Below are 53,354 nucleotides of genomic sequence, written 5' to 3' on the forward strand. Positions count from 1 at the left end.
ATAATCTTTTTTGTATCTGAATAGGCAAGACTGCGCACCCTGAAATATAAGTTTAAGGTCAAGTATATTCCTATATTTTTCACATCCTTTAGACGAGGGCTTTGAAGCTATTGATGACGAATGTTTATCAAACAGTTTTTCACTGCCATCGATGTAACCCACGGTAATTTGTTTCTGGCTCTCTGCGAACCGATAGCCCTTAACTATATATTTCGTGAAACGATTTAGGCAGCCTTGTTGATGTAAGTCGTTGCAATAATAATTTACGAATTTTTCAAAAATGTCTGCAATAGGCCGTCCGTTCAATGACATGATTGACTTATCTGTTTGAGTATCAAAAAAGCTTAATTGTGGGTAGGTATAGCCAAGTGGGATAGCAGGCCACGATGGCCTTCCTTTTGGGGATAATGTTCTGATTTCTTTGGCCACCTCAACGTAAGAATGTAAATTGGTGATCCCATAGTGAAAGCTATCTATGGCTAACACGAAATCAGTCCAATTTCTTGCCTGACTAATTGAAGTTCTCAACCAATTTTTATAAGTATCCCATTTTACAGAACGACTACGATCTCTAACATCAATGGAGATCGCATCCAGTCTTTCAAAATTTGCAATAAGTTGATCAGCAACCGCATCAAGCTGGCGCTGATCTAAGTATTTTTGCTTTTCCTGTGCGACACTTACAAAAGTGAATATAAAAAGCAGAAACGTGCAAGCAATCTTTTGATGCCTTGTCATGTTTACTTATCTATCTGTGTTTGTATCCAATCGTTAATCACATCTTCCAGCACCGCCATAGGCAATGAACCTTGCCCAATTACAGTATCGTGAAAGCTGCGAATATCGAACTTTTCACCTAATGTTTGTTCAGCCTTGGCTCGCAATTCACGAATTTTGATTTCACCCATTTTGTATGACAACGCTTGACCCGGCCATGAGATGTAGCGATCAATTTGGTTCTCTACTGATTTTTGGGGCAGCGCGGTATGTTGTGCTAAGTAATCGATGGCTTGCTGGCGGCTCCAGCCAAAAGCATGAATGCCAGTGTCTACTACTAGGCGCACGGCGCGCCACATTTCATAGCCTAAGCGGCCAAAGTCGCTATAGGGGTCTTGGTAGAATCCTGCTTCTTTGCCTAAACGCTCTGAATATAAGCCCCAGCCTTCGCCAAAGGCTGAATGACTCAGGGTGCGCCTGAATTCGGGGACATCTAACTCCATCGCTATGGCATTTTGAAGATGATGCCCAGGTACCGCTTCGTGCAGACTGAGCGCCTCTAGGTTATAAAGTGGTTGTTGTTTTGGTTCAGAGGTTAAAAAGTAAGTCCCCGGTGTGCGATTGTCGGGTGGCGGCATATAAAATGCGCCTCTAGAAGCGGAACCTTTAATGATGAAGGTATTGCGGGGTAGGTGACCAAAAAATGTGGGTAATTTGCCATACATTTTCATGGTGATAAAGGCGGTTTTTTCGAGCACATCTTGTGGGTCTGCTGCATAAAACTGTGGGTCGGTCGCCAAAAATTCCAAGAATTCAGCGTAACTTCCTGTGAACCCTACTTGGTCAATAATTGCCTGCATCTCAACACGAATTCGCTTAACTTCGCTTAATCCCAAATCATGGATTTGTTGAGGCGTGGCATCGGTAGTGGTGTAGTAGTTGGCTGTGTAGGCGTAATAATCTGCACCCCCTTTGGCACTGGAAATGCCAGGCTCTTTACGACAGTTAGGCATATAGTCGTCAACAAAAAAATCGTAAAAATTCTGATAGGCAGGTACCACTGCCGATGTGATTAACTCTATCGCTTTTGCACTATAAATGCTTTTCTGTTGCGGAGTAAAAGTACTAGGGAAGCGGGTGAAGGGTTCAAACAGCGCACTGTTTTTGGGGTTTTTGACTATGTGCGCACTGATCGTTTGATGGTAATCCTTAAAACTTTCGCAGTGATGCACATAACCAGCAGTTAAACCGGCTTGCATCAAGTTGATATTTTCTTGGTTAAAGCGTGGATAGTCAGCCAAACTGGTTAAAAAACTGTCGTAATCGTTACTGGTTAAAAATGCCATATTGGCAGGTGCTTCAGCAAAGTAGGTATGCCAACCACTTAAAAAATTCACCGGGAAATACTTATCTTGGTATTGGTGACTTAGGGCTTCCGTTTCCCGTTCATATTTAAATAAACGGTAATTCATTAACTGTTTTTCGCTCAGGGTTTTTGTATCAATTTCGCCAAGGGTGGCTAATACCTGAATATTATAAGCTTCTCGCCTAGCTAGGGCCTGTGGTGTAAATTCGGCTAATTTGCCGTTAGGTTTCCAGCCATCAGGATCGGTGCGAAAGAATACCTTTTCCTTTTGAGCATTTTGCCAATGCTGGTCGATGATATCTGTTAGATCTTTATTTGAGTCAGCAAAGGTGTGCCAGCTAAGTGCTGTGAAAGTGAATGCGGTTAATACTTTTTTAAGCATAATGTTCTCTTGTTTTTTATTGTTATTAGATAGGATAAGCGGCTAGTTTGCCAATAGGGGAGGCTAAAGAGTCCGGTGGTACAGTAAACCACTGGATACCTTTGTCTGTCATATACACACAATCTTCTAAACGCACCCCAAATTCACCGGGTAGATAGATGCCAGGTTCATTCGAAAAACACATTCCTGGTTTTAAGGTTTCGGCAGCGCCACTGGCTATTAAAAACTGTCGTTTATTCAATTCCATGTTTGGCCTTGTGAGAGTGAGGAGCATTACTTCAAAATACAGACTATTACAAATAATCTGTATTTTGAAGCGGTTTGCTTAATGTGTAGTAGCAGAATATTGCTCTATCCGTAGCGTTGCCCTTACATCTTTCACATTTTTAATTGATAACGCAAAAGTGAAGATTTACTGATAGTTTGACAGTTGAGTTATATTTAAAATTTCCCTATTTTGTTCAGCCATTGGTTCAGCCTTTTAAACATCTTTTGTTTGTCTACTGGTTAATATTATACCGCAACTCAAGTACATCGTTTATTTTTCTAGGTTCTGCTATCTTGGACGCTCAGCATATAAATCATCCTAATAAATGTGGCTGCAGTGAAATATTGCAATCGATTTTGCAGGCTCTCAAAACTGAGAATATATTATACCGCTAATTGTTAATGTCGTATTTTCATCTCGCCAACAAAAAAGACAAACCTATATGAGCAAAGCATTTAAATGGATCGGCGTCACGGGTATAACTCTAGCCGTCTTAGGTAGTATCGGATGGTGGTCGATTGGAGCGGATTGGCGTGCGCTTTTGTCTGATCCCCCCCGAGACACCAATATTTTGTTTTGGTCCCAAAGTCAGCGTGATGCAGGTTTTAAAATGATGGATAAATTACCATTATTGGTTAAATCGAACCCTATAGAGCCCAGTTCAATCGTCAGGGAGTTACCTGAAGGCGAACCGTTAGCATTTGATATGGATATGGATGATTTTTTTGCCAAGCAGCATTTGGCCGGTGCGCTCATTCTGCATAAAGGCAACATTCGCTATGAGCGATATGGCATTGGGCTTTCGCCACAGAAACGTTGGACCAGTTTTTCAGTCGCTAAATCCTTGACTTCGAGTCTGGTGGGCATTGCTTTAAAAGAAGGTTATATCAAAAGTCTAGACGACAGTGTTTCAGACTATATCGAAGGTCTGAAAGGTTCGGCCTATGATGCTGTCACAATAACGCAGTTGCTCACTATGACATCGGGGGTTAAGTGGAATGAAGACTATTTTGATCCACAATCTGATGTAGCAAAATTCAATAATCATGTTGCGAACGACGGTCTTCCTAGCATAGTGAGTTACATGAGAAAGTTGCCCAGAGCCTATCCTGCTGGGGAACAGTGGCAGTACTCCACCGGAGAAACTAATCTTATCGGGATTTTGGTAGGCGAGGCGACGGGACGCACTTTGTCACACTATTTGACCGAAAAAATTTGGAAACCTTTTGGTATGGAAAACCAAGCAAGTTGGCTGCTAAGCCCCGATGGGCCAGAAATTTCCGGTTGCTGTATTCAGGCAAGTTTGCGTGATTTTGCTCGATATGGTCTTTTTGTACTGGAGGATGGCAAAATACAGGGGGCCGCCACTTTGCCCGATGGTTGGTTTGAAATGGCTACCAGTAAACAGGCTGATATTGGCAGTTCCGGCAAAGGATACGGTTATCAATGGTGGACATTCGACGATGGCAGCTTTACCGCCCGGGGTATTTTTGGGCAAACTATCTTTATCGACCCCAAAAGGCAACTTGTGGTTGCCATGAATGGTAATTGGGAAAATGCCACCGAACCTGAACTCAATAAACAACGTTTTGAATTTATAGACAGGGTTCGCGGGATCATTGATCAACAGGACTAGTCCACTCAACAGCGCGGAACTGGATTGAAGATATTTACAGAGACATCAGCCATGGTAACCTTACGTTAATTAAGCTGTCTGTCTCTGTCATATACTTTTTGAAGCACTGCAATAAGTTGCATTTAAGACAGGCGTATCATGTGCAATTAGTGTACTTGAATGGCAAGGGCTGAGTGAGTTTACACTCATAACGTATTGATTTTACTTGGCTTAGACACTATAACTCGCTACAGTGATTGTCTGAACTTTAGTGACAAATTTGAATTTTTCATCCTGCCTGAAGGCTCAAGTATTATTGTATCACTAACAAATCAATCTCCCCTTGAAGTGTACCAATCACAATTGGGCGATAAGCTTGTTGACGATCCATCTCAACAAGCTGCAATAAAGGCCTTAGATGTCCTATTTGGCAATTTAACAAAACGTAAAGCTCCATCCTGTTCGCCTATCAAAGGGTTATACCTATGGGGTGATGTGGGTCGAGGTAAAACCTACTTGATGGACTTGTTTTATGATTGCCTGCCCGATGAGGGCAAGTTGCGGTTGCATTTTCATCGTTTTATGGCGCGTATTCATCAAGCGCTGAACGAACATTCGGGTGAGCAAGACCCTTTAGTTAGGATTGCTCATGATTGGGCGAAAACATGTCGAGTGTTATGTTTTGATGAGTTTTTTGTTTCTGACATTGCCGATGCCATGATCTTGGCAGGCTTATTTGAATGTTTGTTTAAACAAGGGGTGGTGTTGATTGCCACATCAAATATGCCAATCGAAGATTTATACAAAAACGGTTTAGCTCGGCACAAGTTTTTGCCCTGCATTGCTTTGTTGCAACAACATACCGAGATGCTACATCTCAATGGCAAACTTGACCACAGGTTACATTCAACAAACCCAGAGATAACTACGCCTGCCATAAGCGGCCCATCATTGAATATGGGTATCAAAGGCGAAATCGATTTTGAGGCGATCTTCTTGGGATTAACTCATACCATTGCCCATCAAACTATCAATACCAGCAGTTTAAACATCTGTCATCGAGAGATTCCGGTGATCCGAGCCACACCGGGCGAAGTGCCCAACTCAGTGGCCTGGTTCGACTTTTCTGCCTTGTGTGATGGTCATCGCTCGCAGTTAGATTACATGGACATTGCTAATCGTTTTAGCACAGTGATGCTCAGTGATGTGCCCTATCTTGGCGGTGAAGTTCGCGGCTGGATCAAGGCCCGTGGTACAGAGGATGGCATAGGCGACAATCAAGCCATGAGTACCGGAGAACGGGTTGTGTCTTATGCCAGTAGCGACAATAGCGCCAGACGGTTTATCAGCCTAATTGATGAATTGTACGACCAGAATGTCATCCTATATTTAAACTCTGATGTTCCTTTAGCTGAGCTTTATAAAGAAGGCGCATTGCTGTTTGAATTTCGCCGAACTTATAGTCGGTTGATGGAAATGAGTCAGGTGGATGTTCAATCATCAACCTGAACTCTGAATTAGACGTGCCGGCACACTAAAAATAATTTAATAAAAAACAGTATGTTAGATAGTTTTTTTTACATAATTAGGCCAATAAATGCATTCAGTGCTGATATTATTGAGCCAATAATTTTCTGCCTATTAATGGGCCTCAAAACAGGATGTCGATAATGAGCAATATAGTCGTATTAATCACGGGTACCAATAGGGGTATAGGCTTCGAATTGACTAAGCAATATCTTTTAGATGGTTGTCGGGTTATTGCAACCTGCAGAAATATTGAACAAGCGACTGATTTAGTATCGTTACAAGAAAGGTTTGTTGAAAATTTGATTATTGAACCTATGGACATATCGTCTCCAGAGACTATCCAAGGGTTGGCTGATAAGCTTGATAAACGTGATATTAAGATAGATTTAATCATCAGTAATGCAGGCTATCTGGATCGTGAAAATAAAAGTATTTACGCTATAGATTACGCGGCCGCTGAACAGAGTTTTAAAGTGAACTCTGTTGGCCCTCTATATTTGGTTCATTGTTTTTTACCCCTTATCAATCAAGAAAGATTATGCAAAATAATATTCATATCTTCTGCCATGGGGTCATTGACGCTTGAGCAGAACGTAGATTGGTATGGTTACCGAATGTCTAAGGCTGCAACCAATATGTTAACCGTCAATTTATCTCAAGAATTAGGTCAAAATAAGATTGTTGTTGCCGCCATTCACCCTGGTTGGGTACAGACTGATATGGGTGGTCACAGTGCAGCAGAAAGTATAGAGGATTCAACCTTAGGCATTATGAAGGTGGTTAATGGATTATCTATTAATGATACGGGGCATTTTTATAGTTTTAATGGTGAAATATTACCGTTTTAAAAGGTCTAACAAGGATTTCACCCTGAAAAATATCAATTGCCTACGTCTACTTACATATTGATAACAGAAACGTCGGGGTGGTTCTATTGTCAGTTATGAGCAATCCAAAGATATGGCTGCGGCGCTAAAAAAAGCTAACAAAGAAGACGATTTAGAGATAATTGAGTTTGGTACTCATTATCTAGATGATGCCTTAAATAGGGAAAAAGCCATGTCGAAAATGGACCAATTTTTGGTTGAAAACTTACTCGAACTTGGACAGTGTGAGGCAGTGTAAATTACATTAAGTTGATCTGGACACTGTTCAATTAACCCTGTCGTAAACTTATCCGCTCTTATTCAGATGTTGGGTCTCGGCTCAATAGTGTAAGAGCCGCTTCTTTAGCTGATTTATTGTGATATAGGACCTGGTAAATTTGTTCACATATTGGCATTTCAATGCCTACACGTGAAGATAGGATGTGTACCTCTTTAGTATTTCGGTATCCTTCAACTACTTGACCTATTTCATTCATTGCTTCTTCAATGCCAAGGCCTTTGCCTAAAGCTAATCCAAAACGTCTGTTACGGGATTGGTTATCGGTGCACGTGAGGACTAAATCACCTAAACCTGACATACCCATAAAAGTGGACTGCTTGGCGCCCATTTTAACACCCAGCCGGGTTAATTCAGTCAACCCTCTAGTTATCAGAGCTGTTCTAGCGTTAGAGCCAAAGCCTAAGCCGTCCGATAGACCTGCGCCTATGGCTATAACGTTTTTAACCGCTCCGCCTAGTTGTATGCCTATGAAGTCATCATTTCTATAAACTCTAAAGGATTTGGAGCAGTGAAGTTTATTAGCAAACTCTTCGGCAAGGTTTTCATTTGTAGAGCTTAATGATATGGCGGTAGGAAGGCCGGCCACCATTTCTTTAGCAAAGGTTGGGCCTGATAATGCTGCAATTGGTGTGTCGTTACCTAAGATTTCTACGGCAACGTCTTGTAAAAGTCTACCTGTTTCAGGCTCTAAGCCTTTAGTTGCCCATATAATTCTATGATGAGGAGTCAGGTAGGGTTTGGCTTGTTGTAGTGTCCTGGAAAATGCGTGGCTGGGCACAACAATTAGAATATCTTGACTATTGACTATGGCTTCACCTAGTTCGGACTCTATCACTAGATCCTTGGGAAATATGGCGTTAGGCAGATACTTTTGATTGCATCTGTCCTTAGCCATTAATTCCATTTGCTGCTGATCACGACCCCACAAAACAGTTTTTACGCCATTACGTGAGAGGCAAAAAGCGAGGGCAGTACCGTATGATCCTGCCCCTAATACACAAACCGAATTCATTTAAAATCAGCCAGCTTATGCGTCTAGTTTTTGCGGTGCTTGTTCATTAGCTTGAGCTTGTTGAGCACGTTTTTGCATATAAGCTGCAAAAATGGAGTTGAAGTCGACAGGTGCCAAGTTTAGTGGTGGGAATGTACCGCGGTTCACTAAATTAGAGATGGTTTCTCTGGCATAAGGAAACAAAGTATTAGGACAAAATGCGCCAATCATTTGGGCTTTGTTTTGTTCTGGCATTTCGCCAATCATGAATATGCCAGCTTGCTGTACTTCACATAGAAATGCGGTTTCTTCACCAATTTTAGCGGTAACAGTGACAGATAAAGTCACTTCATATAGGTTTTCACCTAGAGGGTTGCTCTTTGTATCTAAGTCTAACTGTACCTCTGGCTTCCATTCTTTTTGAAACATTGCAGGTGAATTAGGTGCTTCAAATGAAATATCTTTAGTATATATCCTTTGGATTGAAAATTGTGGGCCTTGCGCCGCTTCTGGTTGCGCTGCAGCTTCGTTTGGTTGATTCTCTTCAGCCATGATACATCCTTTAATTGAGTTGTTAGTAAGTTAATAAACTGTCTAGTTGGTTTTTTGCTTCTAATGCAAATAATTCATCGCAACCGCCTACATGATAATCTTTGATGAAAATTTGTGGAACAGTCGATTTACCTTTTGAGCGTTCGATCATTTTGCTGCGTAATTCGGGCATCACATCAATTTCAATTTCATTAAAACCTATTGCTTTTTTGGTCAACAAAGCCTTAGCTCTATGACAATAAGGGCAATGACCTTTAGTATAAATATCAACTTTACTCATATTTATTTCCTGCAATTTATTTGGTGACTGGTAGATTTGCACTTTGCCAAGCACTAATGCCACCTTTTAAGGTCACCACATTTTCAAATCCTGCTTTGAGCATTTGAGATGCAGTGCGTTTCGACGTCATGCCCATAGCACAGACAACAATAATGGGTTTGTCTTTTGATTTTTCAAGTGTTGAAAAGTCGCCTTTAGTCACTAACTCAGCTTTGATTTGTTTAGAACCTAAAATATGTCCTTTTTTAAAATCCGCAATTGGGCGAATATCCAAAATATAGGCATCTTCTTTGTTCATTAATAAAGTCGCTTCATGTGTGCTTAATTCTTTTAATGATGAAAGCTGGCTTGCCACTGTGGTGTATATCAGTGCTGCTAAAAGTGCAGCGAACAAACCAGATAAAATATAGTGATTAATGACAAATTCTACCATTTGATCCATAACAGGTGACCCTTACAGGTGAGTAACTTAAAAAAATGAGGCCAAAGTATATAGATTTTGTGTGTAGAAACTAGTCCTAGGGTGTATTCATCGGTGCGACAAAGAATAACTTATTGTTATACATTTGGTTTTTTAAAATGATTTAGCCGTGACGTGCATTGCGAGTAAGGATAACATGAGCTTATTATCAAGGTACTAGGCCATGTATATCCATTTACAATCAATCCTAGTATGAATCACTACATTAATTAATCGTTTCATCTATAGGACAGCATAATGACTCAAACTAAAAAGACCACCGCATTGATTATTTTAGATGGTTGGGGTCATCGCGAAGAACTAGAAAGTAATGCGATCGCTTATGCTAATACGCCAGTGTTAGATGGCTTGTGTAATGACTATAGCAATACCTTAATATCTGGGTCAGGATTAGACGTTGGCTTGCCTGTGGGACAGATGGGTAATTCTGAAGTCGGTCATGTAAATTTAGGAGCCGGGCGTGTGGTTTATCAGGACTTTACGCGGGTAACTAAAGCCATCGAAGACGGTGACTTTTTTGAAAATTCTGTACTTACAGAAAACCTAGACAGAGCTATACAAGCAGATAAAGCAATCCATGTCATGGGGTTATTGTCAGCCGGTGGGGTGCATAGCCATGAAGACCATATTTTTGCCTTCTTGAAATTAGCCGCAAAGCGCGGCGCAAAAAAGTTATATCTTCATGCCTTTCTGGATGGCCGCGATACACCGCCACGAAGTGCAAAGGGACCATTGCAGTCAGCTGATGCCGTGTTTGCCGAGTTAGGCTTAGGTAAAACAGCCAGTGTCATTGGCCGTTATTATGCGATGGACAGAGATGCCCGCTGGGACAGAGTCGAAGCTGCCTATAATTTAATTGCTCATGGAACAGGAAATAAGGTTGCGACTAGTGCTATTGAGGCGCTAGATGCTTCATATCAACGTGAGGAAAATGACGAATTTATGCAAGCCACCGTTATAGGTGATGCGGTACCATTGGAAGATGGGGATGCTGTTTTCTTTATGAACTTTAGAGCCGATCGAGCCCGTGAAATCAGTCGTCCTTTTGTGGAAAAAGATTTTAGTGATTTCAATAAAGGTAAGCACATTGAGTTAAGTGCCTTTGTCACCCTAACTCAATATGCCGAGAGTATTGATGCCCCTGCAGCGTACCCACCTGTACCTTTAGTCAATGTAATGGGTGATTGGTTAGCTCAGCATAATAAAACGCAATTGCGTATATCTGAGACTGAAAAATATGCTCACGTCACTTTTTTCTATAGCGGTGGACGAGAAGAATTATATGCAGGTGAAGAGCGTATTTTAATCCCATCACCTAAGGTCGCAACTTATGATCTGCAACCAGAAATGAATTCTGCTGAATTAACCGATAAGCTAGTAGCAGCTATAGATTCTGGTAAGTTTGACGTCATTGTTTGTAATTACCCTAATGGAGACATGGTCGGACATACTGGTAACTTTGATGCAGCGGTAAAAGCTTGCGAAGCTGTTGATGCTTGTGTCGGTAGAGTAGTTGAGGCGATGAAACGTAATGGAGGTGACTGTTTAATCACCGCTGACCATGGTAACGCTGAAAAAATGCAAGATGAACAGACAGGGCAAGCACACACAGCACACACCAGTGAACTAGTCCCCTTTATTCACGTTGGACAAAAATCAACTGTTAGAACCGGAGGCACATTAAGCGATGTGGCCCCGACTATGCTGTATCTAATGGGGATGGAACAACCTCCAGAGATGACAGGTACTCCAATAGTTACACTGGACTAATCAATTGAGATTGATACCGCACAGGTTAATCCAAGGGAAAAACCGAACTCACAGGTTTTTCTTATTGGTAATCTTATGTAGTGTTTTTTTTGTATTCATTGCAAAAGCACAAGAACAGTCAGATCTTGAAAGTATTCAAAAACAAATAAAAAATAAACAGGCACAAATTAATCAACAACTAGAGACTGCCAAGAAACTCCAAGACACCCTGAAAGTCGTTGAAATACAGATTGCTAAATCAGCTACAAAACTCAATAAAACAGAGCGTTCCCTCGCTAATAACCAACAACAACTCAGTGTATTGCGTAAACAACAAAAGGAATATTTGGCATCCTTAGAACAACAAAAATCAGTATTAGCCAAGCAAATCCGCAGCGCCTATATGACAGGCAATTATGACTTTGCGAAAATGTTATTAAATCAACAAGATGCCGCGAATTTTGAACGTACTATTACTTACTATCAATATTTGAATAAAGCTCGGAAATTGCAGATAGATAGCTTTAACTTGTTAGTCAAAAATCTGCAAAAAGTGAATGCCAAGTTGATTGACAATCAAAGTGAGCTAGAACAGTTAAAAGGTAAACAACTTGAGCAACAACAGGCTTTAAAGGCGAACCAAACTGAAAGGGAAGGAACGCTTATAGCGATGCAGAACGCTATCGAATCTGACGAAGCAAAAATTGCCCAATTACAAATCAATGAAAAGAATTTGCTCGAAGCATTAACTCGAGCGCAGCAACAAATTGACCAACAAGACGTCACTTTAAGTGGACTTAGTGCCCTTAAAGGCCGCTTATTAATGCCCGCCAAAGGTAACCTTAGAAAAATGTTTGGTCGGTTTAGGCAAGGTCAAATTAAATGGAAAGGGGTGGTGATAAACGGCACTGCAGGAGACTCTGTGATTGCCGTACATCATGCTAAGGTGATCTATTCTGATTGGCTTAGAGGTTTTGGCTTAGTGACTGTACTGGATCATGGAGATGGATTTATGAGTCTTTACGGTCATAACCAAGCGTTATTAAAGCAAGCGGGTGAGTCGGTTCAGGCGGGTGAAGCCGTTGCTCTTCTAGGGCAAAGTGGAGGGCAAAGTCGACCAAACTTGTACTTCGAAATTAGACACAAAGGAAAGCCTATTAACCCTATTAATTGGTTAAAGCTTTAGTTCCTTGGTGTATTTAAACGATTCAATCCTAGTAAAAATACTTGATGTGATTATAATCAAAGTGAAATGCTGTCGGGTAAAACAATAATAAAAACATGCGTTTATTCCTAATTAGTTGTTTGTTGTGTATCAGTTGCTCTGCTAGAGCGGCCCAAATCGCCTTGATCATTGATGATATGGGAAACAACCGACAAGATGCGGTTGCCTTTGCATTACCAGAAAATGTGGCATTTGCGATTTTACCGAATAAACCCCTCTCTAAGCCTTTTTCCAAGCGTGCCGCAGCTCAACAACGTGAAGTGATGTTACATATGCCAATGGAATCGTTGGCGGGTAATAACCAAGAAAAAAATGTATTGCTTTCTAGTATGCGACCTAATCAAATCCTACATATGTTAAAAATAGCTTTGTCTACCGTGCCCGATGCCGTTGGCGTTAACAATCATATGGGCAGTAGGCTGACTCAGCTTTCATTACCGATGTCGATAACTATGGAGTTTCTGTCTGAGCATGGGTTGTTTTTTGTTGATAGTCGCACCACCAGATATAGTAAAGCAGAAGTGATTGCCAAAAAAAATGGCGTTTTAAGCACTAAACGTAATGTGTTTATTGATCACACTCCAAGCCCCGAGCAGATTGATATACAATTTCATCGTTTACTGCATTTATCTAAAAAGTATGGTTACGCGGTAGGTATTGCCCATCCCTATCCACAAACCTTAGAATATTTGAAAATACATTTAGACAAACTTCAACAACATGGCATCAAATTGGTTAAATTAAGCGACATAGTGTCTTCAGAGGTCTCTTATGCTTATCATCCTAAAGCTGAGTCAAAACCCATCTCTCCCGCCTTGTAAGGAAATATTATGCCTGCTGCTAATCTACTTGCTCTTATAGACGATATTGCCACCATTTTGGATGATGTGGCTATTTTGTCGAAAGTTGCCGCTAAAAAAACGGCTGGCGTGTTGGGAGACGACTTAGCTCTGAATGCTGAACAAGTTTCTGGAGTGAAAGCTGAACGTGAATTACCTGTTGTATGGGCTGTAGCAAAAGGCTCTTTTCTAAATAAATTGATTTTAGTGCCATCTGCGTTATTGATAAGTGCATTTTTGCCATGGTTAATCGTGGTGTTGTTGGTTATCGGCGGGTTGTATCTATGTTTTGAGGGTGTCGAAAAGCTGGCGCATAAATTTATTCACTCCAAAGATGAAATAGACAAAGAGCACGCTCAGAAACTAGAAGCTATAGCCGATCCTAAAATTGACTTAGTGGAACTTGAAAAAACAAAAATAAAAGGGGCCATTAGAACTGATTTTATCTTATCTGCCGAGATTGTAGTCATTGTACTCGGTACTGTACAAGCAGAGTCCTTTGCAACCCAAGTGACGGTTGTATCATTGTTGGCTTTAGGTATTACTGTGGGTGTATATGGTTTAGTCGCTGGAATTGTAAAGCTGGATGATGCAGGTTTGTATTTGCTAAGAAAATCTGTGAGCGGCACCTTTAACGGCATTCAAAGATCCGTAGGAAGGGGGCTATTGATTTTTGCACCCTTTTTGATGAAGACATTATCTGTAGTCGGCACAGCTGCCATGTTTTTGGTTGGAGGCGGTATTTTGGTACACAGTATTCCTTTCATTCACCATTTGCTCGAACCCATCTTACACAGCGTTGAATCGATTAAGGTTGTAGCCTCTATAGTGCCTATTTTACTTGATGGTTTAGTGGGTATCATTGCTGGTGCACTGGTTTTACTAGCCGTTACCTTAAGCCTTAAAATGATTAAAAAACCTTAGTCGTCTTCTCTCAACCTATTCTTGAACGGGATAGTGATTAGGTAGCTACCGAGTATATTTTTGCCTGCACTCATTAAAGGTTTGGCTTTCTTGCTACTACCTCTCAAAATTTTAAGCATAAATACTTGTAAATTGCATGAAATGTTATATTATAACGTTTCATGAAGTTGAGGTATTTATTAATGCAAGTAACTAAAGATAAAACGCTGTTTGACCGACTAGGCATTTGGGCCTCCAGTTTGTGTGCGTTGCATTGTCTGTTATTGCCTATTCTCATTCCACTCATTCCATTTGTTGGCGCGTCATTTTTTGCTCAGGGTTGGTTTGAAAGAAGCATTTTGTCACTTTCAATGATCATTGGGTTTTGGGCGTTGTTCTCAGGATTCTATCGTTATCACAGACAGCTTTATCCGTTATACAGTCTAGTATTGGGCGGTATAATTTATTGGAATAAAGATATGTTTGGCGAGTCTTATGAACCTTTCACTATTGCTGTTGGTGCCTTTTTAATTGTTGGCGCGCACATAGTGAATTTGAAATTATGTCAGAGCTGCCAAGATTGCGATTCTGGATGTGCTAGCTCTTAGGGTTTCTTAGCATTTGCAGCTAGAGCTTGTTTAGCTTTAGCTGGCCCGTTACTAAATACAGCATCTACTCCCCATGCTTTTAATCTAAGCAGGTCTGCAGGCTCATCAACCGTATAAACAAACATTTTCAAACCACGATTGTGCGCATCTATTACAAAAGCCTTATCAACAAAACTAATCTCAGCATTAACTGAGTAGGCTTGCAGCTCTTGAGCAAATCGCGCGTAATCTAATGGGGTACTGGCAGTTAGTGCACTAACTTTGATATTGGGCGCAATACTTTTAAAAGCCAACAACAGATGGTGATTGAAAGATGAAACGATAAATTGCTCAGGTTTGAAATTTAACTGGCTGACCGCTTTGTTAATACACAGATTCACTAGCGAAACATCATCCACACCCTTCATTTCAATATTTATCAAACACTGCCCTTGTACACGTTCCAATACTTGCCAAAGTGTTGGCACAAATTGGCCTTGGCCTGCGTCTAATGTTTGTAATTCTTCGAGAGTATAATCAGATAATAGGCGATTGCCGTTGGTGGTTCTACTGACCCATCTATCATGAATAACCACTAATTCATTGCCGAGTTGATAGACATCTATCTCAATGCCATCAGCTTGTTGGGTCAAGGCTTGATCAATCGCTAATAAAGTATTTTCGGGGGCGTCGGCGCTGGCACCCCTATGTGCGAATATCAGCATAGTGTTAGCTCTCTAGCCATTATTTACTGTGAAGTTTTTGGGCGTTAATGGTTTCATAAATGGCTGCTGAAATCACTAATAAGCCACCGACTAAGGTTTGCCATCTAGGCTGTTCATCTAATACCAATATCGCCAAGGTTACACCATAGAGCGGTTGCATACAGGCGATCAATGAGAATGTTTTGGCACGTAAATGTTTCAGGCTTGCAGCAATTAATGCATGAGGGACGGCCGTTAAAAATATACCTAGTATAACCAGCCCGATGTAGGTTTCTTGGCTGGCCTTAAATAACTCATCACTTGAAAAAAAGCTAAGGGAGATAAAAATCACCAAGGTTTGATAGGCCATGGCGTGAGCACCAGAGTAGTGAGAAAAGTGCTTTCGATGTACTAAGTTTCTAAAAGAATACAAAACGGCTGAACATACACCAATCAACACACCTTGCGTGATTTCGTTTTCTAAAGAAATTTCTGGCACTATCAGGAAAATACCAAATAGCACAACAATAGCGCTGACTAAATCTTGCCAGACTAAACGTATTCCCTCAAAAAAAGGTTCTAAAAGGACTGTCATTACGGGGAATGTGAATAGAGCAATCATGCCTACAGATACCGATGAATACTGCATAGCAGCAAAATAACTAACCCAATGTGCTGCCATCAGTAGACCTAAAAACAAGGCAACAAAATAGTCTTTTTTACAGTTTAAAAATATTGGTTTTCCAAATATTTTAACGATGCCAAACAACATGATGCAGGCAATCGCTGAACGGCCAAATGTAATATCTACCGCTGATAAGGGCAGAAGTTTAGAGAATAATGCTGTGGCCCCTAGCAAAATCATAGTGACGTGTAAAGACCATAGGCTTTTCTTAACGGGATCCACGGGTTACTTCGTTATGTTTGCGAAAACGTCACCGAGACGCGTAACATCTCCTGCACTTAGATCAGCAAATTCTATCATGTCAGCTTCGAAGCAAGCCACTATGGTTGAGCCGAGCTTAAACAAACCCATCTCGTCACCTTTTTTAATAAATACAGAATTGTCGCCTTGGATAGGGTACTGCCAATGCTGCACATTTTTGCCGGCTGGAGGTGACACTGTACCTGCCCATTTTGTTTCAATGCTGGCCACAATAGTCGCGCCTACCAAGACCATGGCCATTTTACCTATTTCAGTATCAAAAATAGCCACTACTCGTTCGTTTCTAGCAAATAATCCGGGTACACGTTCTGCGGTAAGAGGGCTAACAGAAAACAGCTCACCAGGTACATAAATCATATCGGTAAGCTGACCATCTATCGGCATGTGAATACGGTGATAATCTTTTGGAGAAAGATAAATTGTGGCAAATTTGCCATCTAAAAATGGTTTTGCAAGTTCAGGTTTACCACCTAGCAAAGTGGTTAAACTGTAGTTATGGCCTTTAGCTTGGAAAATGGCATCGTGTTCAATATCGCCTAGTTGACTTACTGCACCATCGACAGGTAACGCGAGTTGTTTTACATCTTGGCAAATCGATCTAGCGTCGGCTTTCAGTTGCCGAGTGAAAAATGCATTAAATGATGAATAGGACTCAGGATCCGAGTCGAGTGCTTCAGACATATCTACTTTATATTGCTTAATAAAGAATTTAATCATGGCTGTAGTCACAGCTCCAGCTTGCGCTGCAGCTAGTGTGCCCACCAAACGAGATAACAGATGTTTTGGGGTGATATATTGCACTGCAATTTTTAACGAATCAAACAAAGTAGCTTTCCTAATAATCTAACTTTACCACCAAGAATTGTACCGTAATAATCTTAGTAGTTTGCTCTAAACTAAGTCTAATAGGCTATATGCTAGTAGATTTTGAAGGCGAAATTTATGCTTAAATTGAGGGACATCACACCTTTGTATGTGCTGGGCGTAGCTCGTCCATATTCAACAATATTTTATGATAACTTTGATAACGTTGTGGGCTTATTTTACCGTCTTCAACTGCCGCTTTAATTAGGCAACCAGGATCATTACCATGCTTACAATCTCGAAATTTACAGCCACCTAAATAGTCTCTGAATTCCCTAAACCCATTCGTCAGCCTTTCTACAGGCAGATGCCATAAGGCAAATTCACGTACCCCAGGGGAATCAATCAAATCACCGCCAGCAGGAAAGTGCAGTAGTTTTGCTGTGGTAGTGGTGTGCTGGCCTAGCCCTGAATTGTTGGATATGTCGCCAATGATTTCGTCTGCTTCGGGTAATAACTCATTAATTAGACTTGATTTTCCTACGCCTGACTGGCCAACAAATACACTGACCTTATCTTTTAAGCATATCGCAAGTTCATCAAGGCCAGTCATTGTTTTACAACTGGTATAGACAATCTGGTAGCCAATATCGCGATAAATATTAAGCTGAGTTTCTACTTCATCAAGTTGTTGTGAGTCAAGTAATTCGACTTTGTTTAATAATATTACGGGCGTAATTTCCACGTCTTCTGCAGCAACTAAATATCTGTCGATAATATTCAGAGACAAACTAGGTAAAACCGAACTGACGATGATTATCTGATCGATGTTAGCCGCAACAGGTTTCACCCCATCATAAAAATCTGGGCGAGTGAGAACGGATTTCCTATCTTGGACAATTTCAATGATACCGCTGATAGTTAAAGACTGATCTTTTCCCGGTCTAAACAACACGTCGTCGCCACACACCACACTATTAATGGTACGTCGCATATGACATCTGTGTACAACGCCAGCATGGTCTTCAACATCTGCATGTTTACCAAATCGGCCAATTACTCGTCCACTTTGTTGTTCAGCAAACTGATTATCTTCAATCTCGTTAGATTTGACACCGCTTGAAATACGCTTTGAGCGGTTTACTGAGACTTGTCGTTTCTGCCTGTCTGTTAACTTTGGTTTTTTAGCCACGTTTTATCTTTGCTGTAATTAATACTATTTCTAGTATCATATTAACGTTTGAAGCGGTGGATACCAAATTATTAATGTATTTGATGTTCCCACGATAATTTTCATCTAGGAGTCTGTATGTCAGTAAATAACGAAAATTTAGTTTGGATCGATATGGAAATGACAGGGCTAGAGCCCGAGACCGATGTGGTTTTGGAAATTGCTACCATAGTGACGGATAAGGATCTTAATATATTGGCTGAAGGGCCAGTGTTAGCCATTTATCAGTCAGATGATGTACTCAATGGTATGGATCAATGGTGCACAGATACCCATGGTAAATCAGGTCTTACCAAACGCTGTCGCGATAGTGATGTCACCGAACAACAAGCTGTTGAACAAACCATCTTATTTTTGCAAGGTTTTGTACCTAAGGGCATATCTCCATTATGTGGCAACACAATAGGCCAAGATCGCCGCTTTTTAGTCAAGTACATGTCTGAGCTTGAAGCATACTTTCATTACAGAAATATTGATGTCAGTACAATTAAAGAGCTAGTTCGACGGTGGAAACCTGAATTACTTGATGGTTTTCACAAAAAAGGTGTGCATCTAGCGCTGGATGATATTCGGGAGTCTATCGCCGAAATGGTTTATTACCGCCAACATGTATTCACTATTTAATTTCACGTATGAATATTTGTTCGCTATTCCATCAATATGCCGTGATTAGCAAAAAATATCATAAAACTTGGCTTTAGTGCTTGCATTGAAGTCTTATTTTTGTAGAATGCGCCTCCGCTTTAGGCAACCACAGCTTAGAGCGAGAACATCATTATGCGGGACAAAATTGTCTGGAACAATTTTGAACATCTGCAAGATGGCCGTAAGGTTGGAGGCAGGACGCCTCAAATACAAAATTATCTGGAACAATTTTGAACATCTGCAAGATGGCCTGTAAGGTTGGAGGCAGGACGCCTCAAATACAAAATTGTCTGGAACAATTTTGAACATCTGCAAGATGGCCTGTAAGGCAAAATATAGGACATATTTTGTAGTAGCTCAGGGACTGGGCAATGACCATAGAAAGTGTACGTAAGTACAATATCATTATGCGGGAATAGCTCAGTGGTAGAGCACAACCTTGCCAAGGTTGGGGTCGCGAGTTCGAATCTCGTTTCCCGCTCCAAATTCAAAGTGTCAATGTTTTAAGATGATCCATTACCGTCCAAGCGACCCCAAGGGTACACGACAACGCGGTTGGCGCAACGCAGTTGGCGGTTACAAATCTCGTTTCCCGCTCCAATGTTTACATTTAGTAAAAGTTTAATTCAATGTATACCGTTTAAGCGACCCCAAAGGTTACACGACAACGCGGTTGACGGTTACGGCTCTCCTTTCCTGCTCCAAATTTACTCTTCAAGTAAAAATATCAATTAATTTTCAGATCTTCCTAATATGCCTGTTCAATAATTGGATATTTAGCAGTTTTATTTCATTTTCATACATTATTTTCACTTTGAATAAATATTCATCCTATTTTTGCTTCATAATCGGGATGAATTGTACCTTTTCATTAATTATCTAGTAATCAACTGACATACCGCCAAATAATTTTATTTATGGTCACTCAATGCGGCCCAAGATAGTGCGCTGCTGCACTGGAAGATCCCACTTTTAGTTGATATCCGCATATAAAGTGAATATCTATTCGTTTTGTAGGCCTAAACTGCATTTAATTCATATATTTAGTCCTTGTACTTGGTGTGATTTTTGCTGACTATTGGCAGAGGAGAGTATTTATTCAGGGAAAACATTTATCAAAATATAAAATATAAAATGAGGAAACACCTATGACTACGCACAAGAAAAACCTGTTTACTTACTCTGCATTGGCAATAGCGGTATCGTCTTCGTTGATACCCGCACAGGCGATTGCTCAAAGCACCGAAAACCAAATTGAAAAAATTGAAATAACTGCGACTCGGCGCACAGGTAGTGTTCAAGATGCACCTTTGAACATCACGGCCTTGACCTCAGATACATTAGCCGAGCAAAATATTGGTGACCTTGACGATGTGGCCCGCTGGGTGCCGGGCTTGACGGTCACCGACCAAGGTGGGCGAAGTGATTCGCCGATCGTTGTGCGTGGCCTTAATACAAATTCCTCGGGACCAGGCTCTGATGGCGGCACGGTTGCTACCTACGTAGGCGAGATCCCCCTGTTTATTAATATGCGTTTGAATGATATCCAACGTGTTGAAGTCTTGATTGGTCCGCAAGGTACTTTGTATGGGGCAGGTACCCTGGGTGGCGCAATAAGATATATTCCTAATAAGGTCGAGTTAGATATCACAGAAGGTAGGATTTACGGAGATGTATTTTCCCTTTCCGAGAGTGATAGCATTGGCGGTGAAGGGGGCTTTGTTTTTAACACTCCGATAATTGATGATGTTCTGGGTTTTCGCGCGTCGCTAAATTATCTGAATAACCCCGGCTTTATCGATTACAACTATGTTGTAAGAGAAGGCGGTGTATCCTTGCCTGATCCTGATTGGTCAAATCAGTCAGAGGTAGACGCAAATCTGCGCCGAGTGAAAGATGCCAATGGCGAAGATACCCTAACCGCCAAAGCCGCATTACGCTGGCAACCCAATGATTGGTTTGACGCGACCTTGAGTTATTTGTATCAAAATCAGGAAGTGGAAGGTCGGTCAATTGTACATTATGGTGCTTTAGCAGACAGTAACCCATTGCAAGCTGTCATAGGCCAATATGAATCTGCTTATCGCTACGAAGAGCCGCGGGAAAAAGAGGATACTCTGTTAAGCTTGGAAATAACCGCTGATCTTGGCTTTGCTGAATTGGTTTCTGCTACCGGGAAATCTAGCTTTGACGCTGTTGGTCAGCGCGACCAAACGGATTTGTTAATTCGTCTTGATTATAGTTATGAAGAATTTCCCGCATTCACGGCTTTTACTAGAGAACTAGATAATGCCGATATCCTTACTCAGGAAATCCGTTTAGTGTCTCAAGGGGATTCAGCCCTTAGTTGGATAGTAGGTGCTTTTTATAACAAAATTGAGGGGGATAATGAAAGTCGTGAATTCACTCCAGGTTTTGATGAGTATGCCATTAATGTATGGGGTGTAGAGGGGAATCTTCGTCCTGATTCACTAGAATACTTATCGGTTGGCTTTGACGAAACTACCGAAAAGGCACTGTTCGGTGAAATCAGCTACGCCATTAGCGATGATTGGGATGTTACGGTTGGCTTGCGTCGTTACGAATATGACGTCACTTCTACCTCTGCAATTGATCTGCCTTTGTTCTACTCCGTTTTCGATGGAAGAGCTTCTGACTCAATTGAGTTAGACTTTTCTACAGAAGAAGCAGGTGAATCGGGAAATTTGTTTAAATTCAATACCAGTTATCAATTCACTCGTGATGTTATGGGCTATTTTACTGTCAGCGAAGGCTTTCGTATAGGGGGGGCCAACGGTGTAGCAGCTTGTCCTGCTAATATTGATGAAATTGAAAACCAGATTGTATGTGCTTTGCCTAACGAAATTATTTATAAGGCAGACACGACCACAAACTATGAATTGGGTTTCAAAAGTACTTGGATGAAGAATAAAGTACATTTTAATGCTGCATTATTCAATGTCGATTGGGATAATGCCCAGGTCAGTGGTGCAACCGTAAATGGACAGCAACCCATTACTGCTAACGCAGACGGTGCTAACAGTCGCGGGGTAGAAATTTCTACGAGAGCTATTTTGTCCGATGACTTGACTGCCTATGCTACCTACGCTTATACGCAAGCAGAATTAACCGCGGATGCCCCGTTTTTGTTCCAGGTGGTAGACGAGCAAGGTACAGAAATTCAAGATTTTTATGATGGTAAAGATGGAGATAGATTACCAGGCTCTGCTGAAAGTCAGTTTTCTTTTGGATTAAAATATACCCAGGAAGTTTTGGACGGGAAGTTACTAGACCTAGTCTATGGTCTGACTGCACAGAGCGATGTGTATACTAAAGTGGGATTGCGAGCCGACGGTGAAGCGCTTCCTGGTTATGCTTTGAGTAACATGAGCGCGAGAATTTCAGATGATGACTGGGCGGTGACCTTATATGTTGACAACTTGTTCGACAAATACGCCTTTTCATCTACTCGTCGTGACACAGGTGATATCGGTCTGGCGCGTTTTTCAGAAATGAACTCTAATGGTGAGCAGTTAATGCGTAACTACGGTCATTTCCTGATCCAACCACGCAAGATTGGTTTGAAGTTTACATACAATTTTTCAATGTAACTTTTCTTCCACTATTAAAGAATAAGGGCACGTTATGTGCCCTTTATTTTAGGTGTTAATTTTTTATGACTGAACTTAGCCAGCTACATCAACTAGCTCAACAATCCATCAACCAAAGGGATTATTTAAAGGCACATGCATATTGTGTGGAGCTTATTAAGCGGCAAGGGGACCACGCTGACGCTTATTTTTTATTGGGTATCATTAATGCAGAGTTGGGGCAATTTAATAAAGCGATCCAACTCATTGAGAAGGCTATTTCCCTAGACTCTCAGCTCGAATATCATGCCCATTTAGCACGGTGTCATTCAATCGTCGGTAATGTGGCTGCTGCCTTGGACGCAATAAAATACGTGGCCGTAGAGAAAATAAATAGGCCGCTTACCCTCGACACAGTGGGGGTTTCATTAAGCCGGATAGGCTTACATAAACAAGCCTTAAGCTACTTTCAAAAGGCGCTAAGCCTTGATAAGGCAAACCCGTCCTTCTATTACAACTATGCCGTATCGAGTAAATTTGACGGCCAGTTTACGCAGGCAAGAGAGGCCTTTGAGCGAGCGATCTCTTTGAAAACCGACTATCATCAAGCTCACTTTGCCCTCTCTGATTTGGGGGGTGTTAATCAAGACCATAATCATGTTGAACGACTCCAGGGGCTTTTTAAAACGAGTTTGGCGCCGGATGCTGCATTACATATAGGTCACGCTTTAGCTAAAGAATATGAAGGTTTAGGGCAGTACAACAAGGCATTTCAAACTTTGGCAGAGGTAAAGCGGGAAAAGTTAAGTAGCATCGATTATCACTTTTCCCAAGACAAAGTTCTGTTTGATTGCCTGCGAAAGAACAAGTTAGATGACTCGCCGCATCCGCCCGGCTTTACTTCTGACAAGCCCATTTTTGTGATCGGCATGCCCCGCTCAGGAACCACTCTAGTTGAGCGGATCATCAGTAGTCATAGTGATGTAACATCTTGTGGAGAATTGCAGGACTTTGGCGTGGCCGTTAAGGAATTAACAAAAACATCCTCACAGAAGGTATTGGATGTTGAAACACTTCAAGCAGCACAGACACTAGACTTTAGCGCCTTAGGCCAGCGTTACATTGAACGAACTCAAGCGGTTTCGGGAAACTCTAAACACTTTGTGGACAAGCTACCATTTAACTTTTTCTATATAAGTTTGATCCGCCGGGCTTTACCCAACGCCAAGATTATCTGTTTACTACGCAATCCTATGGATACCTGCGTGGGTAACTTCAGACAATTATTCTCGATCAACAGTCCATACTTCTCATATGCTTATGACTTGATGAATATTGGTCATTTTTACCAGGAATTCTATCGCCTTGCCCACTCTTGGAGCGATATCAATGAATATAATTTCAAGTTGCTTAACTATGAGCAATTGGTAGCCGAACCAGAGAAGGAAATTCGAGGCTTGATTGACTTTTGTGGTTTGGACTGGCAAGCGCAGTGTTTGCACGCAGAGCAAAATAAAGCACCCGTATCGACAGCCAGTAAGGTGCAGGTAAGGGAGCCGATCAATGCCAAATCTATTGGTCGCTGGAGGCAGTTTAAGCCCTTTACAGACGAATTAGAACAGTACTTCGAATCGCAAAACATTCCTATTTCTTAAAATCCATCAAGAAAATAGTTCGTAAGTGCTGTTACTTATTGGCAGACTCTCTTACTGGTCAAATCAGATTGAGTGTGCATCATATTCGTAAAAATCCCATTCGAAAGTTTGTTGATAAAGTTAACCAGTATCCTGGCTGGTTAGCTCTTTTTTAATGATCTAGGTGTTCCGTTACAAAGTCAAACTTGCGGCTAATATGGCGTTGTTGGCTGAGTCATGTACTGGTTTTATTGTTGGGATTAATTTGCCAGGAGATAAATTGCCTTTGATTAAACGTATGGACTTACATTATGTCAAACGTGCGACAGGTGACATGACGGCTGTAGCTAGCTTAACAGACGAACAAATTGCCTTGATGCAAACAGCAGAAAAAGGTGAGGTGAGCGTCAAAGTTCAAGTCACCGATGCCACAGGCATCGAGCCGGTAGAATGTGAAATGATTTGGGCATGGGTGCCTAAAAGATAACATTAGTTAAATCTTAGCTTATATGTGATTTATAAAGGTTTGTATTAGCTTTAAGACTCATTAGTAATATTCAGCATGTGAATTGTAAAATTCATACAAAAACAGTTGACAGATTTTTGTTTTAAATTATAAAGCAAGTTAATTAAGACGTTAACGCTAGCGTATTTATCTTTTCAGATAACGTCTTTATTAAACCAATGATCATTAATCTTGTTAACTTATTTTTTATGGGTGTTGTGATGGCAAAACTTAGCAGAGATTCCTTAGTCAATCGTATGTTCAGCGATGCGAAAAATTATCCTTACGGTTTTTCTCGTTCTGGAGATTTTTCTATCAACGAAAGTAAAGCTTTAACTCAATATGGTTGCTTGATTGCAGCTTTAGTCGATGGCCAGATTCAATCCCAAAGTAGTGAGGATGATGGATTGTTGGCTGCCGCTTTTGGTAATAAAGAGCCTGAAGGATTGGCAGAAAAAGCGTGGGTTAAATATCAAAAACAAATTAACCGCACTAGACCGGGAAGTGTGTATGGTAACCATCGTCCAACAATTGCTGAGGTTGTGGATGATGAGGACGATACAGTGACGATTGAACAAGATGATATTGAAGTTGAAATCGAAGATGAATAGATAACTTGTTAATAAAATGTAATTTCATCCTAATATTCTGTATATAAATACTCTTCATTAGTAGTTTCATCCTAATATATGTCTATATTAGGATGAATGTCTCACTTTTGTCTGTTTTCATGTTTAAATTTTCTAATCGCTCACGTATAGTGCCCGTTCATTTAAAATTATATATTTCTGGAGTGATTCTGATGGAGATGATGTCAGGCGCCGCAATGGTTGTGCGAACGCTAAAAGATATAGGGGTAAAACATGTGTTCGGTTATCCAGGTGGTGCCGTACTTGATATTTATGATGCGTTATATGCGCAAGAAGATGTCGAACATATCCTCGTCCGTCATGAACAAGCTGCAGCCCATATGGCGGATGGTTACGCCAGATCAACGGGGAAAACAGGTACCGTATTAGTCACATCAGGACCAGGTGCAACCAATACATTAACGGGTATTGCTACTGCATTTATGGATTCTATTCCAATGGTGGTGTTGTCGGGTCAAGTGCCTTCGAAGCACATTGGCGAAGACGCATTTCAAGAAACAGACATGGTGGGCTGTTCTAGGCCTATCGTTAAACATAGCTTTCTGGTTAAACGTGCGGTCGATATTCCTGAAGCCATTGCCAAGGCATATTACATTGCTAATACAGGTCGTCCAGGCCCAGTGGTGGTGGATTTACCTAAAGATATAGTGAATGTTTTAGAAGAGCATCCTTACCAATTTCCTGATGATGTCACTATGCGCTCGTATAATCCTACGCTTAAAGGGCATAGCAGACAGATTAAGAAAGCTGTCAAAACCTTGTTAGAAGCAAAACGCCCAATTATCTACGTAGGTGGTGGGGCAATTACTTCTGAAGCCAGTGAGTTAGTCACTGAGATTGCCGAAAAACTCAACGCTCCTGTGACATCGACATTGATGGGGCTAGGTGCCTTTTCATCTGTACACGAGCAGTTCGTAGGCATGTTAGGTATGCACGGTAGACTAGAAGCGAATAAAGCCATGCATAACGCAGATTGTATCTTAGCTTTAGGCGCACGTTTTGATGATCGTGTGACGAATAATGTGGATAAATTTTGTCCCTATGCAAGTATTATTCATGTTGATATTGACCCTGCATCTATTTCTAAAATTATAGGGGCGCATGTTCCTGTAGTGGGTAGCGTTGATGAAGTCGCTAAACAGCTTCTTAAAGAGATGGGTAAAATTGATGCCAAGGCACAAACAGCTAAACTTGCCGATTGGTGGGAGCAGGTCAATCAGTGGCGATCTCGTAAATGTTTAGATTATAAAAAAGATAAAAATTTAATTAAGCCACAAGAAGTGATCGAGTCTTTATACAAACATACTAATGGTGATGCATATATTAGCTCTGACGTAGGGCAGCACCAGATGTTTGCTGCGCTTTATTATCCCTTTGCTAAACCTAGGCGTTGGATTAACTCAGGTGGATTAGGCACCATGGGCTTTGGTTTGCCGGCAGCTATGGGTGTGCAAATGGCGCATCCTGAAGCCGTCTCTGCTGTGGTCACGGGTGACGGTAGTATTCAAATGAATATCCAAGAGCTGGCCACGTGTATGCAGTACAATTTACCTATCAAGATTATATCTTTAAATAACCGAGCTCTAGGCATGGTGCGTCAATGGCAAGATATGAATTACAAAGGTCGCCACTCTAGTTCTTACATGGATGCAATGCCTGACTTTGTTAAATTAGCAGAAGCCTATGGTCATATTGGTATCAAGGTAACTAAGCCAGAAGAGTTAGATGCAGCAATGGCTAAATGTTTTGCTGCCAAAGACAGATTAGTATTTATGGACATCGAAATAGACCAAAACGAGCACGTTTATCCCATGCAAATAAAATTTGGTGCAATGGATGATATGCGATTAAGTAAGACGGAGCGCACATAATGAGAAGAATTATTTCTGTATTAATGGAAAACGCCCCGGGTTCGCTGTCACGTATAGTGGGCGTATTTTCGCAACGTGGATACAATGTCGACTCTTTATGCGTAGCACCAACAGATGACAAGAGTTTGTCACGTTTGACTATTGTTACTCATGGCGATGATAAAGTTATTGAGCAGATCACCAAACAAGTCAACAAATTGATTGATGTGTTAAAAGTGACTGATTTGTCTGATGGCCATCATGTTGAACGAGAGTTGATGTTGGTGAAAGTCGCCACCCGAAGTGATCTGGTTCGTGCAGAGGTTAAACGTAATGTTGATATATTTAGGGCACAAATTGTTGACGTAGATGCGAATAACTACACAATCCAGGTGACAGGTACCAGTGATAAGTTAGATGCTTTCGCACATACAATGAGTCAAAGCACAGAGATTATCGAAGCCTCAAGAACGGGGGTTTGTGGATTAGCCAGAGGTGAAAAAGCACTTCGTCCTTAGACAGGATTATTATTTTATGAAAACAAAAAAAGTCCTCATGGGCTTTTTTTGTGAATAACTTTCAGTACTGCATCTCATATCGCCAGTCAGAACAATAATTAAAACCAACTGTAATGAAAAACCTTTATTTGTAATTAAATTACACTTTGTTTATATCTATTTAGCATATAAAAATATAATAAGGGAATAATTAAATATTATAAAGATAATTAAAACAATAGCTTGTGTGATTTTCTTTTGTGTTTTAATGCCGTTTACAATTTATTAATCAAATGTTCTCACAAAAAAAACAATGTTTTTTTGTAATTTAATTACAATTCATATCATCAGGTTGAGGCAATAAACTCACCTACCGTTTTGAAACAAGTTAAATTACTGAGGTGTTATTATGAAAAAGTTACTATTAACTGCAGTTTGTACCGCGACATTGTCATTCAACGCAAGTGCATCATTAAAGAGTGCGAACAACTTTAAATTTGTGGGTGACACGCAATACGCTGAACTTTGCCAAGCTGCTGCTACCAACGATTTAGATTTATTTAAAAAGAACGTTAAGCAACACGGTTTTCGTTTAAGTACTAGCAAAGATAAAATGATATCCCTTTTAGCGAATGGTGAGCATTTCCAATGTGCAGGCCAAAATTTAGTGGCGTTTTCTACCTCGCGTGGCTCTCATGATGTTGCTGATTATTTAACGGGTAATGAAGCAACTGTTGAAACAGCATCAACCAGCAAATATAAATTTGTAGGTGACAGAAACTTTAAAAACTTCTGCAAATCTGCAGTAACAAATAACGTTGGTTTGTTTAAACGCGCAGTTAGCAGTCAAATCGGTCGCTTAGGCTTTTCTAAGCAAGAAGTGATAGAAAAAGTACTTGATGCCGACAATGTGACATGTGCCGGAGAAAGCTTAAGTGAATTCTTTCAGTCGCGAGAAGCAACTAACGTGATGAGCTACATCTCAGAAAAATCTGCAAAATAAAAAATATTGATAAAAAGTTAAGTGTTATAAAAAAAGCAAACAGTGAATTTCTATTAAGCTCAAGGCTGTTTATAGGCTCAAGGCTGTTTGCTTTTTTTTACATCTAAAATGATGAGGTAGATTTACCAAACAAGCTCTGCAAAGTGTTGTCTGCACATCGATTCGTATTTATCATTTCCGCCCACTTCTACTTGTTCGCCTTCTTTTACCACTTGTCCATTTTCATCTATTCTGACCACAAATGCAGCTTTTCGCCCGCAATGGCAGATGGTTTTCAACTCTATCAGTTTGTCAGCCCATGCTAAAAGGTAGCGGCTACCCTCAAAGGTTTCTGCTAAAAAGTCTGTTCGTAGGCCATATGCCAATACAGGAATGTTGAGGTTGTCGACCACATAAATCAATTGTTTTACTTGTTGCTTAGTTAAAAATTGCGCTTCATCAATAAACAGACAATTAACCTTTTTTTCGGCCACTAGCGCTTCTATAGCAGATTGCATGTCGGTTTCAGGAGTAAACAGGTGTGCTGCCGATTCAAGACCTATTCTGGAAGCTACTTTGCCTTCACCATACCTATTGTCTAATGCAGCAGTAAAAATTTCAGCATTCATGCCTCTTTCGGCATAATTGTAAGCTGACTGCAGCAAAGAAGTAGATTTGCCTGCGTTCATCGCCGAATAATAGAAGTAAAGTTGCGCCATGGATAAGTTATCTCATTACAAAAAGGGGTATTTTGCCCTGATTAGTGACAAATTAAAATCACCTATAGAAAGTTACATACAGGTTTAAGAAAAAATACTAGTGATGGGGTTTTGCCAAACGATTAAGTCTTCGTCTTACAATTTAATTCGCGGGCTATAAATAGTGTAGCTCAAATAATAGCTTCCCCTTTTCCTTCAATGTTATCCACAAAAGGCTTGTCTATTTTTACGTAGTTAACTGGTAAAGATTGAAGCAGCGACAAGGAAGAATAGCCCGTGCCAAAGTCGTCTGTTGATACGCCAATGTTTCGGGCTTGAATCTGCTCCAACTGCTGGCGGATTTTGGCTTTGTTTTCAACAAAGGTCGACTCTGTTACTTCTAAATGTAATCTTTCAGGTGCCACTGCGCGCCACGAAGGCAGTAATCTAATAATCTATTATCATAAAATAATTTAGCAGCGTCTAAGTAAGAGGCCTTTTGGGTAGCGGTGTTGGTTTTAATATAAAAATACCTTAAGAAATTCAACCCAGACATGACAACACTTAAGATATAAAATTTTATACGTCATTGGTATCATTAAAGTCAGTTTAATGATAATGCTAAGTTAATTTACATAATGGGCTTAACAACGCAATTTTACGTAATATTATGTAATAATTTACTTTGGAGTAGAACGTTGAAAAATGACATCGACAGCAAATTTATATTAAGCGTATTTGATAAAATTATTCAGCATGGTGAAAAGAAAGGTGAAGAACATTTTCTGATGGGTATTAAAGTGTATACCGATTTTGATGGTTACACGTTGTTCGTTGAAGATGCGCAGGTACAATTAAATTTCGGTTTTCACAATCAGTACCATTTCAACTATGAAAAAGAAGAACATTGCGAAAAATTTATTAAAAAGCTTAAAGCCATTGACGAAGAGTACTAAGCTGCAGTGTAGCTGATTTTCTTAGTACTCATATTTGCGTTAGGTTTGGCTATATCTGATTAGCAATCTAACTTTTTATTAGGTTTAAAATTGCTTCAAAATAGCTGCATCGTAATCATCTGCATTTAAGGTTAAATGATAGCTTGCGGCTGTATTATCAAGCTCTGCTTGTTGAGTAATCAACTCATCCATAACAATGGTGTTATCGTCGAGTGTCCATAATAAGCGTGATCCTGCGTAACTATAATGAATCGCCAATAACGCATCTGCATTGCCTTTGAGACTAGCAGCTTTAAGCTTAGGCATTTTGCGATTTATTTTATTAAGCGTTTGTTTTAACTCCCATACGTACACTACTTCGGTCATAAAGTCGTGACTTCGGTATTTATTGAGTAACCAAGCAATCGTCACACTGGCAGTCACAACACCTAATAAGTTCCAATTAAAGTGACTACCGCTTGGATCGGGAAATAAACCGATAAGCGTTTGTGAAATAGCTAAACTACCGATTATCAAGCCGCAGATACAGCCCGCTATGACAAGGTTTAAATGCCGCCGATAACGGGTTTTATTAATTTCAATGATTCTCATCCAACCCACCTTAACGTCGCTTTTCAATAAACACCCACTTGTATAACATTTTAGCTAATTGTTCCGATAAGATGGGTTTGGTTAAATAGTCGTTCATTCCCGCTTCAAAGCATTTAACATCATCACCTTTCATTGCATTCGCTGTTGAGGCAATGATAAGAATGTTCTCATCAAACTGCCCATCTTTGTTTGCTCGAATGTGCTTAGTCGCATCGTAACCATTCATTATCGGCATTTGGCAGTCCATTAAAATCAAATCAAATGATTCGGTATGGCTCTTAAGCATATTTAAGGCTTCTTGACCATTTTCGGCAAGGTGGCAATGACAATTCAGGTTTTTCAGCATTTCCATAATAACTTGCTGATTAATATAGTTATCTTCGACCACTAAAATGTTGGGTTTTTTCTGAGCATCGGTTTCGGATGGATTAATTCTACGTAATTGCGTTTTATCAGCACTAGACTCTGAATATTGAGGTGCGAGGAGTACTTCAATAAGTGCATCGGGTTTAAGGGGTTTTGAAAGATAACCAGATATTTTGGTAGGGATGCTTTGAACCGTATTAGCCCCCTCTACTTGTGCTGTCATTAAAATGATAAATATATCAGAAAAGCGTGAGTCCGAGCGGATCGCTTTGCTGAGTTCTAGACCATTCATACCCGTTAGTTCTAAGTCAATGAGAACATAATCAATAGGTTGTTCAATGTCTTGGGCTTGTCTCAAAGCCTTGATAGTCTCTGGTGCATTACTCACAGATTGCACTTCGATGCCACTTTGTATTAGAAAATTTTCCACCGACTGGCGCACACTTGCTTTGGAGTCTACAACAAGTAACCTTTTTCCGGATAGGGAGGCAAATATACTTTTAGTTGTTGCGGCAGATGTTTGGTTAGAAGGTTTAAATTTAACAGTACAGCAAAAAGTAGAACCTTTCTGCCAAACACTTTGAAGCGTAATTCCCCCCCCCATCATCTCGCTTAATTGCTTACTGATCGCTAAGCCTAATCCTGTGCCACCGTGCTGGCGAGTGCTGGAACTATCAACTTGCATAAATTTAGAGAAAAGTTTTGCTTGTTTGTCCTCGGGAATGCCGCAGCCGGTATCAATAACCGAAAATTTTAAGCATTCGTCGCTGCTCTCAACTCTTAATATAATCTCGCCTTGCTTTGTAAACTTAATCGCGTTGCCCAGTAAGTTAATCAACACTTGCTTCACTCTGTCTGGATCAATTTTTACCCATCGAGGCAATGTGGGGGCAATATCCAATACCAGTTCAAGATGTTTGTCTTGAGCACGTGCAGCCATTGAGTCAATTATGTCGCCGAGTAAAGTGTACAAGTTGATATTTTGCGATTCAATCTTGAGTTTGCCCGCCTCAATTTTTGAAAAGTCTAAAATATCATTAATTAAGTGTAGCAATGAATGGCTACTGACTTTGATTAGCTGCGCAAAGTGACGCTGACTATCGTCGAGGTTTGAATTCATCAGTAAATCGTTCATACCCAAAATACCATTTAAAGGTGTACGGATTTCATGACTCATATTGGCTAAAAAATCACTTTTAGCATGACTGGCCTCAATAGCCAGTTCTTCGGCAAGCTTAAGCTGAGTGATATCTTGAAAGGCCCCCTTTAAAGATGTCACAACACCGTGAGTAAACACTGCCGTACCAACAGCGCGGACCCAAATTTCATTGCCTTTGGCTGTGGTCAAAGGCGTTTGGATATCCCATGGTGTGCCGTCTTCTATCGCTAAAGCAATTGCCTGTTGAATAATTGGTCTCGCTTCAGGTGCATAAAAGTTAATCGCGTTTTCTAGATCAACCTCAGAGCCAATAGGTAATTCATGAATGTTGTATACCACATCAGACCATATAACTTGATTATTCTGTAAGTTGAGTTCCCAACCTCCAAGTTTTGCCATGTCACCGCTCCAATTTAAGAGTTCCCGCTCTAATTGACGCTCTTGCTCAAGTTTTTTCATCTCGGTTATGTCATTTTGAATGGCCATAAACCCAATAAGCTGATTTTGCTCATATAACGGCTGACAAATAACTCGCACCCAATAAGTGGTGCCATCTTTGTGGTAATTTAATATGTCTACATCAATATTTTGTTCATTTTTAAGCGCTGTGCTGAACTCGCTAATGGTTTGATGAGCGGTATCTTTACCTTGTAATACAGAGCCTGGCGTCAAACCTTTCACTTCGGTTATGGTGTACCCACTGATCTGGGTAAACATCTTATTAACCCAAGTGATTTTGCCTTGTTGATCGGTTAATACCACTGCATTAAACGATTCTTCAGTCACCTTGGCCAAGACGCGATTTTCTTTTAGACTTTGCTTAAGATTTTCTTCAACCGTAAAGTTCTCGGTTAGATCGTAGTTTACACCGATAATTTTGCCGACTTGCCCGTCGTTATTGATAATTGGATGCCCGTAAGCCTTTATATAGCGAATTTTTTTGTCTGCTGTCATTATTCTAAAAGCGGTATCAAATTTTTTCTTTTTCTCTATGGTTACCTCAATTGTTTCTAACGCTTTCTGTCTATCTTGTGGATGTAACGAGTCTTTCCATTCAGAGACAGTTCCACTAAATGTGCTAGGATCACGGTCATAAAGCAGAAACATCTGCGTGTCCCAAATCAATTGGCCAGTTTTAACGTTTAACTCAAATACACCTATGTGTGCGGCTTCCTTTGCCACTTTAAGACGCTCGTTACTATTGTCTAATTTGTCTTGTGCGCTTTTTAATTTTGACGCCTCATAGAGGGTAGCGATAACTGAATTTTGTAGGCTAATAACAGATGGTTTTAAATCTATAGTGACAAGTAATTCTTGGCCACTTTTATGTAATACGGGTATGAATTTTCCTTCAATTTCAACGTCAACGTCAACCATAGATTGTTCAATGTTTACTTTGAAGAAAGGATTGAGGTATTTTTGGTGCCCTTGATTATATCTTTCGGGAACCAAATCAGCGACACACCTGCTTTTGAATTCTGCTTGGGAATAACCAAACATTTTCACCGCGGCCTGATTGGCATACAGAATGTCGCCCTTTGCAGATATCTCAAGTATGACACTTGAGACTGAATCTAAAATAGTCTGTAATCGGTCAATTTTTTTGACTGCGAGGTCATTTGAAATTGCCGTTCTATTAGATTTCATTACATTACATCTCCAATCTGCTGCGAAAAAGCTTTTTTTTTGTGGTGACGACAATCGATCTTAACACTTTTTTTCATGTTGCCAACTGGCTTTCCGTATTAGACTAAGACTAATGAATGAGTAGGAGATAAATTTGTCAGTAAAAAAAGTAGTCGCCCCAGATTTTGAAATAGAGTTTTTCTTACCCAAATATTGGTTAACTTGGCTCAGTGTTCTGATTCTCTATAGTGTGTCTTGGTTACCTTATCGGGTGCAAAAAAGCATTGGCAAACTATTGGGCAAATTACTCAAAGTGATTGCTAAAAAACGTTATAACGTAGCCAAGCGTAATTTAGAATTGTCTTTTCCGGAACTGAGTCCAGAAAAGCGGCAAACAATGTTAGACGCTAACTTAGATAATGCCGGTATGGCGATCCTTGAGACGGGCATGGGATGGTGGTGGCCAACATGGCGTGTTGCCCAAAAAGCTGAATTTGAGGGTTTTGAGCATATTGAGGCTATTTTAGCCAAAGGCAAAGGTGTGCTTGCTTATGCAATACATAATATGAATCTTGAATTTGCCTGCCGAATCGCCGGTCTTAAGTATCCATCAGTGGTGTTTTACCGAAAACACAACAATAGATTAATGGAATACATTCAATACCATGGTCGCCAACGTAGTAATAAATATATGGTGCACAAGCGAAATGTTAGAGGTTTAATCAGCGCTTTAAACGACGGCGAATTGTGTTTGTATTTGCCGGATCAAGATTACGGACGTTCAAAATGTGAGTTTACGCCACTTTTTGCTGTACCCGAAGTAGCAACCACAACAGGCTCTTTATTATTTGCAAAGCAAGCAAATTGTGAGACCGTTTTTTTGGTTTCGATTAAAACCGCTAAGGGCTACAAAATAATTGCACTACCCGGACTGGAGAATTTTCCTTCAGGTGACGATAAAGATGATGTGACACGTATGAATCAAATGATTGAAAAAATGATTATGATCGCACCAGAACAATATCTTTGGATGCATAAGCGTTTTAAAACCCGACCCAATGTTGATGATCCCTCTCTATATGATTGAAGGCAATAATGAGGCTAACTAATAGTTAGAATGTGTAATGAAAAGATCTAAACAAATGTCTAATTCTATATTTTGGCTAAAGCATGTCATGTTGGCAATTATGATCATTGTTATTGCAGTCATAGTATGGATTATGCAACAACGTAACGAATCGACTGTACGCCCAGAAGGCGACTCCGGCGGAAAAAATATTGCCAGTAATATGAGCGATTTTTATGCTAATTACCGTTTGTCGTCTCGCGTTCCCCGTGAGGAAGAATTAGGAGACTTTGTTATGGGAGTGAAAATCGTTGATAAACCCTTGGGCGAACGTTTGCAGAAAATGGAAAGCCTACAAAAACCCGCATCCGTAAGATGGGTAGGGGAGCACAAACATCGCACATTCAAAGCAGGTAGTACACTTCGAAGTGCCATTACCGATTATGCCCAGTCAGAGGGCATGCAAGTAATTTGGGAGCTTGATCAAGACTTTATTGTTAAACACCCCTTTCAACTTGATGATTCTATTTTGGGCAGTTTAAAAAAGATTGGCAAGGCCATTGATGCTAACTTTGATGGTGAGGTTAAAGCATACATGTGTCCCCGCCAGCGTTCTCTGGTTATCACTTCAAAATCAAACGAGTATTTAGAAAAACAATGTTCAGAAGCGCGTCGATAACGTCCGTTTTGTAATAAGACTATTGCATTATGTTGACTAAATAACCTGAGCTTTGGATAAGCCATACCGTCCAGCACCACTATTATCGCGCCTATCTTCGTTGAACTTGCTCACAATAGCGCGCTATTCCCTCACAAGCCCGCCTCGATAAACGCAATAATAGCAGCACTGGATGTGTTCAATGTCTTCGCAATGCAACTGTTGCTTCTTAACTTACTGTTTTTATTGCAATTATTTTAAGGGAATCGGCACGTCTTAACTAAAGTTCAGGTTAAATATTTATTCCAAATCGCTTTTACCTTTGTTTGAAGCGCAATAATCGATGGGTTAATTGCAGCCATTGTGGCATTTTGTAAGGCTAGTCGATGGGCATAGTTTCGATATTCTAGGTATGCTTCGCTCAGAGTATCCGTTTCAGTTTTTGTCATCAGGGATAACGCTGCTAAGTCAGCTAATATTCTCACATTGTCAGGCCATTTGGCTAAGCTTGGAAAATCACTGGTGTGGGCCAGCAACATAAACTGCACAATAAACTCTATGTCTGCTATGCCGCCTGCGTCTTGCTTTAAATCAATATTTTCAGCATCTCCTTTAGCTAAGTGGGCCCGCATTTTTTCACGCATAGACACCACTTCATTTGCCAATTCCAATAAGACTCTTGGTTTCGAAAGAACCGTTAACCGCACTGCACTAAAGCGTTCCTGCAATTCACTACAGCCCAGTATAAACCTTGCCCTACCGAGTGCCTGATGTTCCCATGTCCAAGCATTTTCAGTTTCATAGGTAGCAAAACCATTCACATGACATACCAGTAAACCGGCATGGCCAGAGGGGCGTAAGCGCATATCCACATCATAAAGTAACCCTAAGCCCGTTTTGATCGTGAATATATGCAAAATACGCTGGGCAAGTTTGATATAGAAAGCTGTCGCTCCAATTGGTTTTTTGCCATTGGTGAGTTGTTGCCCGTCGCAATTATGCAAAAAAACTAAATCTAAGTCTGAGCCATAACCCAACTCCCAGCCACCCAGTTTGCCAAATCCTAATACCGCAAAACCTTTGTTTTGAATGTTTTTAGGGCCTTGGGTATCACATACAGGCACACCGTGTTTAACCACCATTTGTTGCCATGCGATGTCTACCACTTGAACAATAATGGCTTCTGCTAAATACGTTAAATGGTCACTGACTTGCATCACGGGCAAGGCATTGGATATGTCAGAAGCGGCGATCTTTAATTGTTGGCTCAATTTAAACTGGCGCAAGGTTTCTATTTGTAGCTCTAAATCTTCTGGCTCGACCCTCAGTAATGCTTGGCGCAGTTCATCAGCATATTGATTAAAGGCTACTGGTTGATACAGTGAAATGGGATTGAGTAGCTCATCTAACAATAACGGAAAACGCGCAATTTGTTCCGTCACCCAAGGGCTAGCAGCACATAACTTAACTAAGTGGAATAATGCCGCTTGGTTTTCATATAATAATTGTAGATAAGCAGTACGACCCAATATGGCATGTAATACGGTTAATACCCGTCTAAACAACTCTGCATGATCGTTAGCAGAAGAACTCAGGATATTATGAATAATCACGGGCATTAGATTATTGAGAGTGGTAAGCCCTCTTTGGCCAATTCGCTGCTTAGTTAAATCTTGTTTAAATGCGCTGACTTGTTGATGCACATCTTCGCCAATGGGTCTTTTTGTCACTAACTCTGCATCGGCTAAGTGCCAATGATTTAAAATACTTTGTGTTTCTTGAGCATTTAGTTGTAATTGCCAAAGATCTTTTGCCCCTTGTTGCTGTTCATCTGCAATATCATGTTGCAGCGCGGGATCTTCTTTGACCAGTAACGAGAATTGCTGGTGGATTAAGTCGCAGTGCTGAGCCAAATGTTGCATAAAGTCTTCATATTCAGTCATGCCTAATACATATAACAAACGTTTTTGATCAATGTGACTGTTGGGTAATACTTGTGTTTGTTTGTCGGCAAACTGCTGCAGACAATGTTCTATTTTACGCAGCCATAAATAACTGTGTTGTAAATCTTTAGCGCTTTGGGCGGGTAATATTTGTAAATTGACTAATTCAGACAGTGCTAATTGTAAGCTCTGAACTTTCAGACTGGGCTCTCGTCCACCGTTGATCAGTTGCAAGCTTTGCACTATAAATTCTGCTTCTCTGATCCCGCCTTTGCCCAACTTAATATTGTTGGTTAGGCCACGTCTGCGCACCTCTTGTTCAATCATTGATTTCATACTGCGCAGCGACTCAATGGCACTAAAGTCTAGATATCGACGATAAATAAAAGGTTGCAGAATATCGGATAACTGTTTTGTGTAGGGGCAAGGTTGATTCAAGATAGATGCCTTGAGCATCGCATAACGTTCCCAATCTCGACCTTGTTCTTGGTAATAATCTTCCATCGCATCAAAATGCATCACCAGTGGTCCGCTGTCACCAAATGGCCTTAGGCGCATATCCACTCGGTATACCTGACCATCAGCAGTAATTTGATCTAATGCAGTAATGATTTTTTGGGCCAGTTTAGTAAAAAACTGTTGGTTTTCGAGCGACTTCTTGCCGCCGCTAGTGACACCCACTGCTGGGTAGGTAAAAATCAAATCGATATCTGATGAAAAATTAAGCTCACCTCCACCCAATTTCCCCATACCCAAAATTAGCAAAGGTTGTGGACCAAACTCACCCTCTGGTAAGCCAAATTGGGGCTGTAAAAGTTGACATAATCTGTTATTAGTTTGTGTGATTAATTGACGTGCTAGTTCTGATACTTGTGCTAACGAATCTTCAATCGATTGCATGTTGAGCAAGTCGCGCCAAGCAATTCTCAGCATATGAAAATTTCTAAATTGTCTGAGCTTTTGGTGTAAAACAGCTTCACTATCAATTTCAGCCAATTGCTGGGTAAGTTTGTGTTGATAATCTATGCGCTCAGCAAAAAGTAATTTTTCGATGAACAGTACAGCTATCCACGACGGATACTTGATACATTGCTCAGAAATAAACTCGCTCAATGAAAAAGCCATTTTGATCTGTTCTTCAAACATTTCGAAATCAGCAGAGAACTGCTCATGGGATTGCAGTTCCTGCCATCGCTGGTTACCAAGTTCGATTAATTCTTTGGGAAGTGGCGTAGACGGATTTTCATTCATATTATTTACTCTCATCCAGCAGCGTATTTTGTATGGGTGCATCACAAAGGCAGTTGTTGACCAATTTTACTTTGTTAGCTTTATTTAATTTTTTAATCCATATTTCCAATTTTAATGCCTCGGAATGGCTATCGACCTTACAACGAAACTTGAGTCTCAGTGGGCCCTTGCCTTTTAAGGCTTTGGCACATTTAGGTCCGCTGGACTGATGTTCCGCAAATCGTCGTTCAATGTTGGTGCAAATGCCAGTGTAATATTGGTTTAATTTGTTTTCGACAATGTAGATGTACCATGGAGTCACTGTTGTACCCTTGGGTTTTTTGGTTTTAGTGGATTGTACATGATAGGAATGTTTGGGGTTTAATTGTATTTTTGCCTAGCGGGCAGTCGCATGCTTGACCATTAATTATCTGGTGAATCTAGTAGTGCAATTTGCAGGACGTAAATTGAGTTTGCCAAGGCCGGGATCGTATGTAAGCGACCTGCTAAATTTGCTGGATAATTGGATGAATAACATAGTCTGGTGAGTGGTCTTTTTTGTTTGCTTTTTAGGGCTGCAGCCAAAAAGTAAATCGCACAGAAGGGATTCTGTGAGAAAACTGTAGGGATGCAGTGCCCGCTAGGGCATGAAAAGCTGAAGATCGCACCTAGGGTGATAACACGAGCAAAAAACTCAATTGGCTGTCCTGTGTCATCTTCCTTAAAATTACAACATAAAATAAATCAACAGCTGACCCTGAGGGATCCAAAAGGCATACCCAAGTTCGTCAACCAAAGTTTCACGGACTAGATACTGCAAAGATAACCCCTTATCAGCGAGGTGAACCCCATTCGATTTGAAATGAGGTTTGGCAAATGGGCTGAGAAGTGTTAAAAATAGAATAAATGGGCAAACATATAGATTTGGAAATCGTGGTTCCTCGGACGATAAAGACCACAGGTTAGGCTGGTTACTCGTTACTCGTTATTCGTGGAATAGCACTTATATTCCTCCTTATATTATGTCGCTCAGCCGGCATAATTGGATCCTATTGTCATTATTGTCGCAGTTTAGTGAGTGGATGTGGATGTTAAAAATTCGAAGAGGTAAAAAATGAATGAACATGACCCCTTCACTTACCCTACCAAAACGCTATTATCTCGATTGACTATCCACCTCAAGCCAAGTATCAACAAATGTATGGTCAATATATAATGATGAGCATATTTGAACTCAAGCTTTTAGGCTACTCAAAAATTAAGGACCTAATTCTGGCGTTTATCAAACCGACTACGCTTATTTTGTTTTTTTTGTCTTTGTTATACATTTTTGGCCTAACAGGCGGGAGCACGGCACTGGCAGAAGAGCTTTCTAAGCCACAAACCCTAAAAATCGCTTACCTGCCAAATAATCAGCCATTCTCCTCGATGTTACCCAGCGGTAAACCCATTGGCTTGTATATCGATATATGGCGTTTATGGTCAGAAACCACGGGTATTCCGGTCACCTTTGTGAGTGCAAACAGCTTTACTGAAAACATCGCTAATTTAAAGTCCGGAAAAGTAGATTTCCTGTTGGGCCTTTTTATTAATGATGAAAGAGCCGAATGGGCAGATTTTTCCTTGCCTATTCACAAGGTAGATACCGGTTTACTTTTTCATGGCGAAGTGATGAAGCCTAGAAAGCTCCGGGATTTGGCCAATAAACGGATTGCAGTTCAAGAAAGTTTTTTTCAAGAAGGTTATTTGAAAAAGAACTATCCCGAATTAGACATAATTGCATTTGACAACATTGCTGATTCGATTGATGCTTTGTTAAATAAAGATATTGATATCATCTTTCACGAAATTCCTGCAATGAATGCACTCCTTGGCCGAAAGGGACTAACAGGAGCGTTCACCTTAAGCGACGAGATACTCCTGAGTAACACCGTTCACGCTATGGTTGTCAAGGGCCGTTCTGGATTGCTAAAAAAAATCAACGAGGGTATCCAGGCTATCCCGATTTCAAAACTAATCGAATTAGAGACACGATGGTTGCGAAGTAAAACCCCTTTTTTCCAGCAAAAACAGTTATTGAATGTCCCCTCATTGAGCAGTAAAGAAGTGGACTGGTTACGTCTGCATCAGAGTTTTAGTTTGGGGATATCGCCTCTGTTAGCCCCCTTTGAGACCTTAAGTGAAGATGGAGATTACGCGGGTATTAGTGCCGATTATATTGGGATCTTAAAACAAAAACTGGCACTTGATATGACACCGACACTAGGTTTGTCTTGGACACAGATAATAGAGCAAGTCAAAATCGGAAAAATTGACATCTTACCCTCGGTGGTTAAAACCCCAGAACGCAGCAAGTTTATGGTTTTCACCAAACCCTACATTACCTTGCCTCTGGTTGTTGCAACCCATAGAAACTCAGAGTTTTTGACCGATTTGGACGATCTTAAAGGCAAGGTGGTAGGTGTTGAAAAAAGCACACCCGCGAAAAGCTTGCTGCATGAAAACCACCCAGGGCTCCGGCTTCTTGAGGTTGATGATGCCAAGCATGGTATGTTGTTGCTGCAGCAGCGGAAAATAGATGCTTTTATTCACAATTTGGGGGTAATTCAATACCTACTAAATACGGATGATTTTGAGAATGTAATAGTGGCATTATATACCCCCTACGAGCTGGAAATAGCCATTGGGGTGCGCAAAGGGCTCGAACCTTTAGTGCCGATACTGGAGAAAGCGCTAAAAACGATTAGCGCTAAACAACGTAACTCAATCGCCAATAACTGGCTGGCGATCCAAGTTAAGGTTGGCTCTGATGTTAGCACATTTCTGCTCTACACAGCGCCTGTTCTATCCATTTTCATCCTGATCATATGGGTATTTAATCGCGCTAACAGACGGCTGCAATTTGAAATAAAACACCGCGTCCAGGTTGAATATTCGCTTGGAATAGCCAAAGACAGGGCTGAAAGTGCCAATAAGGCTAAGGATGAATTTTTAGCCAATATGAGCCATGAAATTAGAACACCGATGAATGCAGTGCTAGGCATGTCTTACATGTTAGGTGAGTCGGGATTGACAGAGGCACAAATGGAACTTAATCGAACCTTGAGCAGTTCCGCCTCGTCCTTATTAGTGATAATCAACGACATTTTAGATTTATCCAAAATCGAAGCGGGTAAAATTGAGTTCGAGTCCATTCCCTTCAATTTGACAGAGGTCTTCAAAAACATCGAGGCACAGATCCAGTTCCTACTAAAAGATGGATTGGTTGTACTGAATATTGACATTGACTCAGATATCCCAAATAGATTAATCGGCGACCCTCTTAGGGTTGGACAAGTCCTGCTAAATCTGGCCAATAATGCGGCGAAATTCACCCATCAAGGCAGTGTTGCAATCAGCGCTAAACTGCTTAGCAAAGTGACTCAACGGCTGACAATTGAGGTTAAGGTGAGTGATACCGGTATAGGAATGACCCTTGAACAGCAAACAAACTTGTTCAAAACATACAATCAGGCTGACTCCTCTACCACCCGTAATTACGGTGGAACAGGCTTAGGTTTATCTATTAGTAAAAAATTGTGTGAGTTAATGGGGGGGGGGATCTCGGTAAAAAGTGAGCAAGGCGTCGGCAGTCATTTTTCTTTCGTGCTGCCGCTCAAGTATCAGCTCGAAGATGAAAAAATTGATAGTTCGACCGAAAATAATATGTTGCCAGAGGCTTCGCTTTTAGTTCTACAGGGCAAGCAGGTGTTACTGGTTGATGACAATATAATCAACCTGACTATTGCTGAGGTAATGTTAAACCATGCAGGGATAGCTGTCGTCACCGCTGAAGATGGGCAGCAGGCGATAGATGCCGTTAAGCAAAACAGTTTTGACGCAATCCTTATGGATATTCAAATGCCCGTGATGGACGGTTACGAGGCAACTAAATATATCAGGACCCAGTTAGAGCTCACCCGTATCCCAATCATAGCAGTGTCAGCAAACGTGATGCCTTCCGATGTACAGAAATCGCTCGATATAGGAATGAACGCCCATATAGGTAAGCCGCTTAATCTGGATGTCTTACTTAAAACCCTTGTTGAGCAGATAGACTTTCCCAAAGGGCGAGCTTTAAAGCGGCTTTAAATCTCAATTAGAGGGTAATTACTTATGGCGATTAGTATAAGTTCACTAACCTTCAATCTCACAATATACTCGGTAACAGGTTTTAATTAGAATACATATTTGAGTGTACAACCGTACGCTCAAATTATATAATTCGGTCCTATTTTTCACCGCGACTCAATGAATGAATTACTCTAACACTATCCAAAAAACCTATTCGCCCATCGAAGAACAGTTAAATGTCATAAGCCATTGTGTTGGGATGATTGCTGCAACCGTAGGCTTGACCTTTTTATTGATGAGAGTCGAGGGTATATATGGGCTATTTGCTTGTTTAGTCTATGGCCTGTCGATGATCTTGATGTTTCTATCATCAACACTTTACCATTGGACCCAAAGTGCTGATCTAAAAGCCTTGCTAAAGGTGGTAGACCACAGTGCCATTTATTTATTGATAGCCGGTACTTACACGCCATTTATGGTTTTGGCCATTGGTGGTTGGGTAGGACTGTCTGGGATGATCATAGTCTGGTCGATTGCATTGGTAGGCATTACTTGTAAAATTTTCGCCAATCAGCGGTTTCCAAAATTATCGGTTATTACCTATTTATTAATGGGATGGATAGCCATCTTCTTTATCTATCCCTTGTACCATGCGTTATCCACCGAAGGTTTATGGTTATTAGTTGCTGGCGGCCTCTGTTACACGGTTGGTGTGCTGTTTTACGTGGCTAAAAAAATCCAGTTTACACATGCAACTTGGCATGTGTTTGTTGTTGCTGGGTGTATGTGTCATTTCTTTTCTATCTATTATTATGTCATTTGACAGGCTTTAGTCAGAATAAGGTCAACCTTTGACACTCATACTCTATTTAAAGGTAATTGCGGTATTTGATTGCTATGCCTTAGGCAGATAGCTTAAGCTAGAGGTAGAAATTTTCCTTTATTTTTGCGGATCAAGCGGGTTTTTATTATGTATGAAAATTATTACGGGCTGACCTCTAAGCCTTTTCAACTGACACCCGATCCTAGCTTCTTTTATGGCAGTAAATGGCATAAGCGTGCTATGTCTTATTTGCAATATGGGTTATCTCAAGCTGAAGGTTTTATCGTCATCACTGGCGATATTGGCACCGGTAAAACGACCATCGCAAACAGTTTATTAGATAACATGCAACAAGATATTGTTGCAGCACAAATTGTCACGCCAAAATTATCACCAGATGAATTGGTGAAAATGGTTGCCAACAAATTCAATGTGCCAGTTAAAGGCAGTACTAAGTCTGACATTTTGAATGATCTTGAAGCATTTTTAATGAATTTGCATAAACAAGGCAAACGAGCATTGTTATTGGTTGATGAAGCACAAAACTTACCTTTAGAAACTATTGAAGAATTACGGATGTTGTCTAACTTCCAAGCTGCGGGTAAACCATTGTTACAAAGCTTCTTGCTTGGACAAGAAGAGTTACAACCTATACTACGTGCGCCTAACATGGAGCAGTTTAGACAACGTATTGTGGCGTCATGCCATTTAGTGCCTTTAACCGATATTGAGTGCCAGGCGTATATCGAGTATCGAATGCAACACGCAGGTTGGGATGGTCGGGCGTTGTTTTCAGCCGGCGCATATACCCAAATTTTCCAATTTACTCATGGTATTCCAAGAAAAATCAATACTTTGATGGACAGGATCTTGCTTTTTGGTTTTCTTGAGGAGCTAGAAACCTTAGACGAAGAAGCGGTTGAAAACGTGATAAAAGAAGTGTCAGAAGAGATGTTTCTGCCAGAACAACCAACTCCAACTCCAACTCAAGCAAAGCCTAGAGGTATTCTAGATGAGGTTACCGAAGACGGGCAAGTTAAAGACGTAGAGTATTATAAAACCATGCTCACTGAATTAGTTGACGCTCTGGATAACGCTCTTAGTCAAAAAATTAAGCTCACACGTTATATCGATCGTTTATTACAAAAAAAATATAAAACTTACGTGCGTTTGAAGTCCGATGATTAGCGTAAATGTCTTTATAACATTCAAAAATAAAATTAATTGCAAATTAAGTTAAGTTTTTGTTAAAAAAGCCGATGAATTTATTGAACTTAAAGGATAAGATATCATCCGAAGGTTATATCGTACAAAAAAACATACAAAAACATACAAAAACATACAATAAAGTTAACCTTTTCTGTAATTATTCTATTTGGGGTGTTTAATGAAACGTCTAATTGGTGAAAGAAGGCAAACATCTGGAATGTTTGCTGGAGGACCAGTTTTCAAGGAACGACGTAAAGCTTATTATCACGGAAAGTATAGCAAAAGAATGTTATTTCTTTTGATATTGGTTAGTAGTGTCGTCTTTATTGTTGTCAGGCAGGCGTTTATCTAATAAGCAAAAAAAATGCTAGCTATTATTTAGGTTAAATAATAGCTAGCGTTTTTTTTGTTTAATACTAAATCAGGTAGATTGCACTAATCTTGATTGAATAAATTTTGCAAATTTGCCACTCGCCTGTGGATGTTGGGATTTTCCAGTAAACAAACATATCTTTATAGCACCTAACTCTGGCAAATGATTATGCCGAATAATATCTAACTGTTTAGGTACGCTGCTTTTAGCCAGTGCGCTAATCCCTAACCCCTGCTTAATGGCTGCTGTGATACCACTTAGGTCAGCATTGGTATAACTGATCCGCCACTGCTGAGTTTGCTGTTTTAGCTTACTGATGACACGGCTTCTATATACGCAACCATCGGGTGCTAGCACTAACGATAATATGGATTGTGGGTTGGCTAAATTTCGATCACCTACCCAAACTAATTCATCTATCAGTAATACTTGTCCGTCGACTTCAATGTCAGGGTCGACGAGTGCCATCACAAGATCAAAACTACTCAACGCTTCATCCTCAAGTAAGGATTTACTTAATGCAGAGGTGACCTCCAGAGATACATCAGGGTATAACTTACCAAATTCGCCAATAATGCTGGGTAGTAAGGTGGTGGCAAATTCACTAGGGATACCCAGTCGTAATCTGCCTTTCAAAGATGTGGGTTGAAATTGACGAAAAATACCGTCGTTTAAGTCCAGCATAGTTTGTGCTGTTTTGTATAAACTTAAGCCATCTTGATTAACCACCTGTCTTTGCCCTTGTTTGGCGAAAAGACGTTTCGACAATTGTTGCTCTAGGCGTTTTATTTGCAGACTGACCGCTGGTTGTGAAAGACCGATTTTTTCGCCTGCTTTTGCATAACCACCTAAATCCACGACAGTGACAAAGGTGCGCAGGTTATCCAGAGAGAGTTGTTTCATTTAAGCTAATCTAAGTTGTTTGTAAATAAGACTTTTAAATGATTATTCAATTATTCATAAGAAATGTAAATGTAAACATTACATATTTCAATTTGTGGTACTTCATTGCTATCACTATAATTCGTTTATTGTTTAGCCACGGTCACAATATTTCATGCCAAATAAAACTGTTTTACATACCAAACATATGGAAGCGGGGGCCAAAATGGTCGATTTCCATGGTTGGGAAATGCCTATTAATTATGGCTCGCAGATAGAAGAACATCACGCAGTGCGCAAAGACGCGGGCATGTTTGATGTATCTCACATGACGATAGTGGATATCACGGGCAAAGATGCCCAAGCGTATCTACGATTTTTGTTGGCCAACGACGTGGTTAAATTACAAGATAAAGGTAAAGCCTTATACAGCGGAATGCTGAATGAAGCAGGCGGCGTGGTAGACGACCTAATCGTTTATTATTTTGCCCCAACCAATTACCGCTTAGTTGTGAATTCTGCCACTCGCGAAAAAGATATGGATTGGTTGTTTAAACAAGCCACATCATTTGAGGTGACTATTACCGAACGCCCAGAATTCGCGATGATTGCCGTGCAAGGCCCGAATGCTAAAAGCAAAGCCGCACAGTTATTTTCTGACGCACAAAAAGAAGCGGTAGAAGGTATGAAGGCCTTTTTTGGCGTGCAGGCCGAAGATTTATTTATTGCTACCACTGGATACACAGGTGAAGCCGGCTACGAAATTATCGTACCTGCTGCTGATGCTGCAGATTTCTGGCAAAAATTGCTAGACGTAGGTGTGGTACCTTGTGGTTTAGGTGCTAGGGATACACTACGTTTAGAAGCTGGAATGAATTTGTATAGTCAAGATATGGACGAAACTATTTCACCATTGGCAGCGAATATGGCTTGGACTATTACCTGGGAACCCAATGCCAGAAAGTTTATGGGGCGTGAGGCTCTAGAGCAGCAAAAAGCCGCAGGCACGGACAAACTAGTAGGACTAGTGATGACCGACAAAGGCGTGTTACGCGCCGGCCAAAAAGTCCAAGTTACCGGCGGTGAAGGGGTGATTACCTCAGGCACATTTTCACCCACTCTGGGTCATAGTATTGCTATGGCACGCGTGCCTTCAACTGTTGGCGATAGTGCTGAAGTTGAAATACGCAAAAAGTGGGTTACAGTAAACGTGGTCAAACCTAGCTTTGTTAGAAATGGCAAAAGTGTTTTGTAGCCGACACCACAAACATTCAAGATTAAATACATAAATATTAGGAACAAACATGAGCAATATTCCAACAGATTTACGTTACGCTTCAACTCACGAATGGGTGCGCCCTGAAGGCGGCGGTGTGTTTACTATCGGTATCAGCGACCATGCCCAACAATTATTAGGCGATATGGTGTTTGTGGAGTTACCGGATGTAGGTGCTCAAGTCGGGACAGGCGACGACATTGCTGTTGCTGAGTCAGTGAAAGCCGCATCTGATGTGTATGCACCCATCAGCGGTGAAATTGTAGAAGTGAATGAAGAACTAGAAGACGCGCCAGAGTTGGTCAACTCTGACCCATATGGTGAGGGCTGGTTATTTAAGATTAAAGCGGAAGATCCACTAGAAGTAGATGCTTTGTTTGATGCCGAAGCTTATCAAGGCAACATCGAAAACGAGTAACCTACTCATAAAGGAGGATTATTCAGTCCTCAAACCGTTTTAAACGGTATTGTAATCAAAGTGTGTGAGCAAACTTTTTGCTCGCATTCTTTGCTCTCATTTTTTGTTCACATCAGGAATTTTAGTCAGCCATGTCATTATCTCATTTTTCATTATTAGAGCTTGAACAAAAGCAGGACTTTGTTCGTCGTCATATTGGTCCCAGTGAAGCAGAAATGGCAGAGATGCTTGCTTCCATTGGTGCAGAATCGTTAGATGATTTAATGCTACAAACTGTGCCCGAAAGCATACGTTTACCGCAACCGTTAAAAGTCGGTGAAGCGCAAACAGAAGCAGACGCATTGGCCTACTTGAAAACGGTGGCCAGTAAAAATAAAGTGATGCGTTCATTTATCGGTATGGGCTACTACGACACGCTCACACCTAATGTGATCTTACGTAATGTATTCGAAAACCCAGGTTGGTATACCGCCTACACGCCTTACCAACCAGAGATTGCCCAAGGTCGACTAGAAGCTCTACTTAACTTTCAGCAAGCGACCATTGACTTAACCGGTATGGAATTAGCGTCAGCGTCATTGTTAGACGAAGCGACCGCGGCTGCTGAAGCCATGGGGCTGGCTAAACGCGTCTCTAAAAATCGCAATGCGAATACGTTTTTTGTGGCAGATGACGTACACCCACAAACTTTAGACGTGGTGCAAACTCGCGCAGATATGTTTGGCTTTGACATTGTGGTTGGCAAAGCAGAAGACGCCAGCCAACACGATGTATTTGGCGCACTATTGCAATATCCTGGCACCTCGGGTGTAGTGAACGATATCACAGCTATCATTGCTGCCGTGCAAGCCAATAAAGGCATAGTGGCAGTGGCCGCTGACTTACTTAGCTTAGTGTTACTTAAACCACCCGGTGAAATGGGTGCCGATGTGGTGCTGGGCAGCGCGCAACGTTTTGGCGTACCTATGGGCTACGGTGGTCCTCATGCTGCTTTTTTTGCTACTCGCGACAGCTACAAACGTTCATTGCCGGGGCGCATTATCGGTGTGTCTAAAGATACCCGTGGTAAACCCGCTTTACGTATGGCATTGCAAACCCGAGAGCAACATATTCGCCGTGAAAAAGCTAACTCAAACATCTGTACCGCGCAGGTATTGCTGGCCAATATGGCGTCTTTTTATGCGGTTTATCATGGCCCGCAGGGCTTAAAAACCATTGCTTCACGTATTCATCGTTTCTCGGATATTTTAGCGGCGGGCTTAGTTAAAGCAGGTTTTGAACTTTTAAATAACACATGGTTTGACACGTTAACAGTCAAAGTCAGCAGCAACAGACAACAGATAATCGATGCCGCTTTAGCCAACAACCTAAACCTGCGTACAGACGTTGATGGAACCTTGGGCATAAGCTTAGATGAAACCACCTCTCGTAGCGATCTACAGGCTGTATATCAAGCCTTTGTTGGCGCTAACGTTGAGTTAGATATCAAGGCTTTTGACCAAGCTATCATCGACAATGGAAGTGATTCCATTCCTGCAGATTTGGCTAGAACATCTGATTTCTTAACGCACCCAGTGTTTAACAGTTATCACTCTGAAACTGAAATGCTGCGTTATATCAAATCTCTAGAAGACAAAGACCTAGCCTTAAATCACTCGATGATTTCATTGGGCTCTTGCACCATGAAACTCAATGCCACCGCTGAGATGCTGCCTGTGACATGGCCTGAGTTTGGTAAATTGCACCCATTCTCACCTATCGAGCAAGCGCAAGGTTACAAACAAATGCTGGATGAATTAAGCGAATGGTTAATCGACATTACCGGTTACGACGCTTTATCTATGCAACCTAATTCTGGCGCACAGGGTGAATACGCAGGATTGATCACCATTCAAAAATATAATGAGAGCAGGGGAGAAGGGCACCGCAATGTGTGTTTGATCCCAAGCTCAGCCCACGGTACTAACCCCGCGTCGGCGCAAATGGTGGGTATGAAAGTGGTAGTGGTGAATTGCGATAAAGACGGCAATGTCGACCTAGTCGATTTACGGACCAAAGCAGAAGAAGTCGCAGACAACCTTGCATGCGGCATGATCACTTACCCATCCACCCACGGTGTATACGAAGAAACAGTACGCGAAATGTGTGACATAGTGCACGAATTTGGCGGTCAAGTGTATATGGACGGCGCTAATATGAATGCCCAAGTTGGTGTGACCTCACCGGGTTATATTGGCTCAGACGTGTCACACTTAAACTTGCACAAAACCTTCTGTATTCCACACGGTGGTGGTGGCCCAGGTATGGGACCAATAGGGGTTAAAGCCCATTTAGCGCCATTTTTACCGAATCACAAAGTGATAGGTATCGAAAATGCAGGTGATACCCAAGTGCGTGAGCACGGAGCCGTATCGGCTGCACCTTGGGGCAGTGCCTCAATTTTACCTATCAGTTACATGTACATCAAAATGATGGGCAGTGCAGGCCTGAAAAAAGCCACCGAAGTCGCCATACTCAACGCTAACTACGTAGCTGAAAAACTATCGTCTCACTACCCAGTGTTATATCGCGGTCGTAACAATCGCGTAGCACACGAATGCATCATCGACTTACGCCCACTCAAAGAAAGCTCGGGGATCACCGAAGTCGATGTAGCAAAACGTTTAAACGACTACGGTTTCCACTCACCTACTATGAGTTTCCCCGTAGCAGGCACCTTGATGATTGAACCTACTGAGTCAGAAGCCAAAGCCGAGCTTGACCGTTTTATCGAAGCTATGGTGAATATCCGCTTAGAAGTCGCCAGAGTTGAGTCAGGTGAATGGAATGCCATAGACAATCCATTACACAACGCACCCCACACCCTTGAAGATATTTGCGACAGCGAATGGAACCGCAGTTATGACAGAAAGCTTGCTGCTTATCCGGTCGCTAGCGTCGCTAGAAATAAGTTTTGGCCAACGGTTAATCGGATTGATGATGTGTTTGGGGATAGGAATTTGATGTGTTCTTGCCCGGATTTGGATAGTTATAGAGAGGATTAATTTCTACGTCATCCTTGAAACCTCAGCTGCATTGCTGTCGCTACTCGCCCCAATCACATATTAATCATATGCTCATGGGGCTCGCAGCTAAGCGGCTTTGCTGAGGCTCCAATGATTTAGTAGAAAAGGAATGTGTTTTTGAAAGGGTTTCAAACTTTCTTTGGGATTTGATGAAAACGAGCTTAGGCTCGTTTTTTTGTTTGTGGCTACGCTTTTTATGCGCCTCGCTTATAAAGCATATGCTTTGCATACTGTCATCCATGACATTTTTCAAACGAATCCCTTCGTTCAACTTACTTTTTTGCTGCAGCCAAAAAAAGTAAGCAAAAAAGGCCGCTCGAGGGTTCAACTGGATTCTTTATGAAGCACGGCTTCGCCCAGTTGAACAACCCAACATGGATGTTGGGTTTGGGTACAAATCATCAAGGAAGTGTATTTGACTACCTCAAAGGTTTCACTTTTCTAAGTTGTGTTTACATCAGGTTAGGTAGGCAAACTCATTTAACATCCATGTTAAATGCCCTACTGAATTCACAAAATAATCGGCGAGCTTTGAGTCGAGGGAAGGGCAAGAGCATCGGCTTTGCCGACAGGGAGTTTTTAATGGCTTTGCAATTAATTATCATGGATGTCCTGTTAATTTCGGTTGGCATAAAAACCACTAGTTAAAGTGGTTTTCTATCAGCAACGATTAGTAGTGATAACGGGCAGCAAATATAATCAAATCCTTACCTTCCCCTTTGTATATCAGGCGATGTTCCAAATCTATTCTTCTTGAATAATAGCCTTTAAGGTTACTAGATAGTTTTTCAGGCTTACCGATTCCTGTATGTAACGATATTTGAGACGCTTCTATTAAAGCATTTATTTTTTCAAATTTTGCATAATCATTTTTTCTCCAATACTGATAATCTTCCCAGCCAATATTGGTAAAAACCACTTTCTTGGTATCTATTTCTTTATCTAGCTTCTTCTTCGTACTCGTTTTCATTATTAATCTCCGTTTTTATTACGGAGCCGGACTCAAATTGTGCGATTGAATCTAGAAGGCGTGAAGCATTATTTCTAGAACTAAGTAGATACATAGTTTCTTGCATGCTGTCAAAATCTTTACGTGTCATCATGACCACATCAGCAGACTTACTTGTTATTAATAACGGCTCATGTCTATCAGCTACTGACTCAATAGCGGCCTTGAAATTAGCTCGCGTTTCGCTATATGTTTGTACATTCATTTTGATTTTGCGGTAACGCTTATTAGGCGCAAAATAGCTTCCCCCTTTAGGTTTCACTATTCTGAATTTGTCAGTCTCTACTTAGTAAAGTTATTGACAAAGTTTACCTTTCTCCTAAGTTAGTTGTCTGAAGCAACACTTGATACGTCTCAATGCTAATGCGCGTGCCGAGGTGTTACTCACCAGGGTGGTTGGTCACCCAAACTAAACAGTACAACATTTAGTACAACAAGTCAATTGTTGTACTAAATGTTGTACTATATATATTCTATACCTATTCTGAGTTGATTTATTATTTTGGATGTGTTTTTAAAAGTTAGGCAGAAAAAATTGGTTATTTAGCAATACAACTAATGGTGCACACGCCAGTGCTACTCTTTACAGTTTGATAGAAACCGCCAAAGCAAATGGATTAGTACCTTATGATTACCTCAATTACCTGCTAAGCGAAATACCCATTCTGCAACCAGCGCAAAATATAGACCACCTGCTACCATGGGGATTTACTAAACGATAGGTGGGATTGCCAGACGCTTAATTTATATCAATTAGAGATAGAGCTGTTACTCAATCGCCTGTCCATGGCGATTGCCCTACTAAATTGAAGTAATAGTTGGCGAGCTTTGAGTCGAGGGTAGGTCAAGAGCATCGGCGTTGCCGACTAAAGGAGTTGCTTTGCAATTAATTATCATGGATGTCCTGTTAATTTGTTGTCGCTATAAAATGATCAAAGTGTTCACCGAAGGTGATACTGGTACTTTTAGCCATAGTCTTAACCTTAACCTATTCATGTATACCCATATATATTAGATTATGGTGAATGATGTTGGTTGAGGGGAAGTAAACGTCAAAGTCTAGATAGTGGACTCACCACCGAGTTACCACCGCGCTGTAAAATATGGGTGTAGATTTGTGTGGTGCGTAAATCGGCGTGGCCTAGCTGATCCTGAACTGTTCGGATGTCTGCGCCGGATTGTAGTAGGTGGGTGGCGAATGAG

Annotated in this window: 45 protein-coding genes, 1 tRNA gene and 4 pseudogenes (1 of these 50 only partly in view); 29 read left to right on the forward strand and 21 right to left on the reverse strand. The window is 40.9% G+C overall.

Translation table 11 applies throughout. From position 1 onward, the window contains the following. From CXF95_RS27860 to CXF95_RS27870, 3 genes and pseudogenes are all read right to left on the reverse strand, one after another. Window positions 1-738 carry the 5' portion of a S41 family peptidase gene (locus CXF95_RS27860; protein WP_101201652.1) on the reverse strand. 822 nt of this gene lie to the left of the window's left edge, so 738 of the gene's 1,560 nt are visible here — the first part of the coding sequence; its start codon is at window positions 736-738; its stop codon lies off the left edge, out of view. A gap of 2 nt (window positions 739-740) precedes the next feature. Continuing rightward, on the reverse strand, window positions 741-2,465 hold the full coding sequence (locus tag CXF95_RS27865) for a DUF885 family protein (protein ID WP_101201653.1): 1,725 nt from the start codon (window positions 2,463-2,465) through the stop codon (window positions 741-743). A 25-nt stretch (window positions 2,466-2,490) separates the two neighbouring features. Then, window positions 2,491-2,676: pseudogene (locus CXF95_RS27870) on the reverse strand (M24 family metallopeptidase); the annotation flags it as partial. 499 nt (window positions 2,677-3,175) lie between these two features. Between CXF95_RS27870 and CXF95_RS27875 the strand changes: the two are divergent. The 4 genes from CXF95_RS27875 (at window position 3,176) to CXF95_RS29790 (ending at window position 7,003) form a co-directional block, all read left to right on the forward strand. Beyond that, window positions 3,176-4,369 (forward strand): serine hydrolase, encoded by a 1,194-nt coding sequence (locus CXF95_RS27875; protein ID WP_101201654.1) that lies wholly within the window; start codon window positions 3,176-3,178, stop codon window positions 4,367-4,369. A 273-nt stretch (window positions 4,370-4,642) separates the two neighbouring features. Next, on the forward strand, window positions 4,643-5,857 hold the full coding sequence (zapE, locus tag CXF95_RS27880) for a cell division protein ZapE (protein ID WP_198556742.1): 1,215 nt from the start codon (window positions 4,643-4,645) through the stop codon (window positions 5,855-5,857). Between the two features lie 161 nt (window positions 5,858-6,018). After that, window positions 6,019-6,726 carry an SDR family oxidoreductase gene (locus CXF95_RS27885; RefSeq protein WP_101201655.1) on the forward strand — a complete coding sequence of 236 codons (708 nt, stop codon included), beginning with the start codon at window positions 6,019-6,021 and terminating at the stop codon, window positions 6,724-6,726. A 112-nt stretch (window positions 6,727-6,838) separates the two neighbouring features. Further along, a complete protein-coding gene (locus CXF95_RS29790; protein ID WP_157828283.1) occupies window positions 6,839-7,003 on the forward strand; it encodes a hypothetical protein in 165 nt (54 codons plus the stop codon). Window positions 7,004-7,061: 58 nt separating this feature from the next. On the opposite strand, the gene gpsA is transcribed toward CXF95_RS29790, so the two are convergent. Genes gpsA through CXF95_RS27905 form a run of 4 tightly spaced genes read right to left on the reverse strand, consistent with a single transcriptional unit; the run spans window position 7,062 to window position 9,310 of the window. Beyond that, the gene (gene gpsA, locus CXF95_RS27890) at window positions 7,062-8,057 is read right to left on the reverse strand and encodes an NAD(P)H-dependent glycerol-3-phosphate dehydrogenase (protein ID WP_101201656.1); all 996 of its coding nucleotides are present in this window, start codon (window positions 8,055-8,057) and stop codon (window positions 7,062-7,064) included. A 15-nt stretch (window positions 8,058-8,072) separates the two neighbouring features. Further along, entirely contained in the window at window positions 8,073-8,588 is a 516-nt protein-coding gene (gene secB, locus CXF95_RS27895; RefSeq protein WP_101201657.1) for a protein-export chaperone SecB, read from the reverse strand. Between the two features lie 22 nt (window positions 8,589-8,610). Continuing rightward, window positions 8,611-8,868 carry a glutaredoxin 3 gene (grxC, locus tag CXF95_RS27900; protein ID WP_101201658.1) on the reverse strand — a complete coding sequence of 86 codons (258 nt, stop codon included), beginning with the start codon at window positions 8,866-8,868 and terminating at the stop codon, window positions 8,611-8,613. 16 nt (window positions 8,869-8,884) lie between these two features. Then, entirely contained in the window at window positions 8,885-9,310 is a 426-nt protein-coding gene (locus CXF95_RS27905) for a rhodanese-like domain-containing protein (RefSeq protein ID WP_101201659.1), read from the reverse strand. A 276-nt stretch (window positions 9,311-9,586) separates the two neighbouring features. Between CXF95_RS27905 and gpmI the strand changes: the two genes are divergently transcribed. The 5 genes from gpmI (at window position 9,587) to CXF95_RS27930 (ending at window position 14,673) form a co-directional block, all read left to right on the forward strand. Then, window positions 9,587-11,119 carry a 2,3-bisphosphoglycerate-independent phosphoglycerate mutase gene (gene gpmI, locus CXF95_RS27910; RefSeq protein ID WP_101201660.1) on the forward strand — a complete coding sequence of 511 codons (1,533 nt, stop codon included), beginning with the start codon at window positions 9,587-9,589 and terminating at the stop codon, window positions 11,117-11,119. A 64-nt stretch (window positions 11,120-11,183) separates the two neighbouring features. Next, on the forward strand, window positions 11,184-12,284 hold the full coding sequence (locus tag CXF95_RS27915) for a murein hydrolase activator EnvC (RefSeq protein ID WP_101201661.1): 1,101 nt from the start codon (window positions 11,184-11,186) through the stop codon (window positions 12,282-12,284). A gap of 95 nt (window positions 12,285-12,379) precedes the next feature. Beyond that, window positions 12,380-13,144: a divergent polysaccharide deacetylase family protein gene (locus tag CXF95_RS27920; protein ID WP_101201662.1), complete on the forward strand. Its 765-nt coding sequence runs from the start codon at window positions 12,380-12,382 to the stop codon at window positions 13,142-13,144. A 9-nt stretch (window positions 13,145-13,153) separates the two neighbouring features. Then, on the forward strand, window positions 13,154-14,086 hold the full coding sequence (locus tag CXF95_RS27925) for a DUF808 domain-containing protein (RefSeq protein ID WP_101201663.1): 933 nt from the start codon (window positions 13,154-13,156) through the stop codon (window positions 14,084-14,086). Window positions 14,087-14,268: 182 nt separating this feature from the next. Further along, window positions 14,269-14,673, forward strand: a complete 405-nt coding sequence (locus CXF95_RS27930; protein WP_101201664.1) for a MerC domain-containing protein — start codon at window positions 14,269-14,271, stop codon at window positions 14,671-14,673. Here the strand turns inward: CXF95_RS27930 and CXF95_RS27935 are convergent. From CXF95_RS27935 to rsgA, 4 genes are all read right to left on the reverse strand, one after another. Beyond that, complete coding sequence (locus tag CXF95_RS27935; RefSeq protein ID WP_101201665.1) at window positions 14,670-15,377, reverse strand: glycerophosphodiester phosphodiesterase family protein; 708 nt, start codon at window positions 15,375-15,377, stop codon at window positions 14,670-14,672. The genes CXF95_RS27930 and CXF95_RS27935 overlap by 4 nt on opposite strands. A 19-nt stretch (window positions 15,378-15,396) precedes the next feature. Further along, window positions 15,397-16,263 (reverse strand): DMT family transporter, encoded by an 867-nt coding sequence (locus CXF95_RS27940; RefSeq protein WP_198556733.1) that lies wholly within the window; start codon window positions 16,261-16,263, stop codon window positions 15,397-15,399. Window positions 16,264-16,266: 3 nt separating this feature from the next. Beyond that, window positions 16,267-17,127, reverse strand: coding sequence for an archaetidylserine decarboxylase (gene asd, locus CXF95_RS27945; RefSeq protein WP_101201667.1), 861 nt, complete (start codon window positions 17,125-17,127; stop codon window positions 16,267-16,269). A 136-nt stretch (window positions 17,128-17,263) separates the two neighbouring features. Beyond that, complete coding sequence (rsgA, locus tag CXF95_RS27950; protein WP_101201668.1) at window positions 17,264-18,298, reverse strand: small ribosomal subunit biogenesis GTPase RsgA; 1,035 nt, start codon at window positions 18,296-18,298, stop codon at window positions 17,264-17,266. Between the two features lie 117 nt (window positions 18,299-18,415). Between rsgA and orn the strand changes: the two genes are divergently transcribed. The 9 genes and pseudogenes from orn to CXF95_RS27995 all read left to right on the forward strand — a co-directional run bounded on the left by orn (window position 18,416) and on the right by CXF95_RS27995 (window position 28,711). Next, a complete protein-coding gene (gene orn / locus CXF95_RS27955) occupies window positions 18,416-18,961 on the forward strand; it encodes an oligoribonuclease (protein ID WP_101201669.1) in 546 nt (181 codons plus the stop codon). Window positions 18,962-19,391: 430 nt separating this feature from the next. Beyond that, window positions 19,392-19,466 (forward strand) — tRNA-Gly (locus tag CXF95_RS27960). Between the two features lie 664 nt (window positions 19,467-20,130). Then, window positions 20,131-22,593 (forward strand): TonB-dependent receptor, encoded by a 2,463-nt coding sequence (locus tag CXF95_RS27965; protein ID WP_101201670.1) that lies wholly within the window; start codon window positions 20,131-20,133, stop codon window positions 22,591-22,593. A gap of 65 nt (window positions 22,594-22,658) precedes the next feature. Next, complete coding sequence (locus CXF95_RS27970) at window positions 22,659-24,227, forward strand: sulfotransferase (protein WP_101201671.1); 1,569 nt, start codon at window positions 22,659-22,661, stop codon at window positions 24,225-24,227. An 83-nt stretch (window positions 24,228-24,310) separates the two neighbouring features. Continuing rightward, window positions 24,311-24,693 (forward strand): annotated as a pseudogene (locus tag CXF95_RS27975) (DUF4442 domain-containing protein). A gap of 239 nt (window positions 24,694-24,932) precedes the next feature. After that, on the forward strand, window positions 24,933-25,322 hold the full coding sequence (gene maoP / locus CXF95_RS27980) for a DUF413 domain-containing protein (RefSeq protein ID WP_101201714.1): 390 nt from the start codon (window positions 24,933-24,935) through the stop codon (window positions 25,320-25,322). Window positions 25,323-25,513: 191 nt separating this feature from the next. After that, window positions 25,514-27,232 carry an acetolactate synthase 3 large subunit gene (locus CXF95_RS27985; protein ID WP_101201672.1) on the forward strand — a complete coding sequence of 573 codons (1,719 nt, stop codon included), beginning with the start codon at window positions 25,514-25,516 and terminating at the stop codon, window positions 27,230-27,232. Then, the gene (ilvN, locus tag CXF95_RS27990) at window positions 27,232-27,729 is read left to right on the forward strand and encodes an acetolactate synthase small subunit (protein WP_101201673.1); all 498 of its coding nucleotides are present in this window, start codon (window positions 27,232-27,234) and stop codon (window positions 27,727-27,729) included. Before CXF95_RS27985 ends, ilvN begins: the two co-directional genes overlap by 1 nt. A gap of 388 nt (window positions 27,730-28,117) precedes the next feature. Next, window positions 28,118-28,711 (forward strand): hypothetical protein, encoded by a 594-nt coding sequence (locus tag CXF95_RS27995; RefSeq protein ID WP_101201674.1) that lies wholly within the window; start codon window positions 28,118-28,120, stop codon window positions 28,709-28,711. A 122-nt stretch (window positions 28,712-28,833) separates the two neighbouring features. Here CXF95_RS27995 and CXF95_RS28000 read toward each other — a convergent pair whose 3' ends face one another. Together CXF95_RS28000 and CXF95_RS31280 are read right to left on the reverse strand one after the other, a co-directional pair. Beyond that, window positions 28,834-29,409 carry a thymidine kinase gene (locus CXF95_RS28000; RefSeq protein ID WP_101201675.1) on the reverse strand — a complete coding sequence of 192 codons (576 nt, stop codon included), beginning with the start codon at window positions 29,407-29,409 and terminating at the stop codon, window positions 28,834-28,836. Window positions 29,410-29,493: 84 nt separating this feature from the next. After that, window positions 29,494-29,813: pseudogene (locus CXF95_RS31280) on the reverse strand (EAL domain-containing protein); the annotation flags it as partial. 273 nt (window positions 29,814-30,086) lie between these two features. Here CXF95_RS31280 and CXF95_RS28010 point away from each other — a divergent pair. Beyond that, a complete protein-coding gene (locus CXF95_RS28010) occupies window positions 30,087-30,344 on the forward strand; it encodes a DUF3081 domain-containing protein (RefSeq protein ID WP_101201676.1) in 258 nt (85 codons plus the stop codon). 84 nt (window positions 30,345-30,428) lie between these two features. Here the strand turns inward: CXF95_RS28010 and CXF95_RS28015 are convergent, their stop codons facing one another. Further along, entirely contained in the window at window positions 30,429-30,935 is a 507-nt protein-coding gene (locus tag CXF95_RS28015; RefSeq protein ID WP_101201677.1) for a DUF3087 domain-containing protein, read from the reverse strand. Window positions 30,936-30,945: 10 nt separating this feature from the next. Beyond that, on the reverse strand, window positions 30,946-34,107 hold the full coding sequence (locus tag CXF95_RS28020; protein ID WP_101201678.1) for a response regulator: 3,162 nt from the start codon (window positions 34,105-34,107) through the stop codon (window positions 30,946-30,948). Between the two features lie 133 nt (window positions 34,108-34,240). On the opposite strand from CXF95_RS28020, the gene lpxL reads away from it, so the two are divergent. Together lpxL and CXF95_RS28030 are read left to right on the forward strand one after the other, a co-directional pair. Next, window positions 34,241-35,173, forward strand: a complete 933-nt coding sequence (gene lpxL / locus CXF95_RS28025; protein ID WP_101201679.1) for an LpxL/LpxP family Kdo(2)-lipid IV(A) lauroyl/palmitoleoyl acyltransferase — start codon at window positions 34,241-34,243, stop codon at window positions 35,171-35,173. Between the two features lie 37 nt (window positions 35,174-35,210). Beyond that, a complete protein-coding gene (locus CXF95_RS28030; protein WP_232788081.1) occupies window positions 35,211-35,831 on the forward strand; it encodes a toxin co-regulated pilus biosynthesis Q family protein in 621 nt (206 codons plus the stop codon). 266 nt (window positions 35,832-36,097) lie between these two features. On the opposite strand, the gene glnE is transcribed toward CXF95_RS28030, so the two are convergent. Together glnE and CXF95_RS28040 are read right to left on the reverse strand one after the other, a co-directional pair. After that, window positions 36,098-39,004 carry a bifunctional [glutamate--ammonia ligase]-adenylyl-L-tyrosine phosphorylase/[glutamate--ammonia-ligase] adenylyltransferase gene (gene glnE, locus CXF95_RS28035; RefSeq protein WP_101201680.1) on the reverse strand — a complete coding sequence of 969 codons (2,907 nt, stop codon included), beginning with the start codon at window positions 39,002-39,004 and terminating at the stop codon, window positions 36,098-36,100. Window position 39,005: 1 nt separating this feature from the next. Beyond that, window positions 39,006-39,305, reverse strand: coding sequence for a GIY-YIG nuclease family protein (locus tag CXF95_RS28040; RefSeq protein WP_101201681.1), 300 nt, complete (start codon window positions 39,303-39,305; stop codon window positions 39,006-39,008). A gap of 893 nt (window positions 39,306-40,198) precedes the next feature. Between CXF95_RS28040 and CXF95_RS28045 the strand changes: the two genes are divergently transcribed. The 3 genes from CXF95_RS28045 to CXF95_RS28055 all read left to right on the forward strand — a co-directional run bounded on the left by CXF95_RS28045 (window position 40,199) and on the right by CXF95_RS28055 (window position 45,107). Then, a complete protein-coding gene (locus tag CXF95_RS28045; protein ID WP_198556734.1) occupies window positions 40,199-43,114 on the forward strand; it encodes a transporter substrate-binding domain-containing protein in 2,916 nt (971 codons plus the stop codon). Between the two features lie 163 nt (window positions 43,115-43,277). Then, on the forward strand, window positions 43,278-43,919 hold the full coding sequence (locus CXF95_RS28050; protein ID WP_101201683.1) for a hemolysin III family protein: 642 nt from the start codon (window positions 43,278-43,280) through the stop codon (window positions 43,917-43,919). Between the two features lie 147 nt (window positions 43,920-44,066). Next, complete coding sequence (locus CXF95_RS28055) at window positions 44,067-45,107, forward strand: XrtA/PEP-CTERM system-associated ATPase (protein ID WP_101201684.1); 1,041 nt, start codon at window positions 44,067-44,069, stop codon at window positions 45,105-45,107. A 442-nt stretch (window positions 45,108-45,549) separates the two neighbouring features. Here the strand turns inward: CXF95_RS28055 and CXF95_RS28060 are convergent, their stop codons facing one another. Beyond that, window positions 45,550-46,404 carry a LysR substrate-binding domain-containing protein gene (locus CXF95_RS28060; RefSeq protein WP_101201685.1) on the reverse strand — a complete coding sequence of 285 codons (855 nt, stop codon included), beginning with the start codon at window positions 46,402-46,404 and terminating at the stop codon, window positions 45,550-45,552. A 154-nt stretch (window positions 46,405-46,558) separates the two neighbouring features. Here CXF95_RS28060 and gcvT point away from each other — a divergent pair, with 154 nt between their 5' ends. The 4 genes from gcvT (at window position 46,559) to CXF95_RS28080 (ending at window position 51,790) form a co-directional block, all read left to right on the forward strand. Beyond that, window positions 46,559-47,638, forward strand: coding sequence for a glycine cleavage system aminomethyltransferase GcvT (gene gcvT / locus CXF95_RS28065; protein ID WP_101201686.1), 1,080 nt, complete (start codon window positions 46,559-46,561; stop codon window positions 47,636-47,638). Window positions 47,639-47,687: 49 nt separating this feature from the next. Beyond that, window positions 47,688-48,077, forward strand: a complete 390-nt coding sequence (gene gcvH / locus CXF95_RS28070; RefSeq protein WP_101201687.1) for a glycine cleavage system protein GcvH — start codon at window positions 47,688-47,690, stop codon at window positions 48,075-48,077. Window positions 48,078-48,208: 131 nt separating this feature from the next. Further along, complete coding sequence (gcvP, locus tag CXF95_RS28075) at window positions 48,209-51,121, forward strand: aminomethyl-transferring glycine dehydrogenase (protein WP_101201688.1); 2,913 nt, start codon at window positions 48,209-48,211, stop codon at window positions 51,119-51,121. Window positions 51,122-51,481: 360 nt separating this feature from the next. Continuing rightward, entirely contained in the window at window positions 51,482-51,790 is a 309-nt protein-coding gene (locus CXF95_RS28080) for a hypothetical protein (protein WP_101201689.1), read from the forward strand. 22 nt (window positions 51,791-51,812) lie between these two features. On the opposite strand, the gene CXF95_RS28085 is transcribed toward CXF95_RS28080, so the two are convergent. Together CXF95_RS28085 and CXF95_RS28090 are read right to left on the reverse strand one after the other, a co-directional pair. Then, window positions 51,813-52,112, reverse strand: a complete 300-nt coding sequence (locus CXF95_RS28085) for a Txe/YoeB family addiction module toxin (RefSeq protein ID WP_101201690.1) — start codon at window positions 52,110-52,112, stop codon at window positions 51,813-51,815. Continuing rightward, window positions 52,081-52,356 (reverse strand): type II toxin-antitoxin system Phd/YefM family antitoxin, encoded by a 276-nt coding sequence (locus tag CXF95_RS28090; RefSeq protein ID WP_198556735.1) that lies wholly within the window; start codon window positions 52,354-52,356, stop codon window positions 52,081-52,083. Before CXF95_RS28090 ends, CXF95_RS28085 begins: the two co-directional genes overlap by 32 nt. A gap of 316 nt (window positions 52,357-52,672) precedes the next feature. On the opposite strand from CXF95_RS28090, the pseudogene CXF95_RS28095 reads away from it, so the two are divergent. Further along, a pseudogene (locus tag CXF95_RS28095) lies at window positions 52,673-52,873 on the forward strand (transposase domain-containing protein); the annotation flags it as partial. A gap of 330 nt (window positions 52,874-53,203) precedes the next feature. Here the strand turns inward: CXF95_RS28095 and CXF95_RS28100 are convergent. After that, window positions 53,204-53,354: tyrosine-type recombinase/integrase (locus CXF95_RS28100; protein WP_157828129.1), on the reverse strand; the 151-nt coding region annotated here is incomplete at its 5' end.

The sequence above is a fragment of the Paraglaciecola sp. MB-3u-78 genome, assembly GCF_002835935.1.
Taxonomy (GTDB): Bacteria; Pseudomonadota; Gammaproteobacteria; order Enterobacterales; family Alteromonadaceae; genus Paraglaciecola.

Excerpts from the sequence above, each read along its gene's own strand:
- CXF95_RS29790 (WP_157828283.1), top strand. The coding sequence starts at position 6,839 with ATGGCTGCGGCGCTAAAAAAAGCTAACAAAGAAGACGATTTAGAGATA.
- CXF95_RS28050 (WP_101201683.1), top strand. The coding sequence starts at position 43,278 with ATGAATTACTCTAACACTATCCAAAAAACCTATTCGCCCATCGAAGAA.
- CXF95_RS27865 (WP_101201653.1), bottom strand. The coding sequence starts at position 2,465 with ATGCTTAAAAAAGTATTAACCGCATTCACTTTCACAGCACTTAGCTGG.
- CXF95_RS28080 (WP_101201689.1), top strand. The coding sequence starts at position 51,482 with ATGAAGCACGGCTTCGCCCAGTTGAACAACCCAACATGGATGTTGGGT.
- CXF95_RS27965 (WP_101201670.1), top strand. The coding sequence starts at position 20,131 with ATGACTACGCACAAGAAAAACCTGTTTACTTACTCTGCATTGGCAATA.
- ilvN (WP_101201673.1), top strand. The coding sequence starts at position 27,232 with ATGAGAAGAATTATTTCTGTATTAATGGAAAACGCCCCGGGTTCGCTG.
- gpmI (WP_101201660.1), top strand. The coding sequence starts at position 9,587 with ATGACTCAAACTAAAAAGACCACCGCATTGATTATTTTAGATGGTTGG.
- CXF95_RS27885 (WP_101201655.1), top strand. The coding sequence starts at position 6,019 with ATGAGCAATATAGTCGTATTAATCACGGGTACCAATAGGGGTATAGGC.
- CXF95_RS27875 (WP_101201654.1), top strand. The coding sequence starts at position 3,176 with ATGAGCAAAGCATTTAAATGGATCGGCGTCACGGGTATAACTCTAGCC.
- secB (WP_101201657.1), bottom strand. The coding sequence starts at position 8,588 with ATGGCTGAAGAGAATCAACCAAACGAAGCTGCAGCGCAACCAGAAGCG.
- CXF95_RS28055 (WP_101201684.1), top strand. The coding sequence starts at position 44,067 with ATGTATGAAAATTATTACGGGCTGACCTCTAAGCCTTTTCAACTGACA.
- CXF95_RS27925 (WP_101201663.1), top strand. The coding sequence starts at position 13,154 with ATGCCTGCTGCTAATCTACTTGCTCTTATAGACGATATTGCCACCATT.
- CXF95_RS27935 (WP_101201665.1), bottom strand. The coding sequence starts at position 15,377 with ATGCTGATATTCGCACATAGGGGTGCCAGCGCCGACGCCCCCGAAAAT.
- gpsA (WP_101201656.1), bottom strand. The coding sequence starts at position 8,057 with ATGAATTCGGTTTGTGTATTAGGGGCAGGATCATACGGTACTGCCCTC.
- CXF95_RS28085 (WP_101201690.1), bottom strand. The coding sequence starts at position 52,112 with ATGAAAACGAGTACGAAGAAGAAGCTAGATAAAGAAATAGATACCAAG.
- grxC (WP_101201658.1), bottom strand. The coding sequence starts at position 8,868 with ATGAGTAAAGTTGATATTTATACTAAAGGTCATTGCCCTTATTGTCAT.
- gcvT (WP_101201686.1), top strand. The coding sequence starts at position 46,559 with ATGCCAAATAAAACTGTTTTACATACCAAACATATGGAAGCGGGGGCC.
- CXF95_RS28060 (WP_101201685.1), bottom strand. The coding sequence starts at position 46,404 with ATGAAACAACTCTCTCTGGATAACCTGCGCACCTTTGTCACTGTCGTG.
- CXF95_RS27920 (WP_101201662.1), top strand. The coding sequence starts at position 12,380 with ATGCGTTTATTCCTAATTAGTTGTTTGTTGTGTATCAGTTGCTCTGCT.
- CXF95_RS28030 (WP_232788081.1), top strand. The coding sequence starts at position 35,211 with ATGAAAAGATCTAAACAAATGTCTAATTCTATATTTTGGCTAAAGCAT.
- CXF95_RS28000 (WP_101201675.1), bottom strand. The coding sequence starts at position 29,409 with ATGGCGCAACTTTACTTCTATTATTCGGCGATGAACGCAGGCAAATCT.
- CXF95_RS27970 (WP_101201671.1), top strand. The coding sequence starts at position 22,659 with ATGACTGAACTTAGCCAGCTACATCAACTAGCTCAACAATCCATCAAC.
- maoP (WP_101201714.1), top strand. The coding sequence starts at position 24,933 with ATGGCAAAACTTAGCAGAGATTCCTTAGTCAATCGTATGTTCAGCGAT.
- CXF95_RS28090 (WP_198556735.1), bottom strand. The coding sequence starts at position 52,356 with ATGAATGTACAAACATATAGCGAAACGCGAGCTAATTTCAAGGCCGCT.
- orn (WP_101201669.1), top strand. The coding sequence starts at position 18,416 with ATGTCAGTAAATAACGAAAATTTAGTTTGGATCGATATGGAAATGACA.
- glnE (WP_101201680.1), bottom strand. The coding sequence starts at position 39,004 with ATGAATGAAAATCCGTCTACGCCACTTCCCAAAGAATTAATCGAACTT.
- CXF95_RS28020 (WP_101201678.1), bottom strand. The coding sequence starts at position 34,107 with ATGAAATCTAATAGAACGGCAATTTCAAATGACCTCGCAGTCAAAAAA.
- gcvH (WP_101201687.1), top strand. The coding sequence starts at position 47,688 with ATGAGCAATATTCCAACAGATTTACGTTACGCTTCAACTCACGAATGG.
- CXF95_RS27995 (WP_101201674.1), top strand. The coding sequence starts at position 28,118 with ATGAAAAAGTTACTATTAACTGCAGTTTGTACCGCGACATTGTCATTC.
- CXF95_RS28015 (WP_101201677.1), bottom strand. The coding sequence starts at position 30,935 with ATGAGAATCATTGAAATTAATAAAACCCGTTATCGGCGGCATTTAAAC.
- CXF95_RS27930 (WP_101201664.1), top strand. The coding sequence starts at position 14,269 with ATGCAAGTAACTAAAGATAAAACGCTGTTTGACCGACTAGGCATTTGG.
- CXF95_RS28045 (WP_198556734.1), top strand. The coding sequence starts at position 40,199 with ATGATGAGCATATTTGAACTCAAGCTTTTAGGCTACTCAAAAATTAAG.
- CXF95_RS27985 (WP_101201672.1), top strand. The coding sequence starts at position 25,514 with ATGGAGATGATGTCAGGCGCCGCAATGGTTGTGCGAACGCTAAAAGAT.
- CXF95_RS27905 (WP_101201659.1), bottom strand. The coding sequence starts at position 9,310 with ATGGATCAAATGGTAGAATTTGTCATTAATCACTATATTTTATCTGGT.
- gcvP (WP_101201688.1), top strand. The coding sequence starts at position 48,209 with ATGTCATTATCTCATTTTTCATTATTAGAGCTTGAACAAAAGCAGGAC.